Genomic DNA, 57,671 nt, shown 5'->3' with positions numbered 1-57,671 from the left:
TGGTGCACCATAAAGCGCCTCCCAAAGTACGGTCTGCGCGGCAGCGCCCAACGTATTGCCCTGCCCCTTCGTCCGCCCACGCGGCTTCACGGGTACGGCAGCCCATCCCCCTTCGCGAAAGGCCTTCCACGCCGCCGACACCGTAGGCGCAGACAACCCCGTACGTTGGCTGACCACCGCTACCGTATGGCCATCCAAACGTAGCCGGACCGCTTTTTTACGCTGCTCATTAAGAGCTTCAGGCGACAAATGTTTAGCGCTCAATTAATGCCATAACCTTATGTTTTAAAGTAAAAAAAAGAAAACTTATCGCGAATCATGGCAATGATTAGACACCATCATAAAAGCCTGCGTAAAATCCAGCAAGCACGCGGTTGGCTTCACGATTGCTAAGGAATCCACATGACCCCCTGGGCCGTACTATTATCCATTACCTTATTATTAGTTTTATTGATTAGCGGAAAGGTCAAACCTGCCATCGCGTTTGTGTCACTGGCGGCTGGTTACCTGCTGGTGGGATTCATCGATACGAGCACACTACTCGTACAGTACACCAATCCAGCACTGGCTACGCTGCTGCTGCTCTTGCTGGTATCGCTGGCGCTGGAGCGCTCGCCGCTGCTTGACTGGCTGTCTCAGCACTTACTCAAGGGCCACCCAAAATTGGCGACGGCGCGGCTGATGGGCAGTACTGCCGTACTATCAGCTTTTTTGAACAACACCGCCGTCGTTGCCGCCTTTCTAGGGGCCATTACGCGCCAGCAAGGCATTGCCCCTTCACGCCTACTGATCCCACTTTCCTACGCATCGATCCTTGGCGGCATTACGACGCTGGTAGGCACTTCAACGAACCTCGTGGTGAACTCTTTCAACCTGAACGCCAGCGGCAGCGAGCTTGGCATGTTTCAGTTTAGCCTGGTGGGCATCCCAGTTGCCTTGATCACCCTGGCCGTTCTGCTATGGCGTGCTAACGCGCTCCCCCACCACCGCCCAGAGGACACGGAAGAAAAGCTTTCGTATTTTTTGGCCGCCGATGTGGAAGCCGAATCCCCCATGATTGGCAAAAGCATCGAGCAGAACGGGTTACGCAGCCTGGATGGCCTTTACCTACTGGAGATAGAGCGTCAAGGGAGGCTGATCAGCCCCGTGGCTCCCGATGAACAGCTACAGGCTGACGACACGCTGGTGTTCACCGGCGAAGTGAGCAAAGTACAGGCACTGCAGCGCTTTCCCGGTCTCAACCTGTTTGGGCATCAAGCCGACAACCTGCTCGCCACTAATCTGGTCGAGGTGGTGATCTCGCATGAGTCGGAGTTAGCGGGTAAGACACTACAAGACGTCGATTTTCGCAGCATGTTTAGCGCAGGTGTGGTGGGCATTCGTCGAGGAGACAAACGCTTAGAGGGGCAATTAGGTAAAATCCCCCTACGGGTAGGCGATTGTTTACTATTGGCCGTCAGCGCCGATTTTCGTCAGCACCGCAACCTAGATCGCAACTTCCATTTGCTAAGCGGCAGCTTTACGCGCCCACAACTCAACCGCAAAGAGAGCCTGATCACCCTAGGTGGTTTTGCGACCGTCATTTCTTTGGCAGCGGCTAACTGGCTGCCGCTATTTCACGGTTTACTGATTTTGCTCGGCGCACTATTACTGCTGAAAGTGATCAGCATGGCCGAACTGCGCAGGCGTTTTCCTTTCGAGCTATGGCTCATTATTGGCTCTGCCCTGGCCATTGCACAGGCACTGGAAAACTCCGGCGCGGCGGCATTGCTCGCCGATGGCATGCAGGCCGTATTCAGCGGTTATGGCATTTATGCCGCCTTTATCGGCTGCTACTTATTGACGTTAGTCCTCACGGAAACGGTCACCAACAACGCCGCTGCTGCGCTAGCCTTTCCCATTGCCTGGAGCACGGCACACGCGTTTGGGGCCGACCCACTGCCTTTCGTCATGGCCGTGGCGTACGGTGCTAGTGCCTGTTTCTTGATACCGTTTGGTTATCAAACACATTTGATGGTGTATTCACCTGGGCGCTACAAAATCACCGACTTCTTCAAGATCGGTTTGCCCGTTAGCCTCACCTACTCAGCAGCAGTGCTGCTAATGACGCCGCTCGTCTTTCCGTTTTGAGTGGTGCCTGGATTCTTATAAAAAAAGCCGCTGCAGCGAGAGCTGAGCGGCTTTTGTGATGCTTGGGGATGCCGTTATACGTCGTAGCCCGCTTCCCGGGCGAGCATAGTGTTGGCTTGCAGCCAGCCTTCGATGTGTCCGCAATCGAAAGTGCGGCCATGCATGCGGAACGCCTGCACGGTTTGACCTTCTTGCATCAAGCGGTCGATGGCATCGGTTAGCTGGATTTCATTACCCGCACCCGGCGGCTGATCGCGCAGCAGCTCCATAATGCGGTACGGCAGCACATAGCGGCCAATGACAGAAAGACGCGACGGCGCGTCTTCCGGCTTGGGCTTTTCCACCACGCCACGCATGGTGGCGCTCTCCCCCGCTGCTGGCTCATCGCAGTCGACAATGCCGTAACGGTAAACGTCTTCTTGCGGCACCGCTTCTACCATGATCTGCGACGCATCCGAAGCTTCCCAGCGCTCGACCATGCTGCCCAAGTCACACGCGTTGCTGCCTACCTGGGGTTTGACCAGTACGTCCGGCAGAATCACCGCAAAGGGCTCGTCTTTGTCTAACAAGTGAGAAGCGCAGTAAATGGCGTGCCCCAGTCCTTTCGCATTGGGCTGACGAACGCTAGTCACTTTCAGCTTTTTAGGGGAAATGGCCGAGAGCGTTTCCAACAGCGCATTTTTACCCTTGCTGGCCAGCGAGTGTTCGAGTTCAAAATGCGCATCGAAGTGGTCTTCAATGGCCGATTTTCCGGCACGCGTGACCAAAATGATTTCGTTGATACCCGCCGCCAGCGCTTCTTCCACCACGTGCTGGATAAGGGGGCGATCCACCACCGGCACCATCTCTTTAGGAATCGCCTTGCTGATCGGCAGCAGGCGGGTACCGAATCCAGCCACCGGAATGATCGCTTTGCGTACTTGAGTCATCATTAACGTCCTTTTATTGAGCGTGCCTTCCACGAGAAGTCATAAACATCGAACCACGCCAAACGATATGCAATAGACATGCCGAACAATATAGCAGGAACGCCTCTACCGGAGCGAGCCTAGTACCACCTTCGGCACTCCTAGCGGAGTGCTTCGCGGGTGCACTAACGCTTACCACGCGCTACGAGTATCTGCACCGCCCCGTAGCGCGGCGTAACGAAAGAGCGAGAGCAACGAGCGAAAGAGGCACCCGCGAAGGCGGCGATGCCGCCTGGATGATGCCACGGTGAATCATCAAACCTCGGTGCCTGCATCGGAACTCCTAGCGGAGTGCTTCGCGGGTGCGCTATCGCTTACCACGCGCTACGAGTATCTGCACCGCCCCGTAGCGCGGCGTAACGAAAGAGCGAGAGCAACGAGCGAAGGAGGCACCCGCGAAAGCGGCGATAGCCGCCTGGATAAGGCCACCGTGAAGGATCACACCTCAGTACCAAAATCGGCACTCCTGACGAAGTGCGTCGCGGGTGCGCTCCGTTTACCGCACGCTACGTGAATGACTTACCCTTTCAACACGCCAGATAACAGCGAGGTGGCACTTTCAATCAGCTCGTCGAGATGCTGCGGCCCTTTGAAGCTTTCTGCGTACACTTTGTAGAGCGATTCCGTGCCGCTGGGGCGGGCGGCGAACCAACCGTTTTCGGTGGTGACTTTCAAACCACCGATGGCGGCTTGGTTACCCGGTGCTTTGACCAAAACGGCGGTGATGGGGTCGCCTGCCAACGTGGTGTCGGTGATGCTATCGGCGGTGAGTTTTTTGAACGCGGCTTTCTCTTCTGCGCTGCAGGCGGTATCGACCCGTTTATAGAACGGCTCGCCAAAGCGCTCGGTGAGAGTTTTATAATACTCACTGGGCGTTTTGCCAGTAACGGCCATAATCTCAGCAGCCAGCAAACACAGCACGATGCCGTCTTTATCGGTGGACCACGCCTCGCCTGCTTGGGTGAGCAGGCTTGCGCCAGCGCTCTCTTCACCCCCAAAGGCTAACCAGCCTTCGTGCAAGCCATCCACGAACCACTTGAAACCGACCGGCACTTCAAACAGCTCACGGTTGTGAGAAGCCACGACGCGGTCGATCATCGAAGAAGAGACCAGCGTTTTACCGATTTTCAGCGAATCGCGCCATTGGGGGCGATGGCTGATCAGGTAATCCACGCAGACCGCCAGGAAGTGGTTCGGGTTCATCAACCCGTTGGCATCGACAATGCCGTGGCGGTCGGCGTCCGGGTCGTTGCCAAAAGCGATATCGAAGCATTCTTTGATCTTGAGCAGGTTCGCCATGGCATCCGCACTAGAGCAATCCATGCGGATCTTGCCGTCGTGATCGGGGGGCATGAACCCGAAGCTGGCATCAATGGTAGTGTTCACGACGTCCAGGTGCAGGCCAAAATGCTCACCAACCGCCTGCCACACGGGCAGCGCCGTGCCGCCCATTGGGTCTGCGCCCAGCCTTAGGTTGGCGTTCTGGATGGCGGCCATGTCCACCACGCTGCCTAAATGGGCCACGTAATGTGCGGTGTAGTCATACTCCTGGGCGTGGGCTAACGCCTCTTCCAACGATACCAACGTAATGTCACTTAACTGACGCAGCAGGTACGCATTGGCACGCAGCTCGATCCACTGCGTCGCTTCGGTATCGGCAGGGCCACCGTGATAAGGGTTGTACTTGATACCGCCATCTTCCGGCGGGTTATGGCTAGGGGTGATGATCAAACCATCGGCTTTCGCCGCAGGCATGGCATGGCGCTGCTGCGCGTTGTGCTGCAAAATCGCATGGCTGACCAACGGGGTTGCCGTGTAACCGTGGCCTTTTTCCACCATCACCGGCACGTTATTGGCTGCCAGCACCCGCAGTGCACACTCCCAGGCGGGGCGTGAAAGCGCATGGGTGTCCACACCTAAAAACAGCGGCCCTTGGTAATCTTCCGCTTGGCGGTAATCCACCACTGCTTGGGTAATGGCGATAATGTGCGCTTCGTTAAACGTGCGCTCGGTAGCTCGGCCTCGGTGGCCTGACGTGCCGAAGGCCACCCGCTCGCTCGCAATGCTGGCATCGGGTGTCTGATCAAAAAATGCCGCTACGATGGCTTCCATGTGCATCTCCTTGCTAAATTCGCCACACGCACTGCGACTCCCGCCGCGCACACTATAAATATGACGATGATAGTAATAAGCAAAACGCCAAGGCTAGCATACCCTTAGCGTAAAGTTGCCCAATAAAAACTCAACGCTGCCAGTGTAAAACTATCTTCTAACTTGCCCTGCGCTAACTCACTTGGCAAAGCCTTTATGGGTATTTTAACAATGCGCTCTGCTTCTCGATCCCGCCTATGTAGTGGGTGATTAGAAGGCAATTTCGCCAAATAAATATCGATACAGGAAGTCAGTATGGCCGTATTAGGGCGTACTTTTCCCAGCCAGGTAAGCTGTGCTGGCGCTGCGAGTAGCCCCGTTTCCTCACGCAGTTCTCGCAGCGCGCACTGCTGCGAGGTTTCGTGAGCTTCCCCGTAGCCACGCGGAATTTCCCACGTGACTGCCCCCTGTTGGGCGGGTCTGCGCATCTCTAGCAGCCACACCGTGTCACCCACCAGCGGCAGCACCGCCGCCCCAGCCTGCGCCCCCGGCTCATCGACATAGTGATAGGCACCCTCTCGCACCACGCGAAACCAAGGGTTCTGATACTCGATATGCTCATCTGAGGAGTGGGTAGGCACTATTTCAACTCCACGCCCATAAAGCGCGTTAGCTTAGGGTAAAGGCCAAACCAGTTGCGCCGCTCACACCAGGAAACCCCGTGCGCCTTGGCTTTCTCTTCCGCGTACTCCAAAGCTTTGTCGGCCAGAATGCTCGCCAGCTCTTCGCTGCCCAAGGTAGAGATAAAGCTAAACAGATCATAGCCTGCTTTTAGCGTGGCCAACTCTTCCCGTCGGCTACCTATCGAAATTCCCGTATCCAACAGCCACAGCGGCAAACGAGAAAGCACCTGGATGCGATCCATCACGAACGCCTCCCCTTCCCCCACGAACAGGCCGTTATAACTTGCATCTACGACTTCCAAGCGGAACTGGTCACGCTGAAGAGCGGGTATTTCCAGCGTGCCCAGCGCCGAATACCAATCAGAACGCGACCCCAGCGGCTTGCCGCTTTGCTCGACCAGCGCCAGTGTTTGTTGGTGAACGCTGCGCTGCTGTTCCGCCTCTACAGCAACCTCAGTACTGGAAGTAGCAGCCCCTGCTAACCGCAAGCGTATTTGCTCGCTCAATGCCCCGGGTTTCTTCTCAAGCGACACGATAGAGGGCTGATAGCAAGTTAAAATGTCGCTGGCTGTTTCTAACTGCTTTTTGAGCTGGCTAGCCTGCGCAGCCGTCAGCTCCCCCTTACGCACGCCGCCCAGCTGAGACACCACATAGTTGGTATCTAAGTGTTCAAAATAGTCGACCAGGGAAAAGCCATTCTCCAGGCCGAAGCCGCGAATCATCAGCTTGCTCTCATTATGCTCATCGCGCTTGAACCAACGCTGAACATGCTGGGATACCAGTAACGAAATAATCGCCGGGTTATCGATCAGTAAATTAGGCGAAAGCACCACGCCATCAGCAAACAGCACGCCCGCCATAAAACGAGCGCGCACTTCATCTGGGCTTAACTGGCGCACAGAATCGCAATTAGCCAGAAACAGCTTCTCTTTTAGAATCATTGACCTGTTACCTAGCCACAAAAAAGTGCCACAAAAAAGCCAGCCGAAAGGCTGGCTGGCTTTTGTACATAGTCACGGCCGGATTACGCCAGCGATGCGGCGATTTTCTCTGCGCAAGACGTCGCCTGCTCGGCATCCACTGCCTCAACCATCACACGAATCAGCGGCTCGGTGCCTGATTTACGCAACAGCACACGGCCACTATCACCAAGCTCCATTTCTACGTTGGCGACCGCCGCTTTCACCTGCTCGCTTTCTAGCGGGTCGATGCCTTCTACGGCAGTGTAGCGAACGTTAATCAACGTTTGCGGTAGCTTGTGCATGCCCTGCTTCGCCACAAACAGCGTTGCCTCTTGCTGCAATAAGCAGGTGAGTACGCGCAGTGAGGCAATGATGGCATCGCCTGTAGAGGCGTGGTCTAGGCTCAATAAGTGGCCGGAACCCTCGCCGCCCAAGCGCCAGCCGGTAGCCTTGAGTTGCTCCATTACGTAGCGGTCGCCTACTTTGGCACGCTTAAAGGGCACATCCATGGCTGCTAGCGCTTGCTCCAGGCCCAGGTTGCTCATTTGCGTCCCCACGACGCCGCCGGTATAACCCGATGCTTTGGCATCTTTCGCCAGCAGGAACAGCAGCTCATCGCCATCTACCACCGCACCGGTGTGATCCACCATCATCAGGCGGTCGGCATCGCCATCCAGCGCAATTCCCAGGTCGGCGTCATGCTGCAGCACGGCCGCCCGTAGGCTTTCCATCGCCGTGGCACCGCAGCCCGCGTTGATGTTCACACCGTTGGGCTGGTCGTGAATACTCACCACGGTGGCCCCCAGCTCGCGGTACACGGCCGGGGCCACTTTATAGGCAGCGCCGTTGGCGCTATCTACCACCACCTTCAGGCCGCTCAAGCTCAAGTGGCCGGGCAGGTTCGCTTTGCAGTATTCGATATAACGCCCAGCGGCATCGTCCACTCGGCGGGCTTTACCCAACAGCTCCGAACTCACACACGTCATGCCGCCTTCGATGGCGGTGTGCAGCAAACGTTCGATCTCTTGCTCTTGTACATCAGTCAGTTTAAAACCACCCTGACCAAAAATCTTGATGCCGTTATCGTGAAACGGGTTATGCGAGGCACTGATCACCACCCCGGCATCCGCACGGAAGGTGGAGGTTAAATACGACACCGCCGGAGTAGGCAACGGCCCAACCAACGCCACGTTCACGCCTGCCGCTGAAAAGCCCGCCTCTAACGCCGACTCCAGCATATAGCCACTGGCACGGGTATCTTTACCGATGATGACCTCTTTAATGCCTTCTGCGCCCAGCACCTGCCCAGCGGCCCAGCCCAGCTTCATGGCAAAATCGGGGGTCATGGGGAACTCCCCTACTAACCCGCGAACCCCATCGGTACCAAAATACTTTCGCATTCTCCAAACCCACCAAACGTATTATGTTAATGGCTGGCGAGCGCCTTAACGCGCGTCACCTAGCAATGTGTTGATATCCGCCTCAGGCACCGCAATGGCATCGGGTGCCGGAAACGCGCGCTGACCGCTTATCGGTGCCAAGCAGAGTGGCTCACCGTTGCGTAACCGTTGAAGGTGCCACTCGCTCCAGCTTTCCCAGTAGGCCAGCCGTGCTGGGGAAACCGCATTTTCTTGATGCCCGGTATCTTTAGCGGTCATCAATGAATCGTCTCGGTGCGCGCCAAACGCAAGCGGTTCAATCAAGCGTTTTACGGCACTCTTACCAAAATACAGCTTCATGCGTGCCAAGAACTCACTGTCTGCCCCGGTACGCACCAAGTCCCAACTGCCCATGCGCTCGATCACCGCACGACGAAACAGTGGCGAAGACGGGTTCAAGCGCGTAAACGGTGCTGCCTGGCGTACAAAAAACGTCCCTTCATCACTTAAGCGAACCCACTGAGACGTGGTCGCCATGATGGATGGATGTTTCAGCATGGGAGCCAGTTGGCGGCTAATTTTTTCAGGGTGCGACCAGTCATCGGAATCATGGCAGGTAATGAACTCACCATGCGCCTGCTGGTAACCGTAGGTTTTAGCAACGTACGTGCCCGCGTTTTTCGGCAACTGATAACACCGAACCCGCGCATCTTTTTTAGCGCACTCCAAGAGCTGCTCAAAGGTGTTATCAGGGCTAGCGTCATCCACCACGATGACCTCGAGGTGACGGTACTGCTGAGCCAATAACGAATCAATTGCACGAACGGCACGCTCTCCCGAGCAGTACGTCGTCATCAGTACACTGACCAACGGCCCTTGGCTTGCAGGCGCGCTTTCATCATCTCCGTGGGAGGGCTTATCCACCGCTGCAAGATTCATGACGCCCAACGGGGCGTGCTCATCAACGGGCCTAACAGCGGAAAGCCCATGGCGGGCCAAAAACTGATTGATGAAGTCGCACTGTTGAAGCGCCGTGGTGGCGGTGAGGTTACTTTCCACCAGTAGCGCTTCAGGATTGGTTTTTTTAGCCGCCTGCTGGTAAGCCTGTAGCCTCTGCTTGGCTAAGGGATAATCCCCCAACCGCATGGCTAAGCCTACGGGTAGAAAAGACGAAGCAGGTAGCACCGCTTCATGGCAGAGCCGCTCCGCCAAGGGGGGCGAAAAGGCAGCGATGGCTTGAATGAACGCAGGCACACGGGCGCCTAATTGGCCACTTTTCAACAGTGAACGCGCCACTGCCTCGGCTTGCTGTGCTTCTCCCAGTGCCGTTAACGAGGCCGCTCTAGCGAACTGAGCATTCACGTTATCTGGGAAGGCAGGCTGGTTCACCACTGTTTGGTACATTCCCAAGCGATAGTAAGACCACACCCCCGCCGCTGATTGTGCGAATGATGAACCACCCGCCGCCAAGGCCAGCGCGTGCTGCCCCACCCACTGGCGCAGCCGTGCTTTTCCTGCCTTAAACACCTGCATCCTTACTCCTGCATTACTACCTACCTGACTAGCTTACGGGCTGATCAGGTAATGAAAAATCAAAGGTGAGCGCATGGCCGTTAGATTCCTGCGACTGCCCCAACGGTACACCCGCAGAGTGTTCCAACTGCTTCACCTGACGCTTTAAGCGGTCATTTTCTTCCAGCAATTGGCTCAGCTGCTCAGCCATTTCACCACGCTCTACCGCATAGTGTTCCACCAGCGCTTGTAAACGCGCCTCCAGTGTTGCGATTGTTTCCTGTGCATCTGACATGGCATCCCCACTCAGGCATTATTTTTTTATCGCTTCCTGCACGTCTATGCGGCAACCTCAATGCCACAGGCGGTTCACTCCTGAACACCCACCTACAAAAAAGGGCCTGAAGGCCCCTTCTTGATCATCTTATCAGAAGTCAGCTTCCGCGCCCCAATGGCGCCGCCAACGCATTGCTTTGCGGGTGCGCTCCGCTTACCGCGCGCTACAGGTGCATGCACTGACCCCGTAGCGCGGCGTAACGAAAGAGCGAGAGCAACGAGCGAAAGAGGCACCCGCGGGGGCGGCGGATAGCCGCCTGGATGAAACCACCGTGAATCATCAAACCTCGGTGCCATCATTGGTACTCCTATCAGAGTGCTTCGCAGGTGCGCTCCGCTTATCACGCGCTACAGGTGCATACAATGAACACGCAGCGGCGGCCCGGCACATAGGCGGCGCTTAGCCGCCCCGGTGCAGCCCACCAAACCGCCTCACTCCACCGTGACACTCTTCGCCAAATTACGCGGCTTATCAACATCGGTGCCTTTCACCAACGCCACATGGTAAGAAAGCAACTGAAGCGCCACCACGTGCAACACCGGTGAAAGCAACCCGTAGTGCTCAGGCATCAACAGTACGTTCACACCCTCAGACGACGTCACCTCACTGCCACCATCGGCAAACACATAAAGCTGGCCGCCACGGGCACTCACTTCCTGCATGTTGGCTTTCAGCTTTTCCAACATTTCATCGTTGGGCGCTACCACCACTACCGGCATGTCGGAATCGACCAGAGCCAGCGGGCCATGCTTCAGCTCACCTGCTGGGTAGGCTTCCGCATGAATGTAAGAGATCTCTTTGAGCTTCAGCGCGCCTTCCAAAGCAATGGGGTAATGCCGACCACGACCCAAAAACAGCGCATGGTGCTTATTGGCAAAATGCTGTGACCACGCCTCAATGCTGGGCTCTAACGCCAGCACTTTATCCACGGCAATGGGCAAGTGACGAAGCTCGTCTAAATATGCTTTTTCAGCGTCATCACTCAAGTGCTGGTTCGCCTTGGCAAGCAGCAGCGTGAGTAAGAACAGTGCACTAAGCTGAGTGGTAAACGCTTTGGTAGAGGCCACACCAATTTCCGGGCCTGCGCGGGTGATAAAGCGCAGCGCGGTTTCACGCACAATGGCAGATTCCGGAACGTTACAGATCGCCAGGGTGAAGATATGACCCTGCGCCTTTGCATGGTGCAGCGCCGCCAGGGTATCCGCGGTTTCACCGGACTGAGAAATCACCACGACCAACTGCTTTGGGTTAGGCACGCTATGGCGATAGCGGTACTCGCTGGCAATTTCTACGTTGCAAGGAATGCCCGCCACTTGCTCAATCCAGTACTTCGCCGTCATGCCTGCGTAGCTAGAGGTACCACACGCTAGAATCAGTACCGAATTTACCTGCTGGAAGATCTCAGCGGCTTCCGCACCAAAAATGCCGGGCTGCAACTGCCCTGCCCCGCTAATCATTTCCAGCGTGTTGCTAAGCGCCTGGGGCTGCTCGAAGATTTCCTTCTGCATGTAGTGGCTGTAATCGCCAAGCTCGACCGCGTTGGCGTTCAAACTAGACGTGACAATGGCGCGTTCAACCATCTGGCCAATACCATCAACCACGACCACCGCATCGCGGCTCAAACGGGCTACATCGCCGTTTTCCAGGTACATCATCCGCTTGGTAACAGAGAGCAGCGCAGAGGCATCGGACGCGGCATAGTAGCCATCTTCTGCAACGCCCAGCATCAGCGGAGAGCCTTCACGGGCAACCACTAAGCAATCCGGCTCTTCCTCACTAATGACGGCTAACGCAAACGCCCCCTTCAGGTGGGCAACGGCACACTGCACGGCAGAAAATAGGTTTTCGGCAGGTTCACCAATTTGGCCCTTAAAACAGGCTTGAATCAGGTGGGCAATGGTTTCTGTGTCGGTATCCGATGTGAACACATACCCCAGGCCTTGAAGCTGCTCACGGAGAGACTCGTAGTTTTCGATGATGCCGTTATGCACCACCGCCAAGCCAGAGGAGATGTGCGGGTGAGCATTGCGCTCGGCGGGAACGCCATGAGTAGCCCAGCGTGTGTGAGCGATGCCCACATGCCCGTTAATACCTGCTTCCGCCACTTTGCTGGCTAGCTCCGCCACACGCCCTTTGGCACGGGCGCGCTGCAACCCATTATTGAGTACCGCCAAGCCTGCCGAATCGTAGCCGCGATACTCCAGGGTGGATAGCCCTGCGAGTAGAAAATCGGTGCTTTCCTTTGCGCTAATCGCGCCAACAATGCCGCACATGTGCTCACCTAATAAAAATTATAGAATATAAAATAGTCAGCTTTTATGGATAGAAAAATCAAACTTCATATCGATGGCATTTGAACCCATTTGACTATATTTTTTTAAATCTGCAGATGGGGTTTCATTTTCCACTACCTTCATCTCAAGTTCATAAACCAATTTTTTCAAGTAAGTATTCTCACATTGCAAATCTTCAACTTTGGAGATCAAAATACTTACAATATTACTATTAAAACTAGAAAAAGGCACATTCAAATGCTTATGAGGTTTATTATCTTTTAAGAACCAAAATGAAGCACCGTCAAAAACTCCAACGCTTTCAACTCCCTCACCAGACTCAGTGCTAATTTTCCTGAGTATCTTTTCCAGCTTCAAATTAATAATCGAGTTGCTTTTATCAATTTCTTTAAAAAGAATACTTCTAAGCTCTTTCTTTAAACCGTCACTAACTGAATTGACCAAAAACTCAAGCTCATTATAATAAACTGAAGAGCTTGTCATTAGAGAGTCATCATTTATAGACATATATCCTCCTTAGAAATTTTAAAGCTCTCAACAGTATAAGCTTCCTTTACAATAAAACGAACTTTAAACTTTGAAACACCTGACACTGGCAGTTTTAGAACAGCTTTCTCATGAGACAAATCTAAGAAAGCTCCGGTATTAGGCCTTTGCTTACCGTCTAATCCAGACAAGTAATAATAGGTTGGAGCATTTCCATCAAGAATCTGGATATCAATATCTACAAAAGCAAAACTCGAAGAAAAATCTTGAACACAGCAAGATAAGTCTATGCTGAAAAACTTTTTCTCTACGGTAGAACTTATCAGCTCAAAAGACAGATCGTGAGTTGAGTATTTATCTTTATAAGACACATCAGCCATTAACGCGCGATAACCAACATCGGCATCAAATACCCATTTTCTAAAATAGATATACTCACTTTCTGAAGCACATTGAAAACCGAACTTACCATCTATCAGATAAAAGTTGTGCGCAACTTTTTTGACATCATATTTATCAGGAGAAAAAACTGTAAGCCAATCTATTGACTGCCCCTTTTGAGACGCTCTAATACAAAAACTTTCCTCAGTATGGTTATGACCTAAACCAAGGAAACCACCAACTATATTTGTTTTTAAGCTTTCGAAACTCTTAAATGCTTTAAAGCACTCTACTTTAGCTGCAGAGTCGAGGAGGAGATTATATTTGAAACCTCCTACCTCTAACAAAACGTTGTTATTGATACAACTTATAATGCGGGAACCTGGAGATAAATTCCAGCTTTGTGAAAACAGCATTTCTTGTTTTGAATTAATTATATCAAAGACAACAAACAAATCATGTCTCAAATCAAAAAAAACCAAACGAGCTCTATTAACATTTGAATAAGGTTTATCAACTAAAGCATAAGCATCAAAATGCTCATTGTGCGAATAAGACGTTAATACTGTTTCTCCTGCCCAATTAAACTTCTCATCATCAGGAGAATAAACAACATTATGTGCACTTGGATTTCTGAAATAGGATCTATACTCATCATCGCCATACCCATTAAAGCCTCCATCAGAAAAAACGCTATGGCCATTTGAGAAATAGGTAATACTAGTATGATCATTATGACCATGAATAATTCTGGCCGGACCAAATCTCAATGTATAATATGAAGGATTATCTCTGTTATTCCAAGATGAACGACCAAAAGCATATCCAGCATTGTAAATTGCTTTTTTTGAGGAGGTTATTGTATCACTAACATCTTCTTTGCTCGCCTGGCTTAATAAAGCATCAATTTCTTTAGAGTTGTGTTCGAAGAGAGGTTTTGAATATATTGTATCACCTAAAAGCGAATAATATCCGTTAGGATCAATTGCATGAAGCAAGAAAATCTTAGCTTTATTCAAAACTTCATGAAACAAAGGGGCCTCAACACCAAATAATTCAAAAAGCTTTTGAGCATAAGAGTAACGTTCAATATTATAATTGTGATACATGACTGCTTGTTCATTATTGACCCCATCTTTATCAAAACTTTCTTTAAAATTATCTAATATTCTATTTACAGCAATTTGAAAGCCAGTTTTTTTATCAAGTATAAAAGACGCCTTCAGCAGGGCTATACTTTGATCAAGCCCATGATTCCAATTACCATCATAGTTTTCATCTTTTTCTAAAAAAGCAATATGCTCATTAATTGTAGTCAATAAAAAAGAACTTTGCTCTCCATCAAGTGATAAATATAAAGCAATTAAAAAATCTAGTCTTAGAGCAACCGTATGTCCTGCCCAGGCTTGTTCGGAACCTATAAAACCACTTGAATGATCATTTGCTTCCAACCATAACTGGACAACTGAGAAAAGAATATCTTTAGCTTCAGGAAAGCTTCTAATTTTTGCTAACAATATCCCACAACCACGACCAATCGTATGAAAATGCCACTGTACTGAGGGCTTTTCCGAATTTAAAGCAATCCAGTCACCTTTATTTTTTACTATTAAATTATCAATTTTATTTTTAGAATGACCAAACAAAAGGCCTTGTTTAACTAAAGACAGATTTTTTTTATAAGAACTATCATTAATTTTCACAGAAAAATAAGGAGAGATTGATCGTAAAAAATCATCTGTAATTGCTATTGACTTTTGCAAAACAAGTGCCTCTATATATACTCTTAACAGCCGTAAATAGTATTTAACAATTTACGAACATGAATCAGTCTAACATCTAAAGAGTCTACTAAATGATGATCATACTTAGCCGGTACAAACTCCCTACGAACATGCAAAGAAGATTCATCTGTTATTTCTTCATTAATATCAAAATATTTCATGCCTGCTTTAATGGCCGTTGATTTAATCAAGTCATTAAACCGCAAGTGCATATTCCGTCTTTCCAAATTACTTGGAAAATAAGACAACATTTCTTTTTTAACGCCCTCAACCTGAGATACGTTTTCTAAATTTTCAGCAATAATTCCTGTAGTATATTTAACAGCTAAAGCTCTATCGTAAGTTAAAACCGATAAATTCACTCCCTTAAACAAAAGCTGACTCAAATTCAAATCATAAATTTCTGCGATTGAAGAAACCTCTGCAACGAGAGATGAAGCCAATCCAGTTATATACTCATTAAAATCAGGCTTTTCTTGTTTAACAAACCAACGATAGTAATATCCAAGCTCTAAATCAACTTGACCCAATGCAAAAACAATATAATCAGGCTTATATAACTCATAAGCCTTTTTATAAGCATGCAATGTGTTCAGCGTTGATTCCCTTTTACCAAAACCAGATATTGTACTACCCCCAATAGTCTTTACTATTGAATTTACGCCACGTAAGTTGGAGTCTACCCCTCTCATGGACTCTGTAATATTAAAATAGGTAGTATGTGAGTCACCAAAAACAAGAAATTTCATAGATAAGACCCTTAACCTTACAACTCTTTTCCATAATTAAAATTTATAAAGTCAGCAGCATAAGAATTATAAATCAACTCTTGAGTATTATCATCAAAATATGACTTTAGTTTGTCGTTTGCCCCTGTAGCCATAGGTGACTTATTAACACTCTCATCAAAAGAAGAGTTATTGTTTTTTAATTTCAAAAGTGAATCCAGGATATTTAGATCATTTTTTAGGTTTTCAAATCTTCCAATGAAATCCCAGTTTGGAATTACATCAAAAAATATTTCTTCACTCTGAATACGCCAATGACTTTCCTGCTGCTTAGGTTCTTGCTCCGAAATCACTTTAACAAAATCACTGAAAGTTATTTTTGGCCCACATAATCCACCAGTATACTTAGCCAATGACTTATTACTTGGCGAATTAACGTCTTTAATTATTCTGTGCAAATAACAGGATAACACCCTTGAGTATGGGTTTCTTACAAAGGATATCTTTTTAAAAGATGGGCTCTCAATTATTGATATAAATTTATCTTCTTTTAACTGTGTCGGCCAAACATGTGGAGATACATATCTGTTATTAACATCAATAACCTTTCGGCTTGTTCCGGCAACTTCAATCTCTTGGAGAAAGTTTTTAATTGTACTGCTAGCTACCTTGCTAACTTGAAAAAAAACGTACTCATTTTTCAAAGAAATATGAGTATTTAAATCAAGCTCTTTATAGGTTTTTTTCTTTAACATTTCATTAATAATGCTCATTCTTGCCTCTCCAGTCAAACTAAATTAAAAGCTTATCAATATCATCAAATACGGTTTTTTCTGAGTATCGCTCATCTATCAATTTTTTGGCTTTTTCTTTCACATGATTAGCATCATCACTATCCATATTGAGATGCTTTTCAATAAGATAAACTGCTTCATCAGCATTTCTTACTATCCAGCTCGGATCATAGACTTTATCAGCATCTTCCCAAGGCCAAACAATAGGAATACACCCTGCCATTACTCCATCTGCTAAAGCATAATGAAATGATTCGTTATCACTTGTAGACAGAACGAAATCTACCTTCTGATACCACTGTTCGACATCGTTCCCCCAACCATCAAAAATCACATTACTTTTCAGATAAGGGCTAGATTCAATTCTTTTATATATCTCTTTGTAATACACAAGTTCATCACGCCTTCCTGGTGCATGCATGAACGGTAAGTCTTCAGGCAAATGACCTTTGCAGAACAGTTTTGCACTGGTTCCTTTTTTATTCAACCTCTCCACTACATCCAGCGCACGATCTAGGCGCTTAGTAGTAGGAACAATTCCAACCATACCTAGATTAGGAGTTAGTTTTTTATCTCGTTTAAAAAAACGATTATTTCGTACTCCGTTTGGCACTACTACAGTTTTACTTTCTTGCCAATTGAAAAGCTCCATCGCTTTTTCACGTATTAGAGGTGAGACAAAAATTATTCTATCTACATTGTCAACTAAAAGCCCATGACCAAATTTCTGAGCTTTTTTTCTCACCTCTTGAGCATGAATTCTGACTACGAGGTTAGCATTTTTCTTTTTATTTTTACTATACCAGACTGCATTCGCAAGCCCCCACTCACAAAGTATAGTTCCGCCCCAGTTAGAGTAATATTTACTAATATTGTAGTTAAGGCTCTCACCCCATTCCCACATATCAAGCGCTACTTTAGCGCCAGATTTTCGCAAATGAGTAATATATGGATAAATGAATTTTAGGTCATGGCCTGCGATTACAATCTGATTTCCAGAAAATGTACGCGCATTATCTTCATCTAACTTAATCGATAGCTTTTGTTTAAGTGATTTAAAAGTATAATTTTTCTGGACATTCTCCGACAAGTCGCTTAAGTATTTTTTAGAGTGGTCAACTAGAGAATCGAAATTACGCAATTTTTCTTCGAATTCAGAAAGATCGTTGATGAAAAAAGGATAGCTTTGGCCTAAGAACTCTTCATTTATTTTTGAGCGATATATAATACATGGCTTGCCTAGTGCAGCTGTCTCAACAAGTTTGGTCGAAAGTTCTAAAGTGTTATTTTCAAGATTAGGATCTCTATAACACCAGACCAAATCCATTTTAGACATTAAGGATATAGCATCTTCACGAGAAAGACTATCATAAAGCTCTATAAACGAACTATCTAATAAGCTTTTTACCTTTTTTACAAATGCTTGTCCTTCAGACCCTTTACCATAAATTTTACCAGTTGCAATGTGCAGTTTTATTAGTTTACCAAGTGATATCTGTCGTTGAACTTCTTCAATTAGCTCTATGACGCCCCAATTTGGTTGAACCTTACCAGCATAACCAATATGAAGAACATCAGATTCAGCATTAGACACCACCTCCTGATTAATCACTTCTTCAGGAATTGATGGTGGAAGATGAATACTATCAAAACTAAAGCCAACTACTTCCTCAACTTTACTGCGTATAGCTTCTGTCTGATACAATAGTGATCGGGCATTCAACATTATCTCTTTTAATTTACTAACTTTACTTCCCACCAAACAAAAACCATCAGGCTTAATTTCATAAAAATCTGTTATGTAGGGAAAGTGAATCCCAGTAAATTCTTTTCTTTTTTGCACTTCATAACTAATATCAACTCCCCTTGTTATAATAGAAGTTATTTCAGGGCAATGTGCATGCAGTAGGGTAAGAGCTTCTGTAACATTTTCAAGACTCATCGGAGCTTGAAAACCTATACTCTTAGGCTCCAATATAACCAAATCACTATGCTTGATAATATTAGAAACCACTTTATTATTTTTAATGTTATCTTTAAGCAATAAAATTGTTGGCCTAGTAGCAGACACTATGTTTGCTACTGAAGTCAACCAAACCGATGACCCATCTAAGACATTAGGGCTGACGTCACCATATATAATGGTTTTAGCTACTAAAGCTTTTCCTGAAAAATCAGAATTTATAAAATTAAAAACATTCTCGTAAGCTTCCTTTAAATTGAAATTTTTTTCATTGTTTACTAGAACTCCATTGCCAGCTGTCTCTTTAAACAAAGAGATGCTGATTTTATCCAAACCAACACTCCCTAGGTCTAAAAAGCACATCCCAATGCTTTTTACATAATCCGGGACTGATATATTAACTGAACTTTCCGTATTATCTACACCTTTTTTGAAAACAGTCACATATCTAAACCAGCGATATACATCCGAGTAATATGCAACACCCTCAGGTGGATTTACTTCGTTGCCATTTTCATTAAAAAATCGTAGTGCTAGTGCAATTTTCTTATTGGGAACTGGAGTTTCAGACTGGGCATGTATAGATATTTTTTTCAACCCATCGACTTTTATATGAGACCATGGGGTTTTACGAACCTTGCTATTAGGAGCTACCAGAGTAAAATTTGCGTTAACATTATTACTTGTAGGCATTAAATGTATAAAAGATTCTACAATATTGTCAACACTCAAAATCAAACTTGAAAAACTATCACTTCTTTCACTTTTGATGCTTATTGAATTTTTTAATGTTTCAATTAAACTTTCAATTTTATCTGACTGAAAAACTGACACATTTGTGTATTTTTTTGAATACTCTGCTAATGGCGCAATATCTGAAACAACTACAGGTTTATTGTATGCCAACGCTTCCACAATCTTCATTGGTGGAACTAGATGAGACACTGGCAACGCCTTTCTAGGAATAACAACCACATCTATCAAGCTGTAGAACCGACAAATTTCATTATGGTTTACTCTTCCAGAACATATGACAAATGATTCTTTTTCACTTTTTAAAACAGATACTAAGTCGCTGACATGTGGTTTCTCATCACCTACCAACAGTAGTTTTATATTAAACCCAGAAGCTACTAGCTTTTTACATGACTTAACAAGTAAGTCTAAACCTTCATAGCTATTAAAACTACCTACATAGCCAATTACAGTATCATTTTCACTAATACCTAACTTAGATTTCAAATCTAAATCAGCAGGCATGAATTGTGGTAGTTCACTTATTCCATTAGGGACAAGCTTCATGTTTTCTGGCTTGACACCACGCTTTACCAGCTCTGCTTGCATAGAAGAATTTAAAGTGAAGGTGGTAACACCCTGCTTTGCCACAAAAGTATCGCGCTCTGCTTCAATTTGGCAGGTTTTGCTACTTTCAAAAGCGGGATCTTGTGCAGCGCGTGATAGCTCCCAGAAACCGCGTACTTCATTATAAAACGGCAAACCTAGTCGCTTCGCCGCCACCCAGGCGGGTAAGCCGACTATCCAATTAGAGGCAGCTAGCACCACTTCTGGGCGGTAAACGCTGAACAGCGTCATGAATTGCTGAACGCTCGCTTCTAAGTGCTCGCGCTCGTTGGTCGGCGCAACATCATTAGGCCAGCGGCTATGAATATAACGCACCCCCTGTAGGATAACTTCAGGAGGAGTAGGTTGGCTATTTTGCTTTAACTCCCACGGTCTACCCGGCCGAACAAAACATAGAGTTTCAAAGCCATGTTGATTAAGGGCTTTAGCCACACCTTGTGTGCGAATCGCATAGCCGTTGCTCGCATAACTTTGACCATGACTAACCACATAAGCCACACGGCCTTTGATAGGCATTGAAAGTGCATGGCTGGTCTGATTCGCTAAATGCGTGGCGTGTTGAAGAAGCTCGTCCATGGGTTTCCGTGAGAGATAAAAGGTGAATGGTGAATGGTGAGTGGCGCTTTGGGCTGTGGAACAGCCTTGCCTTTACCACTCACATGGTTTAGCGATAATTATGGGTGGATATTTAACTCAGTAGGCCCACGGCGTCGATGACGGTTTCCTTACCGCTCACGGCCTTTTTATGAACAATAAACGGCTTGTGCTTCACTAACACACATACCACATCGGCTTGTGCCATGGCTTCATCGAAGGTCGCCAGTGTTACGTTATCGCCTTCTAGGCCTTTAGGCAGTGTTTCAATATTGGGTTCGACCACTTGTAGTTTGCAGCCCAGCTTGCCGATTTCTTTGGCAATCCCCAGGGCGGGACTTTCACGCAGGTCATCAATATCCGGTTTAAAGGCAACCCCCAAGCAAGCTACCGTTAAATCGCTACGTTTAACGTCCGGGTGCTGCTGGTGGTAGTACTCAAGCGCTTCTTTCACACGGCCTAGCACCCACTGCGGCTTGGCATCGTTCACTTCGCGCGCTGCGCGAATGATTTTGGCCTGTTCTGGGCAGGCATCTACGATGAACCAGGGGTCTACAGCAATACAGTGGCCACCTACGCCCGCACCAGGGGTCAAAATACTCACTCGCGGATGACGGTTTGCTAAGGCAATCAGTTCCCACACATTAATATCTAACTCGTGGCAAATAGTGGAAAGTTCATTTGCGAAAGCAATATTGACATCACGGAAGCTATTTTCGGTTAGCTTGGCCATTTCGGCAGTGCGAGCAGTGGTAGCAACACACTCTCCTTCCACCACGATTTGATAGAGCGCGCAGGCAGCTTCTGCGCATTTCGGGGTCATACCACCAATAACGCGGTCGTTCTCCACCAGCTCGCGAATTACATGGCCCGGTAATACACGTTCGGGGCAGTGGGCAATACGAATATCGGATGCTTCACCGTGGGTTTGCGGGAAGGTTAGATCTGGCCGTGCTTCTGCCAGCCACTCTGCCATCTGCTCGGTGGCACCTACGGGGCTAGTGGATTCTAGAACCACCAAGTTGCCCGGCTGTAATACCGCTGCCACGGATTTGGCTGCTGCTTCTATATAACTTAAATCTGCTTTGTGGTTCTGACCGTTTTCATCTGTATGGAACGGTGTGGGTACAGCTACCAAAAAGGCATCAGCGGGTTCAGGGGTAGTGGTTGCACGCAGGTAACCCTGCTTCACCGCAGCGTTCACCACAATATCTAGCTCAGGCTCTACAATATGAATATCGCCCTTATTAATGGTATCTACGGCGTGCTGGTTAACATCAACACCAATCACTTTCTTCTTCCGTGAAGCAAATACCGCTGCAGTCGGCAGGCCAATGTAGCCAAGGCCAATCATAGAGATGGTTTCAAATTTCATGTGTTTATCCGTGAATAGTGGATGTTGAATATTAAATGGTGAGTCGTGAATAGTTAGTGACGAGTATTTGATACTCGCCTATTACTGTTTCCACTCACTTAACACGTTGCGAATACGTTCGCAGGCGGTACCATCGCCGTAGGGGTTATGGGCATAACTCATGGCGTTGTAGGCTGCTTCATCTGTTAGCAGGCGGGTCAGTTCTTCAGTGATGGTAGAAGCATTGGTGCCCACCAGCTTTACGGTACCGGCGGAAACCGCTTCAGGGCGCTCGGTGGTATCGCGCATTACCAGCACGGGCTTACCTAAAGATGGCGCCTCTTCTTGAATACCACCGGAATCCGTCAGAATGATGTGGGCGCGATTCATCAAGTAAACGAACGGCAGGTAGTCTTGAGGTTCGATAAGATGGACGTTATCAATACCTGCCAATAACCGGTTCACTGGCTCGCGTACATTCGGGTTCAAGTGAACCGGGTAGAGAATTTGCGTATCAGGGTGAGCTTTGGCGGTATCTGCCAATGCTTGGCAAATACGCTCAAAACCGCCGCCAAAGCTTTCGCGGCGGTGCCCAGTGACCAGTATCAAACGCTTGCCTGCCTGCAACATGGGAAAGCGTGCGGCCTGCTCTTGAACCAATGCTTGGTTCGTATCCAGCTTGTGGGCAACATCCAACAGTGCGTCGATCACTGTATTGCCTGTTACGTGAATATCCGCTGGTGCGATGCCTTCATTCAACAGGTTTTGTTGAGAGGTTTCGGTAGGTGCAAAGTGCAGTTTTGCCAATGCCCCAGTGAGTTTACGGTTGCCCTCTTCCGGCCAAGGCGAGTATAGGTTGCCAGTACGCAGCCCTGCTTCTACGTGACCAACGGGGATTTGCTGGTAGTAAGCCGCCAGGGTGGTGGCAAAGGTGGTCGCGGTGTCGCCATGCACCAGCACAATATCAGGCTTAAACTCTTCAAAAACACCCTTGAGACCTTGCAGAATCCCGCAGGTGACATCGTTTAGGTCTTGGCCCGGTTTCATGATGTTCAGGTCAAAATCGGGTACTAGCTCAAATAAAGACAACACCTGATCCAGCATTTCTCGGTGCTGTGCCGTCACGCATACTTTAGCGTCAAAACGCTCATCGGCGGCTAATTGAAGCGCCAGCGGTGCCATTTTAATCGCTTCGGGACGGGTGCCAAATACGGTCAATACTTTCATTCTGTTACCTTAGCTGTTAATCAACGCTCTAATCGTTGGTACTCAAGTTCTTGGCAGCGCTGGTAGTAGTGCTCAAGAAGTTGCTGGGTTTCTTGTAGTTGTTGTTGGGCTTGTCCTGCTAGCTGAGCAGCACTCTCAGGAGTTTCGGCTAGCATTTTTGAACCGCTGCCAGCATATTTATCACACAGGTAGAGATTGGCTTTGAACAAGTGCTCGCCATACTGTTGGGCGGCTTTCTGGTAAAGCACTTTAGCGGCCGCATAGTTGCCTTGGCGAAACGCCAGCATGGCCTGCTTTACCAAGAGAGGATGTGCGCTCATAGGTTATCCTTTTCCTCATGTTGGGGCTGCATTTGGGAAGGCTGTAACAATTGAGTGATATGTTTTCCCAAAGCATTTGTTGCCTGCTGCCGCTGTTCACTTTGAACAATGAAGTCTACTGCCATCTGCTGTGACATTTGTTTGACTAACTCATGTAACAAATTAATTTGAGTGCTTTGCTGTCGAGCTTTGGCTAGCTGTTCTTGAGTCACTTTCAAAGATTCTTCTAGCATTAAAGCCTTCTTTTCACATTCAAGTGCCTGCTGCTTTCGACTTATGGACCAAGCATGAGTATTTTCTAGCGTTTCTTTTACCTGAGCTAGCTCCGCTTTAGCTTGAGCAAGCTCTGCTTCATGGACTAAAGATTCACTTTTTAATTTTTTAAAGCATAGCCAGCGTTCAATATGCGGGTGACGCTCACACTCACGAAAAATCACACGAAACCCTGCTTGCGTCAAAGCAAGCTCCCAAGTATTTGCGGTGATGTCTTTAGGTACTGATTCTTCTTTGCTTACACGCACTCGGAGCACATCGACTTTTTCAAACTCAGAAACATATTTAGCTAGCACGCTTGCATTACAAAAGTAGTCAATAAAAAGCCACTGTCCTGCACTTTGCCAATGCGTGCTTGCCCATTCAGCCAATGTAAATGGCTCACACGGCTTACTCTCTTGCTCAGTGATGTTCGGCCACAGGCTGGTAAGTGCTTCAGGTGCCAAAAGGCCGCTTTCAGCAGAATTATTTGCTACATAAAACGCATCAGCTTTGTTAAACCCGGCATCCATCACCAAATTGTGCAACTGCCACTGAGGCTGAGAGGCCTGCCATTTAGAGCTTAACTGGTGGAATGGCTGCTGGTTAGCTTCAACCAAATTGACGTTTTCGATAGCATGATCTGCTGCCCAGAAAAGTACTTCGCTGTAACCATTGCCTGCCCCTAACAGCGTTAATTTTGACAGTGGCTGTATGCCATAAAGAGCGCTTAGCCATTGCATAAGCGTAAGCGAATTGTGGCCATGCGCGGGCTTCGAAGGAGGAGCTTGAATGGAGTTAGGCGCAACCGTCATAGAGTGCTCGCTGTGATGTTAGTGTTCTTGGCAAGATTTCTGCAGATGATTAATGTTGGCGTTCTTTATGGAAAGCCTTAGTTTCTCGGCTTAATGCCATCGGTAGTTTCATCCAGCCCATAGGAGAACCAGCATTATCCATTAAAACTTTCCCTAAACGATAAGAGAGGTGCCGTTTTACCTGTTCTGCCAAATGGAAATCAGCATATTGTGAAATAGGTGGCAATCTTTCTCCATTACGCGCCTTCATATCTTTTTTATAGGAATCATATTCACGCTTTAACTTTAAAGGTAGGCAGATAAAGTCTGTCACGCTGTAGCTATTCACTAACACTGCCCCTAACCGATAAGTAAGCTGGCGCTTAATACGCTGGTCGGCACCGTAATAAGGCCCTTTTTCAGAAACTACTGTGGCTTTTTTTCTAGCTTGGCTATACAGCTTTTCTAACTCTTCCTGAACTATATGCAACTGCTCTAGCAGCATGCTGTTTTCTTGCTGTAGCTCAGTAGTATCGACAGCCGCAACGGCTGGAGTAGGAGGAGTTTTTTTCAACTCCTCGTTTTCACGCTTTAAAGCAGCATTCTTAGAGATTTCTTTTTCCAGTGCCTGCTGCAATTTCGTTAGCGTATTAAGCAATACAGCTCGCTGTTTTCTAAAGTGTTGCCAAGCATCCTCACTTGCAACTTCACTATTAATTTCATTTGGCAGAGAAGCACTCGCCTGTAACTCTTCAAAGAGGGAAAGTGCTGGATGCTTTTCCACCATCTGCTCACTTAGAAGGCGTGCTAGTGGCTCTGCTTCTAAGTATGCGAGCTCGGCCTGCTCACAGCCTTCCAGAGAGTTCAGTACGACTGTTAATCGGCTGGCCTTAGTGGTTGTCACTGCACCTTCTGCTGGCTTAGCTGAAAGCCCAGGTAGTGCTTTAATTACCTCTTGAGGCTGGCTAAGGAGCTGCTGAGTGTGAACCAGAAAGCTGCGCTCAGGATGACGAAGATAAAAGGCTAACAATGCACCATGATAGGCCGCCCAGTTATTGAGCACCTCAGTCGGGGATATGCTTTCTTTGCGATCTAGTGCATTTTGCAACGCAATGGCAGGATGCTGGTACACCAACAGAAAAGCTGTTTGATCATCTACCTCATGCCACATATTCAGTAAGGGAAGTGTGTTAGATGAGGCCCAGCCCCATACGCCCTTCTGTTGCATATTACCTAGCAGAAAATCCAGAGCTAGGCCTTGCCATACACTACTGGGCGTTAACTGGCTTAACTCGGCCTCGGTTTGCACCTGTTTGATGTTAACGGCGTTATGGGCTTTAAAAAGTGCGGCTTCAATATCGTGAACGCTCATGCCTTCCCTTCTGGAAGGGGCTGCCTCTCCCATACCATAGTGTTTCAACAGTGCTTCTACGTCCGTGTACCCCGAAGATGGATGGCCGACAATAGCAATTCTATTCACTGACTCACTTCTCCTGCTTTATATGTTAGTAGTATTAAAAGGCGTTTAATCCAAGCCATCCATCGCTTCTAATGTGGTTTCTGCATGCTCTTTTTGTAGATGAGCGTTTTTAAGTGCTTTCTCAATAGTCGCTTTACGCGGTGCTTCCCAATTTTCAGTTTCCGCTTTTTCGAGCAATTGAGTAAACGCATTGATGCTTAGCTGCGCTTGATTCACTTGAACCTTGACAGATTGCCGAGCACCAATAGGTGTTTGATCTATAGTCTCGCTAAGTTTTTTTACCCGTTCATTGGCTTCTAACCGCAGATGACCAAGCAATTGCACTTCTTCATTAGGCCATTTTTCACGTTTGGCTTGTTGAAGACGCTGCGCAATGCCGTTCATGTACTGTTTGGCTTCTTTAAGCTGTTTTTGCAGTTCCTGAACCTGGGCTTTATTAAAGGTTGCCGGATCGCCATCTAACGTGTGTGTGGGTTCTTCACCCCCACTAACACCAGCCTGCTTTTGCTCATCCACATCGGTGTGGTACGCCAAAATGGCCTCGTTGATATCGTCGTACCAATAGGCCTGACCATCCTTTATGTAGATACCTACTTGGCAAAGGTCTCGCAGAATACCCTCGCCGTGCGACACCATAATGAGTGATGCTTTGCCCACTTTCTCTTTAAAAAGCGCTTGTGCTTTGGCTTTGAAAGAGCGGTCGCCTACGGCGGTGGCTTCATCTGAAATGTAAACGTCAAAATCAAACGAGAGCGATAAGCCAAACGAAAGGCGCGAGCGCATACCTGATGAATAGGTACGTACGGGTTCATCGAAGGCTTCGCCGATTTCCGCGAAGTCCTGAACGAATTCGATAACGCGGTTGACTTCTTCTGGCCCACACCCTTGAGCACGTGCAACAAATTTGGCGTTTTGGCGGCCAGTCATGTTGTTTTGCATGCCGCCTGCAAGCCCTACTGGCCACGAAACGCGGCTGTGGCGTATCACCTCGCCTCTATCTGGGGTGTCCATACCTGCAATAAGTCGCAATAGTGTTGATTTACCGGCACCGTTGCGGCCTATCAGGCCTACGCTCACCCCGGTGGGTATGGTGAGGTTGATGTCTTTGAGCACCCAGTCGCTACCGTGGTGGTTGTGGTAGCGCTTGTAGAGATTCTTTATTTCGATCATTGGGTATTTGGTTGCCGATGGTGTTCTGTGGTGGCGCTTCAGCCTTCGATGGCGTGATCGGGGCGGCTAACGCCGCCCTCCGCGGGTGCCTCTTTCGCTCGTTGCTCTCGCTCTTTCGTTACGCCGCGCTACGGGGTTGGTGCCGTCATTCGGGTGTTGCCACGATTGATTGTTATGTCGCGAAACAGGGTTGGTGCTACTCACCATTCACTAGTTTCACCACCTTTCCTTTACGGGTGTACATCGCTTCCAGCTCACGTTTGAGCGTGCTGCGCGCGGTTTGTTCGCCGTGTACTAAATGGATGGTATGGGGCCAGCGGCGCATGCGCTTGACGAAGTTGAGCAGCCCTTTTTGGTCGGCGTGGGCGGAGTAGCCGCTGATGGAGGTGACGCCTGCTTTGATATCAATTCGCTGGCCGTCTATTTCTACCCAACCGCCTTGGGGGCCGTACTGCTGTATGGCACGGCCTGGGGTGCCTGCGCCTTGGTAGCCTACGAACAGTACTTGGTGGCGTTCATCGCCTAGCATGGCTTTTAGGTAGTTCATGATGCGCCCACCTGCACACATGCCGCTGGCGGCGATGACCACGGCGGGGCGGCCTGTGTTGGCTAAATACGCTACCGTTTGCTCGTGGGCTTCGTGGCTTTCTACGGTGTAGAGGTTATCGAAGTTGAGCGGGTGTCGGCCGCCGCGTAGGCGGCGTTGGGCTTCTTTATCCCAGTAGGGTTTTAGCTGGCGGTATACCTGGGTAAAACGGGCGGCGAGCGGTGAATCGACAATGATTTCTAGCGCTTTCCACTGGCTTTTGGGTAAGCCGCGTTTGGCGTTGCGCTCGGCTTCATGAATGATGCCTTCTAGCTCGTAGAGTAGCTCTTGGGTGCGGCCTATGCTGAAGGCGGGCACCATGACCGTGCCGCCGTTTGTGAGTGCCTGCTCGATGGCGTTTTTCAGCGTGGCACGTCGCTGGCGGCGGTCAGGGTGATGTCGGTCGCCGTAGGTGCTTTCGAGTACTAGCTGTTCGCAACCGTAGGGGGATTGTGGTGCGGGGAGTAGCGGAGCGTAGGGGGCGCCTAGATCGCCGCTGAAGATGACCCGCTCCTTTTCACCGTTGGGGTACTGGTGGGCAACTTCTACGTAGCTGGAACCAAGAATGTGCCCTGCCCGCTTGAGTTTTACCCGTGTGGTGGTGCTGCCTTCTTCGGATTTTCCGACCACGGTGTGCCATTTACCGTAGGGCACGCTGACGATTTGGCTTTCTAGCTGTTGCTGGAAACGCTCGATGAGCTGGGCGTTGCGGGTGAAGCCAATTTTCAGGGCGTCTTCAATCACCAGGGGCAGCAGTTTGGCCGAGGGAATGGAGCAGATGATTGGCCCTTTGAACCCTGCCGCTAGTAGGTAAGGCAAGCGGCCTACGTGGTCGATGTGTACGTGGGTGATGACCAGCGCTTTGACGGTGCTGATATCGAAATCGATTTGTAGCTGATCGAATGCGTCTTCTGTTGCGTCTTCGCCTTGGAATAGCCCGCAGTCGATCAGCAGTGAGTGTTCGCTATCGAGGGTGAGCTGGTGGCAACTTCCGGTGACGCCTTTGGCTCCGCCGTGGTGGGTGATGTTGAGCATTGACTTCCTTTTCGTGCTTTCTCTTAGCGGTATGGCATTTTGGCGTTTGGTGGCGTGATCGGGGCGGCTAGCGCCGCCCTTCGCGGGTGCCTCTTTCGCTCGTTGCTCTCGCTCTTTCGTTACGCCGCGCTACGGGGTCCCTGCCACGCTTCTAAGTATGCTATTTATTCGTAGCGCGGTGTAAGCGGAGCGCACCCGCGAAGCACCCCGCAAGGGGTGCCGAATATGCCAACGAGGTTTGATGAATCACGGTGGCTCAATCGGGCGGCTGGTGCCGCCTTCGCGCCGGGCCGCCGCTGCGGGTGCCTCTTTCGCTCGTTGCTCTCGCTCTTTCGTTACGCCGCGCTACGGGGTTCCTGCCACGCTTCTATGTGTGGTACTCGTAGCGCGGTGTAAGCGGAGCGCACCCGCGAAGCATCCCGTTAGGGGTGCCGATTATGCCAACGAGGTTTGATTGATCACCGTGGCTCAATCGGGGCGGCTGGCGCCGCCTTCGCGGGTGCCTCTTTCGCTCGTTGCTCTCGCTCTTTCGTTACGCCGCGCTACGGGGTTCTTGCCGCGCTTCTGTGTGCTATGTATTCGTAGCGCGGTGTAAGCGGAGCGCACCCGCGAAGCACCCCGCTAGGGGTGTAGATTATGCCAACGAGGTTTGATGAATCACCGTGGCTCCATCGGGGCGGCTAGCGCCGCCCTCCGCGGGTGCCTCTTTCGCTCGTTACTCTCGCTCTTTCGTTACGCCGCGCTACGCGGTGGCGGCATCATTCGCCATTCGCCATTCGCCATTCGCCATTCGCCAAACATCTTAATCGCGGTGGTCTTTGACGATCATGATGAGCATGCTGAGAATGAACGCTAGGAAGATGGTGATGATGGCGAAGACGCTGCTGTTGTAGAGGCGGTTGGGCTCTGTGGGGTATTCCGGCATCAGCGGGCTTTGTAGCACGCTGACCTGCTTGAGCTGGCGGGCAGCCTCTAAGCGGGTGTTTTCCAGAGCGGCCAGGGCGCTGGAGTAGGTCTCTTGGGCGAACTGCGCCTGTAGCTCTAGGGTTTCGTACTCGGCAGAGACACGGTTGAGCGAGTTACCGGTGGCTTGGGCTAGGCGGTCGCGCTGTTCGGTGATTTGGTCGCGTAGTGCTGCAATGCTGCGCTCTACTTGGCGTAATTCAGCAGACTGGGAGCTTTGGAAGCTGGCCAGGGCGTTGCGCTGGGCCTGCAAACGGGCTAAGTCGCCTTCTAACGTGGCCACGACTTGGTTGATGCTCTCTACCGTGGCGGTGGGCGATACCAGGCCGTATTCGTTCTGGAATTCGAGCAGTTGGGCGCGGGTTTCTTCAAAGCGCTCTTCTAGCCGCACCATTTGCCGTTCCAAGAAATGCACTTGTTCATCGGCTAAGCGGTGGCCCATTTCGTTCATGTGGTTTTCGCCAGCTTCCAGCAGCAGCGATGCCATATCGTGGGCGAATTCCGGCGTGTAGCCTTGAACGTAAATATTCAATACACCTGCATACTCATCTAGCTCTACCTCTACCCGACGCAGGTAGTATTCATGTAGGTCTTCGATGGGTACGTTAGGGTCGCGGAGCTTGGCGAAGAAATCACCGTGCTCGCTGTAGTGTTGGCGAATACCGAGCTGTTCATCCAACAGACGCAGCATATCTACCGAGAGTAAGTGTTCACGCAGTAGCAGCAAATCAGCGGTATTGCCCGCCCCGCCCCCCATTAACGATGAAAGGCTAAATTCTGGCGTGGCGACCTGGGGGCTTTCTAATACTACAGTGGCACGGGAGACATAGCGTTCCTCAGCCACTAAAAACCAATAAAAGCTAACCAGTAGGATAGCGATTAAGGCCAACGCCCAGTGCGGCGACTGCTTGATAAAACGGGTAACGGATAGCTGCATGGGTTACTTAGCCTTTAACCTATTAACGAAACGAAGGTGCATTACTAGCCCTAATGCATTCAGGGTTAGCGTTACCAGCCAAAAGTACGTCATGCTGGTGCCGTGGATTGTTTTGTAGTTTTCAAAAAAACCTAAACGTAATGTTTCTAATGCGTGCGGAATAGGGTTTAGCATCAAATATTCCAACAGCCAGTGTGGCAGTTGGTTAAGCGGAAACATCACCCCAGAAATAATAAGCAGCGGTAGGGATAGCATTCGAACAATCCTGCCAATTTCAGGAATCATTGTCGCTAGCACCGATGTAACCAATCCAAGGCCTATCCCAAGGCTCCACAGCGATAACCAGGCACCTGCTGCACGAATGGCGTTATCTGGGTACATATCCAACCCCAGCATTAAGCCACCCACAATAAAAAGGAAAAAAACAAACGTGCGAATCATCCCTTCCAGGAAATTGCGCACTAGCACAGGATCGACTGGCTGCACCTGACGATAGGCAAATAGTGCGCTATTGGCATCGATAGCTCCCATTCCGCGAAGCATGCCCTCACGCACTAAGAAAAAGCCCATCATTCCTGCAATCATCCATGGAATAAAATCAGCATTCGCAATCAGTTTATCACCACGCACAAAGCTTCTAATGCCGACCATAATGGCAATGAACGCTGCTGGCTCAAAAATCATCCAGAACCAGCCCATGCGGTCGCTCATCGTTCGGGAAATGGCTTCCCGCATGAACATGGCGTACCACACGCTGCGGGTGACTTGCCAAGAAGAGCGCGCCCCTTTCGGGGCGCTATGTGTGTCATTCATGAGGCTGTTTCTTTTGAAAAGAGCGTAAATGAAGGAGCTGATGATGATTAGGTTGCCTTGATCAGGGCGGCTCGCGCCGCCCTTCGGGCCGGGCCGCCGCTGCGGTGCCTCTTTCGCTCGTTGCTGTCGCTCAGTCGTTACGCCGCGCTACGAGATACTGCCTTCACTACTCACCACTTACTATTCACTATTTACCAACCACCCATCACAGATCCACTGCAACGCGGGTAGCGACGGCCACTTGGTAGAGAATTTGCGTGAGCGTGGCGGCTAGCTGCAGGTTGTGGGTGGGGGCTTCGGGCATCACGAGGATTTCATCGCCCGGGCGCAGCGGCGTGTTGCGGGCGTTTTCCACTGCGCCGTTTTGGCGAACCAGCAGGATGTGGTCGTCGTCGGCGCGCTGGGTGAAGCCGCCAGCGCTTTCGATGTAGTCGATCACGCTCATGCCGGGGCGGTAGACCGCCGCTTGGGGCACCAGTACTTCACCGCTGATCAGGATGGAGTCGCTGATTTCCGGAATGGTGATCACATCGCCATCTTGCAGGCGAATATCCGCAATGCGGTCGTTATAGGCCACTACCAAGCGGCCGCTGGGCTCTAGCTCGCGGGCGCGCTGCACGAAGTTTTGAATCAGCTCGGCTTCTTGGGCACGAATCTGCGCTTCTTCGTTGGTGCTGGACTGGGCACTGAGGTAGGTGGTTTCCAAGCGGCGCAGGCTGTCTTCCATGGATTGCTGTTGCTGCTGTTTCACGCTTTCACGCTGCAGTGAAATGCTTTCCACGGCGGTCATGTTTTCCGGCACGGGGATGGCGTCCAGCAGTTCGCTCAAGCGGGCATCGCGGGGTAGCGCAAAGCGGGATGGGCCGTAGTAGCTGCCTTCGATTTCTACCACGATGGTTTCGCTGCGCTGGTCGGCGCTGAACGCCACTTCATCGCCACTGCGAATGGTTTGGCTATAAAACTCGTTCAGCGGGAAGTATTGCGCCATGGGGCCGTCGGCACGGTCGCCGCGCAGCAGAACGTGAGACACGCCGCTTCTTAAACGGGCAAGCTCTACCAGCTCGGCACCGCTTAGCTGGTTGCCCACTAGCTCATAGCGGTGTTCCCGGTGAACATCACCCACCACGGCAATGGCCGGGCCGCGCTCTTCCACTACGATGGTGTCGCCATCCTGAAACTGCGGGCGCGCGATGCTGCCGTTGATCAGGAAGTCGTAGAGATCCACCGTGGCCACGGTTTGGTTATTACGCATCACGCGGATTTGGCGGTAGCTGCCGAGGTCTTGGTCGATACCGCCCGCTTGATCGAGGAAGTAGAGTACGGAGTCGTTGGGCGTGCCCGCGTAGCGGCCTGGGTTTTCCACGTAGCCGGTGACGAACACCGCTACCGGCTGCACGCCCTGCACGTTGGTGTACACCTGCACGTTATCGGGGTAGACCGATGTAATCGCACCGCGCACGCGGCTATCCACCTGCTGGCTGTTTTGGCCTTCTACATTCAGCGGGCCGGAGCCTGGGATGAAGATGTTGCCCTGGGCATCCACCGGCAGCACGCGGTCGAACTCGAACGCCCCCCAGGCACGCACGGTGATTTGGTCGCCGGGTTTGACTTGGTAATCGGCATTTAGGCCGTCCCCCATCGCCCCACGAAAGCCACCGGTAAAGAGGTTGGCCCCAAAGGGGGGCAGCGCATCGGGGTTTTGCTGGGGCTGGTTCGCCACCGGGCCATAGGTACCGCTACGCCAGTCGGCGCGGGGAGTGTCGTTCACCGGAGGCTCTACTTGCTGCTGGCTGGCCTGGTCTTCCGGCAGGATGGTATTGGGTAGGCTTATGCTCTGCGCCCAGCTAACGCTGCTGACGGCAGTGCCCAATAGGGCCAGTGATAACACCGCTACCGGGCGCGTGAGGGAAAGCCGTTTCATTACGCGTTGCAAGCTCATTAATAGCGCCCTTGTGTAGTTCCTGGGGAATGCGTCGTTGGCGAGAGCGACATCGCGCCCTGCTGGCTTTCTGGCAGCAGCATGCGCTGATTTACCCAACCGTTGGGGGTCGCGCAGGTCAGCGCGGTACGGGCAGCACCGCTACCCTGCTCGATGACCCGCAGTTTGCGGCACTCGCGACCACTGGCGGCCAAATAGGGCGCATCGGCCACGATCTCGACGTTATCGCCCCAGGGGCTTTGTACTAGGTTGAGCACGGCACCGGCAGGCGCTTGTGCAAGAAAGCCGTTGAGGTTTTCATCTTGCAGCGGCTTGGCGGTGTCGTTACCAAGCACGTACTGCACCTGCTGCTGGTTGCCGCTCGGATAGGTAGCGCAGCCGCTAACGACGGCAACGCTCAAGGCGGCCAACAGCATGCGAGCTGGCCGCGCTATGAAAATGAGGGAGTTTGACATGATGATTTCCAATAAAAAGGCACGCTACCGCCCAGGGATTATAACGGGCGCATTCCCTTGCCCTACGCTGTGCGGATGAAATGTGGTGAACCGGCGCTATCAAAAAAGCACCCAGCATTGTAAGGGATTAACCGCTGGGGCTCTACGTTGACAAGGCTTGTACAGAAAATTAACTCTATTTAGCAAGATGTGCATTAGGCGGCGTACAATAAAAAAATCGGCTCGAGAGCCGATTTTTTTATATCGTTAAAACAATTCGTTAGCCTTCTTTAATACGCTGAGAGTAGATACCCCATAGCACCGCAAGCATAAAGGCGTACATCATGACGCCACTGTTGTGCTCCATGAAGACCTGCGTTAGCCCAAAATCCATGAACGTGACGGGGAGCAGCACCCCGGCGGTAGCCACGGCCCGCGTGGTTAGGTGGCTGGCTTGTAAGTGCCGAGCAAACAGGCGCATGGGCACAAGATAGAGCGCCAGCAGCACGGCTAGGCCCAGTAATCCTCGCTTGGCAAACGCGTCGATAAACTCGTTATGGGCGTGCCCGTATCGAGCGGCTTCGGCACTGATCACGCCTGCCTCACCCAAGTCGGCCATCGCATCGGCATAGCCGTTGCTGCCCCAACCCATGAGCGGTTTGTCTTGAATGAGCTGGGCAGCACCGCGCCACATTTCGAACCGCGAGCCTACCGAGGTGGAGCGGTTTTCACCGGAAACGTACAGCGCCACATCGTTAAAGGCTTGGTGTACACGCGCTTGCACCCCCATCTGCGGTACGGCATACACCGTTAACCCGCCAATCAGTACGGCAGACATGGCCGCTACCTTCCATGACGTGGAGAGCTGTGTTCCGTAGGCCCGATAGAGCACTAACAGTACGATAGGAAAGCCTACCCACCCGCCACGGCTGCCCGAGAACAGTGAACCCATTACACCGCCTGCCGCGCCTGCTAGCAGCAGGGCTACCCACACGCCACGATGGCGCTGCACCACGGCCCACCCAAGCCCGGCCATGCATAAAACGCCTAACAACATGCTGAGATTGCCAAACTGAATCACGTGCGTGTGGCCCTGGGCACGCCCCACACCTTCGACTATTTTTTGCCAGCCGCCCCAAGTGCCTGCGCTGATGGCGCCCAGCGCTATGCCGCCCCATACATAAGCGAGCTTGGGCGGATAGCGCAGTACCCACAACAAGGCAGGAATGGCCAAAATGAAGCGGCTCGGCTTATCGAACCCTCGGCTGCCTTGGCCATCCCACCAGGCTTCCAGCATGCTCACCAACGCGTACGCCACCAGCGCCGCAATGACCCAGCCGTCTTGCTTGCTCAATACGGGAACGCGACGAGTGAGGATCAGCCCCACGCCTGCGAGGAGTAGTATGACGGCACCGATGGAGTAACCACTGGGGATGGCCAGGCTCACCGCCGTGAGCAAGAAAACCGCCACACCCGTCAACTGATGAGGAAGCTCGCTGGTGCTACGGGTAGTAGCGTGGGGAGGGAACGTCATTGAAATACCGGTCCTGGCAACGAAGAAGCACGTTAGTCAGGCAAGTGCCTGAAAAGTGCCATGTTACCACACCCCACTAACGCTCTGTTGGGCGACTAATAGGCGTTTTTGTTGATGAACCCTTTGAAAACGGTGAGCACGATGATCTTCAAATCCAGCCAAAGCGACCAGTTGTCGATGTACCACAGGTCGAACTCGACCCGCCGCTGCATTTTTTGCACGGTATCGGTCTCGCCTCGCAAACCATTGACCTGCGCCCAGCCGGTAATGCCCGGCTTCACTTTGTGGCGGCGCATGTAAGACTCCACCAGCTCTTTGTACTGCTCGTTATGGGCCAGTGCGTGCGGGCGTGGCCCCACGATGGACATTCTTCCTTGTAGCACGTTGTAAAATTGCGGCAGTTCATCCAGCGACGTGCGCCTTAAAAAGGCACCAATGGGCGTGATGCGGCTATCGTTCTTTTTGGCTTGGGTCACTTTACCGGCCTCTTCTTGGTGAACGTGCATCGAGCGAAACTTATAGACTTTGAAGCGACGCCCGTTGGAACCCTCCCGATGCTGCTTGAACAGAACCGGCCCTGGTGAGGTGAGCTTGATGGCCAGCGCTATGCCCAAGCATACCGGCAGGATCATGATCGAGATGAGCGAACCGATAATGATGTCTTCACTGCGTTTCACGAAGCGCGACATGCCGCTCATGGGCGATACACTCAAATCGATCGCGTAATGCCCGGCCACTTCACTCATGCGGTGATTGAGCAGGTGCATATCTTCGAACGCCGGAATGAAGCGCACTTCTGCCGTGTGGTTGCGCAGGGCAAAAAACAGCGACCGCACGATTTGGCCCATCTCGAACGGCACGCAAATCCATACCTCGCGGGCATTCGAGCGGCTAATACGCCGCACGATGCGCTTGATACACTCGTCGTTGACCTGCCCTTTGATTCGCTCTACCCCGGCAATGGTGTGCCCTTCCCAAGCGGCACTTCGAATGCCTTCCGCCACACTCAATACGTTACTGGCCGGCCCGATCAAAAACACCGGACGCCGCGCGCCACCTCTTAGCCGAACGTGCTGCAAGGCAAGCTGCACTAGCAAACGCGCACCGCCTGCCACCGAAAACGAGATGACCAGCGTGAGACCAATCCAGAGCCGAGAGTAGCGGCTGGCGGAGTGAGAAAAGTAAATGAGCGACGTGGCGGTAATGCCTACCGCTATCCACACCAGCAGCAATTTGCCTAGCATCTGCCCGACGGGCGTTATCCGCCAGCGACGGTAGCTGCCGGACATACTGTTGATGACCAACACCAGAAGGCCAATACAGATCAAGGCCAGCACGTACCGTTCGTGCAGGTGGAGCGACCCAAATCTCAGCCAGTGCGCTAACCATCCACCCGCAAAAATAGCAAGCACGTCAAAAAAGGGAAAAACCACCTGGGGCGGAAAACGCTCTGAAAAGGTCATGGTTTTAGGCTTACCCATTGCAGCCACCCGTTTCGAATCCATTCATCGACATGTTCATTCGCTTTTCTGCTGATTCAAAATATCGTTCACGCCCTGGGTGAAGACCCGCTGATCGCTAAACCGATGACGCACGCTTTGGGCATGCTCACTCAATGCTGCCCGCACCGCTTCGGGCTGGGCATGAAAGGTCTCGATGGCCGCGACCAGCTCGTCCACGCCTCCTTCATAAAAATAGCCGTTCTTGCCCTCTTGCAGGTACTCCTTGGCGGCGTGTAGCTGGGCGTTGGCAATGACGGGAACACCACAGGCGAGCGCCTCGACAGCCACCAAACCAAAGCTCTCTCTCGTCGAGGGAAATACGAAAACGGAAAAGTCGGCCAACACCTTTGGCAACTGCTCCCTGGGCATGGCACCTTTGAAAGTGGTGATGTCCGCCACGCCGAGCTGCTGCGCCAATTTTTCCAGGGTAGCTCGCTGAGTGCCATCGCCCACCAGTACCAACCGCTTGTTAGGCATCGATAGCTTGGCAAATGCTTCTAGTAACGTTCGACAGTTCTTACCCGGCTCCAGGCGGGATACACAACCCACGATGAAGGCATCATTAGGCGCTGTACCGTGGGCTCGCGCTGGTGCTGCAAAGTGTTCCCCCACGCTATCGGGGTAGACTTTGATGATACGCGACAGTGGCACGTTCAAACGGGTGTTGATTTCGTGGCGAAAGTGCTCAGAGGGTGCGACGCAGAGGTCTACGCTATCTTTCAAACGATCGAACAAGCGGCGAAACAGCCTAGAGCTGGCAATTTGCGTAAGATCCGTTCCGTGAAAACGCAATACGAGATAAAAGTGCTTGGGTTTTATCAACGCCACCAAGTAAAGCAGCGGTAGAAAGTAGACGGGATAATGCACCTCGAGCAGCGTACCGATTGGCTTGTTGCGTAACGACAGCGCACAGCGCGTTAGCAAATCGGCGTATAGCGTGATTTTACTGAGCTTGCTGGTGGGCTTTTCTCGAATGGCCACCAACGCTACGTTATCGCTGCCCAATGTTTGTCGCCAAGCCTGCTCGGTCGCTTTGACGAAGGTGCCATAGTGCGGGGCCGCTTTGGTGGGGTAGAGATTCGTCCATAGCAACAGGCGGTTCATGAGGCGCGCCCTTTCACACCAAGGTGTTCGGCGATACGCCGTCCTAGCGTGTTGTTTTGTGGAGTTTGTTCGATCGGCTCGGCATCCGTTGGTGCGCTGAGCAACGCATCGAGGGCGTTGAAGAGCGCTGGGGCGTCGTCGCAGAAGGCCAGCGATGGGTATTGGCCCGTAAACGCTCGCGCGGTATCCCGCTGGTGGTCGTTGCGGTGTTCGCCCAGCGCGTATTGACGGGGCATGAACACACCGCGCTTACCGTGTTCCAGACAGGACAAAATGCTGCCCATCCCGGCATGAGAGACGATACCCTGCGCTTGGCAAAACCAGTGGTAATACTCGTCACTCGATAGCGTTTTGACGATCTGCATATCGGGGTGAGCAAAGTGACTCTCTTCGCCTACCTGCGCAACGATGTCGCCTGAGTAGCCGCTTCGTTCACGCCAATCGGCCACGTTGTTCAGCAAGCGATCGAAAGGCAGCTGAGTGCCAACGGTGATGAAGATCATAAAACTTTCCCCCAGTAGCTAACCCGCTTGTCGCTGGCTGCCAGATGTTCCCACTGGGTCAAGCATACGTCACAGAAGTAGCGCGCCAGCTTGCCGGAAAATGAGAGCTGCTGGTAATTGGCCATGCTATCCACCCAGATGGCTTTCTTGCCACTCATTTTGGCGAGAAAACAGAGCAGTAGGCCTGGCAGTGCGCCAGTGGATACCACGACATCGGGCTTGGCCGCTTTCAACACGCCATAGGATTGGCGCAGCGCCGAGAGTAGCGCTTTGATACCGCTCCCTCTGTGAATGTTCGGGCAACAATGGGCGCGTCTGCCATCGACCGTTAGGCCTGGTTCCGTACTGGCAAAGCTGAACTCGACGCTATTGGGTTCGATCTCTTGGACAAGCTGTCCGTAAAGGCGCTTGAGTTGTATGAAATGGCCACCAAACGAGCCTACCAATAAAATGTTCACGCTTCCTCCTTGAAGGTCGGCAACCTTGTTTTGAGTCGATAGAGGTAGCCGATCAATAGCGCTGTCGCGCTAGAGGCAATACCTGAGTTCACCACGTGGCCCGCTGTGAGGCTGACGCCGATGATGGTGATGATGAGCAGCCCAAAGCTAATCCCATATCTTGGCTGCTGGTTGAGTAGCTGTACGGACCATACCGCTCCTAACAGCCATGGCAAGTAGAACAGCACCCCACCCATCACGCCAAAGGTAATGAATACATCGATCATATCTATCTCTACGAGCGAGCCACGAACGGCCAAGAGATGGTCGACGCCCACGCCGAATAGCACATCCCAAAATCCAAATGGCACGACGATCAATTCGATGGCCTCACCCAAGAACGAGAGCCGCCCGCTCAATAATGCCCCCCAAAAGCCGCCGTGAAGCGTGTACAGGAAAAGCATTCGATCCCAAAGCCCTGTCGACTTTATGAAGGGGTACCCGAACACCACGACGGCTGCTCCGCCCACTAACGCGATTAGGTACACCATGGGGAGACGACTTACTTTAAAGTAACCGTTGTGAATCAATGCAAATACGAACACCAGACAGATGCCCAGCATGGCGACCTTGGTGGCTTTCATTAGAAAAAACAGCAGGAATACGCTAAACACGAACGCAAGACACGCAGCACCCCGCGTTTCGGCCAAGCGAAAGAGCACGATACTGGCCGATGCGAGCATCAAATAGCTCATTTCATTGCCTGCGATGATGAAGCCTTTACCGCCAATACCCCCAGCGTATTGAGACTCTCCGACCCCCAGTACGCCCAGCGTGACGTTCACCGACATGACGAAGAAGTACAGGAACATCAAGCCTGCCAGTTTTTTCAGGCTCCAAAAACTGGTGGCTTGTTTTGCCTCGCCCATCAAATAAAACAGAAGCACTAACGTCAGTAGCCCCCTGACGGCCCAGGTAATGCTTTCGACGGCCTGCCCGTAGCTTACCAACTGATAGAACACACACAGGGCCACCAGCGCGGCACAAAGCAGCGCGTATAAAAACTGCTTTACGTGGTAGATCATTAGCACGCCCAATAGCGCCACGAACCCTAGCGTTTTATAGGGGGCAGAAATACTCGGCCATGCCATGTCCTGGTAGTAGAGATAGCCGTTTAGCGTATCGACGACGGGCCATGCCATGAGAAAACTCAGCAGCAGCAAGTCGACACACCGTTTTAGTTTCATATCCATCACTGGCTCCGGCGGGCAATGAGTGCGTTAACGCCCTCTCATTACTGGGCACGCCGATAAGCAGCCGCCACTTGTTTGACGAATACGCTAAATACGGCGGCTAAAGGCGCCAATAGCAGTGCCACCAATACGCCGAACGCTAAAATAAAGGAGCTACCTATACCCACCGGTTCGAGGCTTTGTACGGCAAGCTGGGTGGCGTCGCCAGGGTTGATACTCTCGATACGACGTTCGAGCTGCAGCATTTTCTCGAAAAACGAGGCTTCCAATTCGCGGGCGTTGTCGCTGTTGGACGCTTGCGCTGCCTCAAGCGCCTGGGAGTAAGCCTCCTGCTGTGCATTCAGCCCTGCCGTCAATCGCTCCACTAGCTGCTCTTGGTCTTGCTGGATAGACGTGACTATCCCCTCGTGGAACCGCTCGATCATTGGCTGATGCACCGCCTGGGATTCGCTCATGATACGCAGCAGCAGCGTATTTCTCGGATTCGTCACGTCGATGTCGAACGGTATTCCTTCCACACTTTCGTCTTCTAATAGCTGCCTGCGCTGCTGTTCGATGAAGACGTTTTCTAGTTTTGCGATGACTTCTTCTGGCGTTTCGAGACCTTCCCTTTCGCCCTCCAGGGTTTCATAGGAGGCCACCGCGTACATGGTGGCAAAGCCATATTTGACGGGTTTCAGCCAAAGCGCCGCCAGCGTCAGCAGCATGACACACGTGACGCAGGCCAGCATGACCTTCCACTGTTTTAGTAGAAGCGTAACAAAGCTAACCAGCGTCATATCCTCTGGTATTTGCTTCTGGCTTTTTCTAGTTTCCATTCCATAGTTTTCTTTCATTATAGCCCTCCATTTACCGCCATGCGGTTATGTCCCTGGCTGCATTCAACCCCTCTCCCTAATTAAATGTATTTATTTTGCTATTATTATTTATCGCCCAACGCCGTAGTACGTAATTCCTTTTTTCACCATGCGCTTCGGGTCGAACAAGTTACGACCGTCAACAATCACCGGTTGAGACAGCGTTGCTTTGATTAAATTAAAATCTGGCGCTTTAAAAGATTGCCAGTCTGTGACGATCACTAAGGCGTCGGCGCCTTTCAGTGCACCTTCTTTCGTGCCACATAAGGTCAGGTCATCACGGTGGCCATAAATCCGCTGGGCTTCTTCCATCGCCTCCGGGTCGTACGCTTGGACTTTGGCACCCGCTTGCCATAGAGACTCCATCACCACACGGCTGGGCGCTTCACGCATGTCATCGGTATTTGGCTTGAAGGCAAGCCCCCATAGCGCGATGACTTTTCCCTCTAGCGCGCTGCCGAAGTGACGATATATTTTTTCGAATAGGGTGTTTTTTTGAAGCTGGTTACGCTCTTCGACCGCTTTGAGCACTTTGGCATCGAAATCAATGCCCTCGGCTGTCCGTATTAGTGCTTGAACGTCTTTTGGAAAGCAGGAGCCGCCATAGCCTGCGCCCGGATAAATAAAGTGGTAACCAATGCGAGGATCGCTCCCGATACCTTGACGAACCATTTCAATGTCGGCATTCAAACGCTCGGCGAGATTCGCCATTTCGTTCATGAAGCTGATTTTCGTCGCCAACATGCAGTTCGCTGCGTACTTCGTCAGCTCGGCACTGCGCACGTCCATGGTGATGATTTTGTCATGATTACGGTTAAACGGCGCGTAGAGCTCACGCATGATATCGATGGTGGCAGCGTTCGTGGTGCCGATAATGATGCGGTCAGGCTTTTTGCAATCGGCTACCGCGCTACCCTCTTTCAGGAATTCGGGGTTGGAGACCACATCGAACGATAGGTTCGCTGATCGGTTGGCCAATACCTGCTCCACCACGGCAGTGACTTTATCGGCTGTGCCAACGGGTACCGTGGATTTATTGACGATGACCACTGGTGTTTCGATATGCGTCGCGATGGTTTCGGCCACCTTCAACACGTATTGCAAATCGGCACTGCCATCCTCGTCTGGGGGGGTGCCAACGGCGATGAACTGCACCTCTCCGTGCTTGACGCCTTTCTCCGCCTGGGTCGTGAAGGTCAGCCTGCCCGCTGCATAGTTCTCTTTGACGAGCGCTTCGAGCCCTGGCTCATAGATAGGAATGATGCCCTGTTCAAGACGCGCTACTTTCTCGGCATCGACATCCACGCAAACGACGTTGTGACCCACGTCCGCAAGAACGGCTCCTTGCACCAGCCCTACATAGCCTGTTCCAAACACGGTTACGTTCATACTTTCCCTATCAGCTCACCTAGTTCGTTAATGAACACAGCCGGACACGCTCTTTTCAACATCGGCTGGCAGCGATAAACGCTGGCTATCATACCGTTTATCGGCAACGCTGTAATGCTATGCCATCTTTTGCAACTGTACTGCTTGATTGTCAGACACAGACCCCACGTCAGCGAGATGAATTTTCTAGTTTTTAAGCATAAAAAAAACCGGCCCCAAAAGGGGCCGGCTCATTAACTACTACAGGGGTTACAACTTTAAGCTTGGTTAGACCAAGGCTTAGAAGTGGTAACGAGCGCCTGTCAGGTAGTAAATGTCGTCGCCGTCAGCGCGCTCAACGCTAACAGGACCTTCGCTGCCACCGATGGTGACGTCGATGGACTGCTGGTCACGCTGGTTCAGCTCCAGGAACACGTCGAAGTTGCTGGAAACTTTGTAGTAAGAACCCAGTGCCCACGCAGTGCGGTCTTCAGCAGAGGAGCCGTCAGCGCTGATGTCATAGACATCACCAGTGAACGCCCACGGGCCAGTAGTGTAAGTAGCACCCAGACCTACTTTGTCAAAGCCGTTCAGGTTCGGACCCAGATCAAGTGCTTCGTTGTGCTCACGACCTTCGTAGCCCAGACGAACAGAGAACTGGTCGTTTACAGCGTAAGAACCGATCAGGCCGCCCAGCATTTCGCCGTTGCCACCGCCGCGGATTACGTCTTCAACGAAGCCCAGACCTACGGTGAACGGACCTTGCTGGTAACGAACACCACCTTGCGGTGCAACTACGTTGCCTTCTTCACGAACCGGCTCAAGCTCGCCACGCTCGCTGTAGTGTTTCAGCTGCAGGAACGCAGTGAAGCCTTGCAGGTCAGGCGTGTAGTAACCGATAGAGTCGCCGCGTGATTGAATCGGGTGACCAGCGAACTCTAGGTCACTATCAGCGAAGATGTAAACGTCGAACGGCAGAGATACGAACTGGCTGTAGAAGCTGTCAAAGTTACCAGCTTGGAAAGTACCGTACTGCTTGCTTTGCAGACCCAGGTAGCTCTGGCGAAGTTCGTTGAAACCACCATCGGTGGTGTTCTCATCACCATCAAAGCGCCATTCTAGACGACCGAAAGCCGTCAGGTCAGACGTCACTTCCTGGCTCATGCGCAGACCAAGACGAGAATAAACGTCTACAAACTCTGCACCGTTATCTTGGTAATTATCGTTGCTATCGTACTCGGGGCCGCCACCTTCGATACCCATGGCGATACGGCCGTATACGTCCAGACGAGTGCCGTCTTGGTCATATACAGTCGCTGCTTGAGCGGCAGCAGAGGCACCCAGGGCGCCAATGACAGCAGTCGCTAAAAGTGTCTTTTTCATGATATAGGTTCCTTTAACTAGCTTACTGTTTCGATCGTTATTACTGGCCTTCGTAGAAGCCAGCAAGTGGCTTGCGGGCCATGCTCTTTTTCTCATCCGCCGGTTTTTCCCGGTGGTATGCGACATGTCCTCAACAAAGCCTTGTTATAGTCCAATGCTCGCAGGTCAAACTCTATACCGGGATTCCAGGGAACGCAATAGAAAAAAACAGTGTTTTTTTACGATTTGTGTTTTTTTATGGAACCCCGTCCAAGGATTCAGGTCTCAGCGCCCTTCGAATTTTTGCTGCAGGCCTTTGAGCTTCTCTTCCATGGTAAGCGGTTTTTTCTGCTCACTTTTTTCTGGAACGGGCGTTCTCGCAGGGAGCTTCTCATCGTTTGGCGATGAGTTACTCGCGGCTGGCTGCGCTTTATTCGTGCGACTTTTCGCGGGGGGAGCCGGACGTTCCGCTCGGTTTTTCGTGGGCGCCTCTTGTCGCCGCTCATTGGCATGTTTCGCGGCTTCTTTATCTACTTTGCCTGCAGGCTGGCCATCTAAATCGACACGCTCTGCTCCTTCACGCATGGATTTGATATAACGCGGCAAATTGACGTAGTTGGCCAGCGCCCGACGGATCAATTTACTCGGCCAAGGCTCGCGCTCGGCCAAATCCTGGTGAATCCCCACTTTCAAGGGTTTGGTGTGCCCTTTGAAGAAGGCATGTGGGTAACGCTGATACCACTGCTTCAATAACGCTTGCGGCGAGGGTTGCGTGACGGCTTCTGGCACATCTGGCGTTGCTGGCTCGCTGACCGCCGCTGGCACGTGCTCGGGTACTTCGTTCGGCACTTCTTCTGCCGCCGCGACATCGGTCTCGTGTTCAGCGGGCGATGTCGTAGGCTCCCCTGAGGCGCGAGTCGATAGCGCGGCTAGCTGCTGTTTCAACTGCTGATTCTCTTCGCGCAGCGCAATGAGTTCGGCCTTGTTTTGTTCGAGCCGTGTTTCTAACGTTTCTAGTAGATGCAGTACGCTGGCGGCCATAACCCCCTCCTTTGACCCAAATCAGTCGCTGACACGCTCGTACACGACGAAGTCATAATTTGGCTGCCCTTCTGCGGGCTGCCCGGCGACTCGCTGAACTTCTTGCCACTCTTCCGTCGAGAACGCGGGGAAGTGCGCATCGCCGTCCACCTCTATATCGACTTCCGTGATGTAGAGACGTTGGGCAAACGGTAAGGCTTGACGGTAAATCTCGCCGCCGCCCATGACCATGATTTCTTCTGCCGCTTCGATCGTCGCCTGCTGATCGGCCAGCGCTAACGCAGCCGGTAGCTCATGGCACACGCGCGCGCCTTCTGCAGTAAACTGGGCATCCCGAGTCACGACGATATTGAGACGATTGGGCAGCGGCTTGCCAATGGAGGCGAAGGTTTTACGCCCCATGACCAGCGGCTTGGCCTGGGTCATACGTTTGAAGAATTTCAAATCTTCAGGCAAGTACCAGGGTAGCTTGCCATCGACGCCAATGACGCGATTCTTGGCCATGGCGACGATCATCGCAACGGGCACCAGCGGTTCATAGGCGGTGGCTTGCTGACTCATACGGCTACCTTTGCTTTGATATGCGGATGGGACGCGTAATCTTCGATCTGAATATCATCGAAGGTGAAGTCGAATAGGTTCGTGACCTCTGGATTGAGCACGAGCCTGGGCGGTGGCATGGGTGTGCGCTCAAGCTGCTCGTTCGCCTGCTCCAAATGATTGCTGTACAGGTGCGCGTCTCCTAACGTGTGAACGAATTCCCCCGGCTGTAAGCCCGTGACCTGGGCCACCATGCTAAGCAGCAACGCGTAACTGGCGATATTGAACGGCACGCCCAGAAAAATATCGGCACTGCGCTGGTAAAGCTGGCAGGAGAGTCGCCCGTTGGCGACGTAGAACTGAAACAGACAGTGACAAGGCGGCAGCTTCATCTCATCGACTTGACCAGGGTTCCATGCCGATACGATCAAACGACGCGACTGGGGGTTCGTGCGGATCTGTTCGAGGACATTGGCGATTTGATCCACACTGCCGCCCTTGGGGTTTGGCCAGCTACGCCACTGGTAGCCATACACAGGCCCCAGGTTGCCGTGCTCATCGGCCCATTCGTCCCAAATACGCACGCCGTTCTCTTTGAGATACCCAATGTTGGTATCCCCTTTCAGAAACCATAAAAGCTCGTGGATGATGGAGCGCAAATGTAGCTTTTTGGTCGTCAGCAGTGGAAAGCCGCGGGACAAATCAAAGCGCATTTGATGCCCAAACACCGAGCGCGTCCCCGTACCGGTGCGGTCGCCGCGATCAACGCCCTGCTCCAGCACGGTGCGCATCAGGTTTAGATAAGGCTGTTCCAACGCGGGCAACGTTGATGTCATGGTAGGCGTGGGCGTTGTGACAGTCACAGAAGTTCCAAATTAACAGCGGATGTGGGGTTGTATTCTAGGCCGTCGAGTTATGCAGCGTCTATGGTATCGCTGCTTCACCCCCCACCAAAGCGCTCAACCGCCTTGTCTACCTCGCTTTGATCCACCAGCGGCGCCACCTTCGGCACCCCTAACGGGGTGCTTCGCGGGTGCGCTCCGCTTACCACGCGCTACGAGTGCATTGGCATTCGTAGCGTGCATGGGGTATTTCAAGCTTTGGCATCGATGGGCTGGCGGCGTGACCAAGCGATCAATATGAGGCCGAGAGCAATCATGGGTAAGGTTAACAGCATGCCCATGGTGACCCAGCCGAAAGCGATGAAGCCGATGTGGGCATCGGGCATGCGTACGAACTCGACCATGAAACGGAAGACGCCATAACCCAACAGGAAAAGACCTGAAACAAACCCACGTGCGCGGGGTTGGGCAGACACCCACCAGAGGATCGCAAATAGCACGACGCCTTCTAATAGCGCCTCGTAGAGCGCCGATGGGTGGCGGGGTTCAGGCCCCATTCCGGGAAAGGGCATGCCCCAGGGGAGCGAGGTCACGCGGCCGGGCAACTCATGGTTGATAAAGTTACCAATGCGCCCTGCGCCAAGGCCAATGGGCACGAGCGGTGCAATGAAGTCGGTCAATGTAAAGAAAGCCAGATGCTTGCGGCGGGCAAATAGCCAAGCGGCCAGCAGTACGCCTATCAAACCGCCGTGGAAGCTCATGCCGCCATCCCAAACGCGGAAGATCCATAGCGGGTCAGCCAGCCACTGCTCTAAGCCGTAGAACAGCGCGTACCCTAAGCGGCCACCGGCGACCACCCCAATGGCGCAGTAGAAGAGCAAATCGCCGATGTCGTCTTTGTTCATTCCTAGACGCGGGGCACGTTTGCAGCCTAGCCACCACGCCGCCACGAAGCCGACCACGTACATGAGGCCGTACCAATGCACTTGCAACGGGCCGAGGGAAATCGCGACAGGATCTATCGTTGGGTAGTTGATCATTCATTTTCTCTAATTGAATAAAAGACATGCCATCATCTGCCATGGCGGGGTTACGCCAGTATGAAGCGTATCCCCACCACAGCGAGCAGCGCAGCGAAACAGTAACGTAGGACATGGGCGGGTAACACGTGAGCCAAGCGCACACCAAGACGGGCAAACGGCACGCTGGTCGCAACGATGCCTATGAACGCAGGCCACATGACGAAGCCCGTCGCCCAAGGGGGTAGCAGCGAATTGCCCCAGCCGACCACGATGAACGTGATCGCTCCTACTGCCGCTATTGGTAAGCCGCAGGCGGCAGAGGTTCCCACCGCCTGCGTCATGGTGGCACCGCAGCGCGATAACCAAGGCACGGTCATCGCCCCGCCCCCGATACCAAATAGCGCGGAAATGGCCCCGACCACGCCTCCAGCGAGGGTCATGGCAAATTTGCTGGGGGCCAGCGTGCCTGGTCTGGGGGTCAGCCCCATGATCATTTTAGTGGCCAACAAGAGCACGAAGACGCCAAACAAGGTGCCTAACACGGTGCCGGATAAATTACCGGCAATGAAGACCCCACCAATGGCGCCCAGCATCAAGCCCGGTAATAACGCCATGAACCAGGCACGATGCACACTCCCCTTGCGAAAGTGGCCCAACGCTGAAGAGGCGCCCGTCACGACGATCGTGGCGAGCGAGGTGCCCACCGCAAGGTGCATGGTGATCTCGGGGGAAATGCCCTGCAGCCCGAAGGCAAAGACCAGAACGGGGACGATGATGATGCCACCGCCCACACCAAACAAACCGGCCATGGTGCCTGCGGCGGCACCGAGCAATAGATAACTGGCCAAAATGGCTGCGAAGGTCATTCGTTGGGCTTCTCCAAGGCGTTAGGCAACCATTTTTTGATCATGCCGTGTAGGGTATCGGGCTGGTAGGGTTTCGCGAGGATATCGTCCAGCCCGGCGGCGCTGCAGGCGTCTTGCCCGGCGGTATCGGCATTGGCGGTCAGGGCGATCATGACACTTCGTTTGGTCGCGCGCTGATGCTCATACCGTCGCCAGCGGCGGGTGGTTTCCAGCCCGTCGAGTGTCGGCATGAAAATATCCATGAATACCAGGTCGTAGAACGCAGACTGCTGACGTTCGAGCGCCTGTTCGCCGCTACTCACGCCTTCAACGTGTAGCCCTTGCAACTCGAGCATTTGCCGCGCGAGCATGAGGTTCACAGGGCCATCATCGACGACCAGCACACGCGGGCTTTGCTCGCTGGATAGAGGAAGATCGTAGGTATCGGCTTCGTTCACACTCTGCTGAACGAAGTTGGCCAACAGCGAACGAATATCGGCCAAGCGCTCGCGCACGTGGGTGACGTTTTGCCGACAGGCTTCTGAGGATTCTTCGGTCAGCATGGTGCCAAGATGATCGAACAGGCTGTCGGCTTCCCGCTGCATGAGCGTTAGGTAACCCGATTTCAAACGCGACTCTTCTCTGGCACGCTCTCTTCCTGCCATGAGGTGCTTGAGCTGCTTTTGCTGGTGGTGCAGGTCATCCAGCAGCGCTTGGTCGGACTTGGACTGCTCGGTCTCTGCGGTAGCGACATGGCCGCTTTTCTGTAACGCGCTCACCAAGCTTGCCAACTGATCGTTGGCGCGGGTGAGCCGCTTGAGCGGGCGCTCTTGACTCTCTTCGTCCAGCAGCAACGCCGCATGGGGCATGATGCCTTGCTGCAGCGTATCGATGCGCCGTTCCAGCTCATTGAGGCCTTGGATGAACAAGGCATCTTTGAACTTGGCCCGTGCTTTGATCAACATCAAAAACGCGCCGACGTTCAGGCAACTTCCTAGCAGCAGGGTCAGCGTGAGCCAGAGCGTGGTGGACCACGAAGCCTGGCCAGGTGACATTAACCAAATCACGGCACCTACCAACACACAGAGCAGCACTAAGGCGGCCTGTACGAGGAGCAGTGGCCATAACACCGGCCAGATAACGGCATTCCAGAAGTGCTCTCGCTGATAGCGTTGCATCATTCTCGACTTCCTGGTTGGCAAAGGGCAGCATGCCTTGTAAAGAGCGATGGCGTGAATCCTTACGTTTTATGCCGCACGTTTCTGTGCTAAGTGTACGTCGACACCGCACACCTGTCATGCCACGCCGGTACACCACTCACACAAAGCGGCACGCCTGCTGCCGTTCAAGGGCTTCGTATGTGTTTAATCACGTTTCATTGGGCGCCCGATAGCGCTACGCCGTTTCGCTTGGCAGGCAATCGCGATGAGTTCCATGCGCGCCCTACTGCGCCACTAGGTACTTGGCAAGATGTTCCTTTATATGGAGGCCGCGATTTAGAAGCCGGGGGCACGTGGCTGGCGGCCAATCGGCATGGCGTGGTCGCCGCGCTCACCAACGTGCGCGACACGCGCTTAGTCACCCCTGCAAACGCCCCCAGCCGGGGCGAATTGGTCGCGGGTGCGCTGACCGCCAGCGACCCTGCCGAGTGGCTCGACGCCCTGGCAAGCCGACATGCCGAGCGCTACGCGGGCTTCAATTTACTGGTGGCGACGCCCCAACACTGTTGGCACTTGCACCGAGGATACGACGGCGTAGCGCTGAGGGAGGTCGCCCCTGGGTGTCATGGGCTCTCGAATGCCAACTTGAATACGCCATGGCCCAAACTGCAGGCCGCGCGACAGGCGCTAGCAGACAGCGATGAGTACCGCTGGCGGCGTGACACCGGCGGTGCGCTGCATGATCCCGCGTTGGCGGAGGTATCTCTTTTACCGGATACCGGCGTTGGGCTCGAGCTCGAGCGCCAGCTTTCGGCGGCTTTCATCGTTGGCGAGCAGTACGGCACCCGCGCGACCACATGGTTGACGCTCGACGCCCGAGGCAACGCCACCCTGACCGAACAGCGTTTTGGCCCCTTCGGTCGCTATCTGGGTGACACGACGCTAAACGTTCTCTGCGAGACGCGGTAGCCGCTGTTAATCGCGAGGGGGTAGTAAGTGCGATAGCTGCCACTCGTCCAATCGCTTATTGAGATGCTCATGAACCCGTACGGGCGTATCGAGCTGCATGATCTCATCGAGCAGCGCTTGGGCGTCGGCCAGCGTGACGCGGCGGATCGCTGCGCGCACTTTTGGCAAGCTGGGGGCGTTCATGGAGAGACTGGTAAAGCCCATCGCCATCAGCAGCAGCGCGCCCGCCGGATCCCCTGCCAACTCACCACATAGCGAGATGGGTTTGTCGAGCCGCTTGGCGTCTTGGGCAAGCTCTTGCAACGCGCCGAGCAAGGCAGGGTGCAGCGCATCGTACAAGCTCGAGACGCGGGGGTTGTTGCGATCTACCGCCAACAGGTATTGAGTGAGGTCGTTACTGCCCACCGAGAAGAAATCGACCCGCTTGGCCAGCGCGTCCATCTGATAGATCGTGGCGGGCACTTCGATCATTACCCCCACCTTGGGCCGCTCGACGCTCATGCCCTCTTCGCCCAGTTCCAAGATGGCGCGATCGAGCAGACGAATGGCTTCATCCACCTCTTCGACGTTGGTGATCATGGGGAACAGAACGTAGAGGTTGCCCAGGTCGTGGGACGCTTTGAGCATGGCGCGTAGCTGAACCATCAACACCTCGGGATGATCCAGGGTCACCCGCATGCCTCGCCAGCCTAGAAACGGGTTGGCCTCCTCGATGGGGAAGTAAGGCAAGTCTTTGTCGCCGCCGATATCCAGCGTGCGCATGACGACCGGCAGGGGCGCAAACCCTTCCAACTGTTCGCGGTACATGCGCATCTGCTCTTTTTCACCGGGGAAGCGCTCGGTAATCATGAACGGCACTTCGGTGCGGTAGAGCCCCACCCCGCCAATGCGGCTTTTCAGTAGCGCAGAGGCATCCACCGCCAACCCGGTATTCACCATCAGCGGCATCTCATAGCCGTCGGGGGTTTCACTGGGCAGGTCCTGCTCGTGCTCGAGTACTTCGCTCAGCACTTTCTCTTCGGCAATCAGGCTGGCATAGCGAGTTTGCAGCTCGGCCGCCGGGCGAACGAACAAGCGCCCCCGGTGACCATCCAGCACCACGGGCGCGCCATTGAGACGCGGCAACGGGAGATCGACCATACCCAAAACGGTGGGAATCCCCATCGCGCGTGCGACGATGGCGACGTGAGACGTGCTGGAGCCCCGCACCGATACCAACCCTTTGAGCTTGTCGCGGGGCACCTCACCCAGCATAGCCACGCTGATTTCATCGCCCACCAGAATGGCGTTATCTGGATAGGTTTCTGGAGTGGAAGGCGTATCTTCTTGAAGATGCGCCAGCACACGGCGGCCAAGATCGCGGATATCCGCCGCTCGTTCACGAAGGTAGTCGTCATCTACCCGCTCCAGGTACTGAACGTGGCGGCGAACGACATCGGCCAGCGCCCCCGGCGCCCACTGCCCTTCCCGAATTCGTTTTTCGACTTCTTCGGAGAGTGCCGCTTCACCCAGCATCTGCTGGTAGACGTCGAACAGCGCCAGCTCTTGAGAGGAGATACGATTGACCAAGCGCTCTGCCGCCGCACGAATCTCATCGCGGGTTTTGCCAATGGCCTCTTTCAAGCGAGCGATTTCGTACTCTTGGTCGCTGGGAATCAGATCAGGAACGCTGTTGAGATCGGCAGGCGGGGTAATCACCACGGCTTCGCCCATGGCCATGCCGGGCGAAGCCGCCACGCCTTTGAACATGGCTTGGCCGCCCGGCAGTGCCGGTCGCGAGAGGTTGCCCGTGGCCAATGCATGCGCCAGCACACCGGCTAGCTGGGCGGCCATGGTGACCAAAAAGGCTTCGTCTTCGTCGTCGTAGCGGCGTTTTTCCGCTTGCTGCACCACCAACACCCCGAGCATGTGCCGCTGGTGGATGATGGGCACCCCTAAAAAGCTAGAGTAACGCTCTTCGCCCGTGGCTTCGAAGTAGCGAAAATGGGAGTGCGACCGAGCATCTTCCAGGTTGAGCGGCTCGCTGCGTTTGGCCACCAGCCCCACTAGGCCTTCCCCCAGCGGCAACACGACACGACCCACGGCTTGGGTACGCAGGCCGATGGTTTCCATCAGCACCAACGACTCCAGCTCTTTATCGTAGAGATAAAAGGAGCACACGTCGGTCTGCATGGCTTTGCGTATCCGGCGCACCATGGTCGACAGCGCGGCGTCGAGGTTTCTTGCGCCATTCACTTCTTGAATAACGCGTCGCAGCACCTCAAGCATGGACGTTTTACTATTCACTATTATTTGCCTCGCTGAGGGATTCTCCCGCCGGTGACCGCTGCGTTTACCCCGCAACGGTGTGCGCGTTATCCTTCATCATCTTGTGCCAAGCGCTGCACACGCGGGGAAAGCTCCCGGAGTGCGCGCCGATAGACCTCTCGTTTGAACGGTACTACCTGCCCAAGTGGGTACCAGTAGCTAACCCATCGCCAACCGTCGAATTCCGGCTTGGGCGTGGCCGTCATACAGATGCGGTTTTCTTGGCAACGAATTTTGAGTAAAAACCACTTCTGCTTCTGGCCGATACACACCGGCCGTGAGTGGGTACGAATCATGCGTCGTGGCAGACGGTAGCGCAGCCAGCCCCGGGTGCAGGCGACAATATCAACATCGTCGGCGGTTAGGCCGATCTCTTCGTGGAGTTCACGAAAAAGCGCTTGTTGTGGAGTCTCGCTTGCTTTGATGCCTCCCTGGGGAAACTGCCACGCATTTTGCCCTACACGACGCGCCCAAAGCAGCTGCCCCTGGCTATTGGCAATGATAATGCCAACATTGGGGCGAAAGCCGTCAGCGTCGATCACGGACATCACCTTCATAAATTTTCAGTTGTCCCCATTTTTCCATAAGGGAGACAACCGTATCAATACAATATAACGCTAAGTGGTTAAACCCAGGTGACTCTGCGATAATCCCGCGCTTTGTGTCGCTTATAACTAACGAACATTGACCGTCAAGGGGAGCGCCGTGAGTCTGGCCATTTTCGACCTGGATAATACGCTGCTATCCATCGATAGCGATCATGCCTGGGGGGAGTTTCTGGTGGAGCAAGGCGCAGTGGACCCGGTGGCCTACCGCGAGGCCAACGAGCGCTTTCTCGCCGATTACAATGCCGGCACGCTGGATATGATGGCGTTTCTGGCGCTGGCCCTGAAACCGCTGGCTGACAATAGCCCAGAGCAACTTGCTGCTTGGCACCAACAGTTTATGATTAGCAAGATCGAGCCGAACATTCTACCCAAGGCGGAAGAGCTGCTGGCGCGACACCGCACCAAGGGCGATACCTTGCTGATCATTACGGCCACCAACCGTTTCATCACTGGCCCGATTGCCGAGCGGCTGGGCGTGGACGACCTGATTGCCGTCGACCCCGAGATGGTCGATGGCCGTTACACAGGACGCGTGGCCGGTGTGCCCAGCTACCGGGAAGGCAAAGTCACCCGCTTGGAAGCGTGGCTGGAAGGGCAAGAGTGCACCCTCGATGATGCGTGGTTCTATAGCGACTCCCATAACGACCTGCCGCTGCTGGAAGTGGTCGATAACCCCGTCGCCGTAGATCCTGACGATACGCTTCGCCAAGTGGCCGAAGAGCGACACTGGCGAATCATGAGCTTGCGGGATTAATGGCATTCGACCCACCTACCCTATTAACGCTAACCATCGCCATTGCCGCTTCAGCGGCGCTTTATTTGCTGATGGAGTGGCGTGGCGCTCGAGAACGGGCGCTGCTGCTATGGGCGGCAGGGTTTGCCACGATCACGGTGGGCTCGAGTCTTTCACTGCTACGCGCCAATGGTTTCTTCCTGGTCGGCGTGTGGTTTGCCAATGGCCTGCTGATCCTGGCCCACTGGCTCTTCTTGCTGGGCGTCTTGCGCTTCGTCGGCCAACGTCCCAGCCAGGCCTGGTGGCTGCTGGTCGTCATCTGGTGCGCACTGCTGCTACTCCCCGCCCCCTTGACCAGCTCCAAACTCTATCTGGCACTCAATTCGTTATTGGTAGGGCTGCTCGCCTTGAGGGCTAGTTGGGCGCTCAAACTGGAGTCCGGCAGCGCCACTCTCGGCACTCGCCAATTGCACTACGTCTTGTTGATTCACGGTCTTTTTTACATCGCCAAGGGGCTGCTGCCCTTGGCCCCCAACACGCTGGTCGACCTCATGGCCTTTCGTGGAGCCATCATTCGCGTTTCATTGGTGGAGGGTGCCATGGCCATCTTGCTGATTGCGCTCTCGATGACCGGCACCGTGCGCTACCAGCGAGAGCGTCACATCACGCATCTCGCCGAACGCGATGCCTTGACGTCACTGCTCAATCGGCGTGGCTTCGAAACCCAGGCACTTCGCGTGCTAAAGCGCATCACCCCAGGCCAGCCTGGGGCGCTACTCCTGGTCGATTTGGACAACTTCAAGCAAGTCAATGACCTCTATGGCCACGCCGCGGGCGATCACCTACTGATCGCCCTGGGCGATATCGCTCAACAAACATTGCCAGCGGACGCTCTGATGGCCCGCTTGGGCGGCGATGAGTTCGTATTCCTGCTGAAAGACGTCGATGACGATGCTGTACTGCGCATGGGTCAACAATTACGCCAACGGTTTCAAACCGTAGCTTCGCACACGTACCCCACACCCAACCCTGTCTCGTTGAGCCTGGGCGTCACACGCCTCACCCAGCCCAGCCAAGACCTGTCCAGCCTCCTTGCACGAAGCGACCAAGCCCTATACGAAGCTAAACGTAGCGGCCGAAACCGTATGGAAATTTGCTGACGCCACCACCACGAGACATCGAGGTGCCAGGCTACTTTACATCTCGACAAATCGAGCACCCAGCGACTACATCACAGCAAATCGAGGCACCCCCGTAGCGCGGCGTAACGAAAGAGCGAGAGCAACGAGCGAAAGAGGCACCCGCGGAGGGCGGCGCCAGCCGCCCCGATGGCGTTACCGAACCAAACGTGCCACCACCACCCACCCCGCCCCATCGGCAACGCTCCTCGCGTTGCTTCGCGGGTGCACTCCGCTTACGCCGCGCTACGGGTTTATCCACTGAAGCTATCCCGCAAGCGACATAACGTTCCATCCAAATCCATTGCGCTGGACATAAAAAACCCCGCAAGCATGGTTTGCGGGGTGGATGCGGTTGGCGGGTGCCAAACGGCGCGTTTAGCCGAGCAGGTGCTCGACAGCGGCGCGCTCTTCACGCAGTTCTTTTTCGGTGGCTTGCATCTTCTCTTTGCTGAACGCGTCCAGTTCGAAGCCTTGGACGATTTCATATTTGCCACCCTGGCAACGCACCGGGTAGGAGTAGATGATGCCTTCGGCAATGCCGTAGCTGCCGTCGGAGGGAATCGCCATGCTGACGATGCCGTCGCAACCCAGCGCCCAGTCACGCATATGGTCGATGGCGGAAGAGGCGGCAGACGCGGCAGAGGACGCACCGCGCGCTTTGATGATGGCGGCACCGCGCTGCTGAACGGTCGGGATGAAGTCGTTTTCGTACCAGTCGCGCTCGACCAGATCGAAAGCGGCTTTGCCGTCGACTTTGCACTGGGCCAGATCCGGATACTGCGTGGCGCTGTGGTTGCCCCAGATGATCATGTTTTCGACGTCGGTGACGTGCTTGCCGGTTTTCTGAGCCAGCTGCGTCAGCGCGCGGTTGTGGTCCAGACGCGTCATGGCCGTGAACTGACCTGCATCCAGATCCGGCGCGTTGCAAGAAGCGATCAGCGCGTTGGTGTTGGCCGGGTTACCGACGACCAACACTTTGACGTCACGGCTGGCGTGGTCGTTCAGTGCTTTACCCTGCACGGAGAAGATCGCAGCGTTGGCTTCCAGCAGATCTTTACGCTCCATACCCGGGCCACGCGGACGTGCACCTACCAGCAGGGCGAAATCGGCATCTTTGAACGCTACGTTCGGATCGTCGGTGGCGACGATGTCTTGTACCAGCGGGAACGCACAGTCGTTGACTTCCATCACGACGCCGTTCAGCGCGTCCATCGCTTGAGGAATTTCGAGAAGCTGGAGAATGACGGGCTGATCCGGCCCCAGCATGTCGCCAGCGGCAATACGGAAAATGAGAGAGTAGCTGATTTGACCGGCACCGCCGGTAATCGCAATACGGACTGGATCTTTCATCATTGCTCCTTGATGGTTCGCCTAATGGAGGTTCGCCTGGTAAAGAATAGCGCCACGATGTTATGCCCAGATGCTCAAAAACTCAATCAGACATGAGACGACTACCCATTTGCACGCGGGCTTGATACTCGCTGAAAACGGCCAGTTACGCTATGGTGTGACGGGCTGCGGTACCATCCTTACCGCGCTATCTAATTTGTCATTCCCTTGGAACAGTGACTTCCCATGCGACGAATTTCCCCTTCTTATGCGCTGGCAAGCCTGCTGGTGCTGGCGTTAGTGGTTTGGTTGGCCGTCGGCGATTTTCAGCAGTTTCAATCGTCTCCGCCAGAGAACAACGCGGAAGAGGCCGATGCCCTGCCCCGTGTGGAGGTCAACAGGCAACAGAGCACACCCTATATTCCTCAGCAGGTGCTGCAAGGCCAGCTCACCGCCGAGCGTGAGACGGTACTGCGTGCCAACGTCGCGGGTTACGTGGCCGAAAAGCCTATCGAGCAAGGGGAGAGCGTGGATCAGGGGGAAACGCTACTCGTGCTGGATAACGACGCCCTGCCCGAGCGTTTACAGCAAGCCCGAGACGAGTTAGCACTGGCCGAGGCTGAGTACGCCGGTGCCCAAAACCTGCGCCGCCGTGAGCTGATCTCGCAACCGGAACTGCTGCGCCTGCAAAGCGCACTCAGCGCCAGCGCGGCTCAGGTGGCTCAGTTGGAGAAGCAGCTCGAAGACACCCGCCCCACGGCCCCGTTCGAAGGCGTGCTGGATCGTGTTCAGGTGGAGCTTGGCGACCTGCTCCAGCCTGGCGAAGAGTGGGCGCGCTTGATCGATGATCGCCGTTTGACCGGCACCGCGTGGGTATCGCAACAGCAGGTGGGCAAATTGGCCGTTGGCTTGCCGGTGACGGCGCGCCTGCTCAACGGTGGCTCGCTCACCGGCGAGGTCAGCTACATCAGCAGCAGCGCCGAGGAGGCGACGCGCACTTTCTATATCGAAGTCGCCCTGGATAACCCCGAACGCTTACGCTTGGCCGGGGGAAGCGCGGAGTTCACCATCACCCTGCCCCCTCGACAGGTGCACACGCTCTCTCCCGCGCTGTTTAGTCTGGATGATCGTGGTCAGTTAGCCATCAAACATGTCGATGACGAAAACCGCGTGGTGCAAACGGCGGTCGAGCTAGTGAGCGCCGACACCGAACGCGCCTACGTGACCGGCCTCCCCAACCCCGTTACGCTGATCACACTGGGCGCGGGGTTGGTGAGCCCCGGCGACGCAGTGACGCCCGTGTCTGCCCAGGAAGGTGGTCATGCGTCGACTGATTAATGCCGCCCTCACCCATACACGCACTACGCTTCTACTGCTCGTCGGGCTATTGCTAGCGGGGACGACCGCTTGGCAGATGATTCC

General features: G+C 52.9%; 49 protein-coding genes (2 of these 49 cut by a window edge). 6 read left to right on the top strand and 43 right to left on the bottom strand.

Annotation, left to right across the window (positions count from 1 at the left end; translation table 11 throughout):
- Positions 1-264 carry the 5' portion of a helix-turn-helix domain-containing protein gene (locus MHM37_RS10290; RefSeq protein ID WP_239296585.1) on the bottom strand. 504 nt of this gene lie to the left of the window's left edge, so the window shows 264 of its 768 coding nt (coding positions 1-264); the start codon lies at positions 262-264; its stop codon lies beyond the left edge, outside the window.
- A 138-nt stretch (positions 265-402) separates the two neighbouring features.
- Between MHM37_RS10290 and MHM37_RS10285 the strand changes: the two genes are divergently transcribed.
- Positions 403-2,130 (top strand): SLC13 family permease, encoded by a 1,728-nt coding sequence (locus tag MHM37_RS10285; protein ID WP_239296583.1) that lies wholly within the window; start codon positions 403-405, stop codon positions 2,128-2,130.
- Positions 2,131-2,204: 74 nt separating this feature from the next.
- Here the strand turns inward: MHM37_RS10285 and MHM37_RS10280 are convergent, their stop codons facing one another.
- The 39 genes from MHM37_RS10280 to MHM37_RS10090 all read right to left on the bottom strand — a co-directional run bounded on the left by MHM37_RS10280 (position 2,205) and on the right by MHM37_RS10090 (position 49,143).
- On the bottom strand, positions 2,205-3,059 hold the full coding sequence (locus MHM37_RS10280) for a UTP--glucose-1-phosphate uridylyltransferase (protein ID WP_343218248.1): 855 nt from the start codon (positions 3,057-3,059) through the stop codon (positions 2,205-2,207).
- A gap of 558 nt (positions 3,060-3,617) precedes the next feature.
- Complete coding sequence (gene pgm / locus MHM37_RS10275; RefSeq protein WP_239296579.1) at positions 3,618-5,210, bottom strand: phosphoglucomutase (alpha-D-glucose-1,6-bisphosphate-dependent); 1,593 nt, start codon at positions 5,208-5,210, stop codon at positions 3,618-3,620.
- A gap of 104 nt (positions 5,211-5,314) precedes the next feature.
- Complete coding sequence (locus tag MHM37_RS10270) at positions 5,315-5,830, bottom strand: NUDIX hydrolase (protein ID WP_239296577.1); 516 nt, start codon at positions 5,828-5,830, stop codon at positions 5,315-5,317.
- Entirely contained in the window at positions 5,830-6,813 is a 984-nt protein-coding gene (locus MHM37_RS10265; protein WP_239296576.1) for a hypothetical protein, read from the bottom strand. Before MHM37_RS10265 ends, MHM37_RS10270 begins: the two co-directional genes overlap by 1 nt.
- 83 nt (positions 6,814-6,896) lie before the next feature.
- Positions 6,897-8,234 (bottom strand): phosphoglucosamine mutase, encoded by a 1,338-nt coding sequence (glmM, locus tag MHM37_RS10260; RefSeq protein WP_239296575.1) that lies wholly within the window; start codon positions 8,232-8,234, stop codon positions 6,897-6,899.
- A gap of 45 nt (positions 8,235-8,279) precedes the next feature.
- On the bottom strand, positions 8,280-9,746 hold the full coding sequence (locus tag MHM37_RS10255; protein ID WP_239296574.1) for a glycosyltransferase family A protein: 1,467 nt from the start codon (positions 9,744-9,746) through the stop codon (positions 8,280-8,282).
- Positions 9,747-9,774: 28 nt separating this feature from the next.
- Complete coding sequence (locus MHM37_RS10250; protein ID WP_239296573.1) at positions 9,775-10,020, bottom strand: hypothetical protein; 246 nt, start codon at positions 10,018-10,020, stop codon at positions 9,775-9,777.
- A gap of 473 nt (positions 10,021-10,493) precedes the next feature.
- Positions 10,494-12,335 (bottom strand): glutamine--fructose-6-phosphate transaminase (isomerizing), encoded by a 1,842-nt coding sequence (gene glmS / locus MHM37_RS10245; protein ID WP_239296572.1) that lies wholly within the window; start codon positions 12,333-12,335, stop codon positions 10,494-10,496.
- A 36-nt stretch (positions 12,336-12,371) separates the two neighbouring features.
- Positions 12,372-12,863, bottom strand: a complete 492-nt coding sequence (locus tag MHM37_RS10240) for a hypothetical protein (protein WP_239296571.1) — start codon at positions 12,861-12,863, stop codon at positions 12,372-12,374.
- Complete coding sequence (locus MHM37_RS10235; RefSeq protein ID WP_239296570.1) at positions 12,854-14,986, bottom strand: heparinase II/III family protein; 2,133 nt, start codon at positions 14,984-14,986, stop codon at positions 12,854-12,856. Before MHM37_RS10235 ends, MHM37_RS10240 begins: the two co-directional genes overlap by 10 nt.
- Before the next feature lie 23 nt (positions 14,987-15,009).
- The gene (locus MHM37_RS10230; protein ID WP_239296569.1) at positions 15,010-15,756 is read right to left on the bottom strand and encodes a hypothetical protein; all 747 of its coding nucleotides are present in this window, start codon (positions 15,754-15,756) and stop codon (positions 15,010-15,012) included.
- 17 nt (positions 15,757-15,773) lie between these two features.
- Positions 15,774-16,508, bottom strand: a complete 735-nt coding sequence (locus MHM37_RS10225; protein WP_239296568.1) for a sulfotransferase family 2 domain-containing protein — start codon at positions 16,506-16,508, stop codon at positions 15,774-15,776.
- 19 nt (positions 16,509-16,527) lie between these two features.
- Complete coding sequence (locus MHM37_RS10220; RefSeq protein ID WP_239296566.1) at positions 16,528-20,430, bottom strand: glycosyltransferase; 3,903 nt, start codon at positions 20,428-20,430, stop codon at positions 16,528-16,530.
- A 112-nt stretch (positions 20,431-20,542) separates the two neighbouring features.
- Positions 20,543-21,823 carry a UDP-N-acetyl-D-mannosamine dehydrogenase gene (gene wecC / locus MHM37_RS10215; protein WP_239296565.1) on the bottom strand — a complete coding sequence of 427 codons (1,281 nt, stop codon included), beginning with the start codon at positions 21,821-21,823 and terminating at the stop codon, positions 20,543-20,545.
- 81 nt (positions 21,824-21,904) lie between these two features.
- On the bottom strand, positions 21,905-23,029 hold the full coding sequence (gene wecB / locus MHM37_RS10210; RefSeq protein WP_239296564.1) for a UDP-N-acetylglucosamine 2-epimerase (non-hydrolyzing): 1,125 nt from the start codon (positions 23,027-23,029) through the stop codon (positions 21,905-21,907).
- Positions 23,030-23,049: 20 nt separating this feature from the next.
- Positions 23,050-23,349 carry a hypothetical protein gene (locus MHM37_RS10205; protein WP_239296563.1) on the bottom strand — a complete coding sequence of 100 codons (300 nt, stop codon included), beginning with the start codon at positions 23,347-23,349 and terminating at the stop codon, positions 23,050-23,052.
- Positions 23,346-24,416, bottom strand: a complete 1,071-nt coding sequence (locus MHM37_RS10200) for a hypothetical protein (protein ID WP_239296562.1) — start codon at positions 24,414-24,416, stop codon at positions 23,346-23,348. The genes MHM37_RS10205 and MHM37_RS10200 overlap by 4 nt, the downstream gene beginning before the upstream one ends.
- A 49-nt stretch (positions 24,417-24,465) precedes the next feature.
- Positions 24,466-25,875 carry a hypothetical protein gene (locus tag MHM37_RS10195; protein WP_239296561.1) on the bottom strand — a complete coding sequence of 470 codons (1,410 nt, stop codon included), beginning with the start codon at positions 25,873-25,875 and terminating at the stop codon, positions 24,466-24,468.
- 45 nt (positions 25,876-25,920) lie between these two features.
- Positions 25,921-27,045: an ABC transporter ATP-binding protein gene (locus MHM37_RS10190; RefSeq protein WP_239296560.1), complete on the bottom strand. Its 1,125-nt coding sequence runs from the start codon at positions 27,043-27,045 to the stop codon at positions 25,921-25,923.
- A gap of 196 nt (positions 27,046-27,241) precedes the next feature.
- Positions 27,242-28,666, bottom strand: a complete 1,425-nt coding sequence (locus tag MHM37_RS10185; RefSeq protein WP_239296559.1) for an MBL fold metallo-hydrolase — start codon at positions 28,664-28,666, stop codon at positions 27,242-27,244.
- Positions 28,667-29,468: 802 nt separating this feature from the next.
- A complete protein-coding gene (locus tag MHM37_RS10180) occupies positions 29,469-30,566 on the bottom strand; it encodes a chain-length determining protein (protein ID WP_239296558.1) in 1,098 nt (365 codons plus the stop codon).
- 3 nt (positions 30,567-30,569) lie between these two features.
- Entirely contained in the window at positions 30,570-31,379 is an 810-nt protein-coding gene (locus MHM37_RS10175) for an ABC transporter permease (RefSeq protein WP_239296557.1), read from the bottom strand.
- A 205-nt stretch (positions 31,380-31,584) separates the two neighbouring features.
- Positions 31,585-33,318: a polysaccharide biosynthesis/export family protein gene (locus MHM37_RS10170; protein ID WP_239296556.1), complete on the bottom strand. Its 1,734-nt coding sequence runs from the start codon at positions 33,316-33,318 to the stop codon at positions 31,585-31,587.
- Complete coding sequence (locus MHM37_RS10165) at positions 33,318-33,773, bottom strand: DVU3141 family protein (RefSeq protein ID WP_044630585.1); 456 nt, start codon at positions 33,771-33,773, stop codon at positions 33,318-33,320. Before MHM37_RS10165 ends, MHM37_RS10170 begins: the two co-directional genes overlap by 1 nt.
- Before the next feature lie 259 nt (positions 33,774-34,032).
- Positions 34,033-35,286 carry an O-antigen ligase family protein gene (locus tag MHM37_RS10160; RefSeq protein WP_239296554.1) on the bottom strand — a complete coding sequence of 418 codons (1,254 nt, stop codon included), beginning with the start codon at positions 35,284-35,286 and terminating at the stop codon, positions 34,033-34,035.
- A 95-nt stretch (positions 35,287-35,381) separates the two neighbouring features.
- Positions 35,382-36,767, bottom strand: a complete 1,386-nt coding sequence (locus tag MHM37_RS10155) for an undecaprenyl-phosphate glucose phosphotransferase (protein WP_139527014.1) — start codon at positions 36,765-36,767, stop codon at positions 35,382-35,384.
- Between the two features lie 36 nt (positions 36,768-36,803).
- On the bottom strand, positions 36,804-37,892 hold the full coding sequence (locus MHM37_RS10150) for a glycosyltransferase family 4 protein (protein WP_239296552.1): 1,089 nt from the start codon (positions 37,890-37,892) through the stop codon (positions 36,804-36,806).
- Positions 37,889-38,395 (bottom strand): glycosyltransferase, encoded by a 507-nt coding sequence (locus MHM37_RS10145; RefSeq protein WP_139527012.1) that lies wholly within the window; start codon positions 38,393-38,395, stop codon positions 37,889-37,891. The genes MHM37_RS10150 and MHM37_RS10145 overlap by 4 nt, the downstream gene beginning before the upstream one ends.
- Positions 38,392-38,853 carry an oligosaccharide biosynthesis protein Alg14 gene (locus MHM37_RS10140; protein ID WP_139527011.1) on the bottom strand — a complete coding sequence of 154 codons (462 nt, stop codon included), beginning with the start codon at positions 38,851-38,853 and terminating at the stop codon, positions 38,392-38,394. The genes MHM37_RS10145 and MHM37_RS10140 overlap by 4 nt, the downstream gene beginning before the upstream one ends.
- Positions 38,850-40,085 carry an O-antigen ligase family protein gene (locus MHM37_RS10135; protein WP_239296550.1) on the bottom strand — a complete coding sequence of 412 codons (1,236 nt, stop codon included), beginning with the start codon at positions 40,083-40,085 and terminating at the stop codon, positions 38,850-38,852. Before MHM37_RS10135 ends, MHM37_RS10140 begins: the two co-directional genes overlap by 4 nt.
- 41 nt (positions 40,086-40,126) lie before the next feature.
- Entirely contained in the window at positions 40,127-40,903 is a 777-nt protein-coding gene (locus MHM37_RS10130) for a lipopolysaccharide biosynthesis protein (protein WP_231125572.1), read from the bottom strand.
- Between the two features lie 108 nt (positions 40,904-41,011).
- Complete coding sequence (locus MHM37_RS10125; RefSeq protein WP_239286434.1) at positions 41,012-42,331, bottom strand: UDP-glucose/GDP-mannose dehydrogenase family protein; 1,320 nt, start codon at positions 42,329-42,331, stop codon at positions 41,012-41,014.
- 279 nt (positions 42,332-42,610) lie between these two features.
- Positions 42,611-43,693, bottom strand: coding sequence for a porin (locus MHM37_RS10120; protein WP_239296548.1), 1,083 nt, complete (start codon positions 43,691-43,693; stop codon positions 42,611-42,613).
- Positions 43,694-43,957: 264 nt separating this feature from the next.
- Complete coding sequence (locus tag MHM37_RS10115) at positions 43,958-44,713, bottom strand: ProQ/FINO family protein (protein ID WP_219861256.1); 756 nt, start codon at positions 44,711-44,713, stop codon at positions 43,958-43,960.
- Between the two features lie 21 nt (positions 44,714-44,734).
- A complete protein-coding gene (locus MHM37_RS10110) occupies positions 44,735-45,274 on the bottom strand; it encodes a dihydrofolate reductase (protein ID WP_219861258.1) in 540 nt (179 codons plus the stop codon).
- Positions 45,271-46,089, bottom strand: a complete 819-nt coding sequence (locus MHM37_RS10105) for a thymidylate synthase (protein WP_239296546.1) — start codon at positions 46,087-46,089, stop codon at positions 45,271-45,273. The genes MHM37_RS10110 and MHM37_RS10105 overlap by 4 nt, the downstream gene beginning before the upstream one ends.
- Positions 46,090-46,346: 257 nt before the next feature.
- Positions 46,347-47,135: a prolipoprotein diacylglyceryl transferase gene (lgt, locus tag MHM37_RS10100; protein ID WP_219861262.1), complete on the bottom strand. Its 789-nt coding sequence runs from the start codon at positions 47,133-47,135 to the stop codon at positions 46,347-46,349.
- 50 nt (positions 47,136-47,185) lie between these two features.
- Entirely contained in the window at positions 47,186-47,983 is a 798-nt protein-coding gene (locus tag MHM37_RS10095; protein WP_239296544.1) for a sulfite exporter TauE/SafE family protein, read from the bottom strand.
- The gene (locus MHM37_RS10090; protein ID WP_343218246.1) at positions 47,980-49,143 is read right to left on the bottom strand and encodes a response regulator; all 1,164 of its coding nucleotides are present in this window, start codon (positions 49,141-49,143) and stop codon (positions 47,980-47,982) included. The genes MHM37_RS10095 and MHM37_RS10090 overlap by 4 nt, the downstream gene beginning before the upstream one ends.
- 177 nt (positions 49,144-49,320) lie before the next feature.
- Between MHM37_RS10090 and MHM37_RS10085 the strand changes: the two genes are divergently transcribed.
- Positions 49,321-50,091, top strand: coding sequence for an NRDE family protein (locus MHM37_RS10085; RefSeq protein WP_239296543.1), 771 nt, complete (start codon positions 49,321-49,323; stop codon positions 50,089-50,091).
- Positions 50,092-50,097: 6 nt separating this feature from the next.
- Here the strand turns inward: MHM37_RS10085 and ptsP are convergent, their stop codons facing one another.
- Both ptsP and MHM37_RS10075 read right to left on the bottom strand, forming a co-directional pair.
- Complete coding sequence (gene ptsP / locus MHM37_RS10080) at positions 50,098-52,359, bottom strand: phosphoenolpyruvate--protein phosphotransferase (RefSeq protein WP_219863889.1); 2,262 nt, start codon at positions 52,357-52,359, stop codon at positions 50,098-50,100.
- Between the two features lie 86 nt (positions 52,360-52,445).
- On the bottom strand, positions 52,446-52,940 hold the full coding sequence (locus tag MHM37_RS10075; protein ID WP_139527002.1) for an RNA pyrophosphohydrolase: 495 nt from the start codon (positions 52,938-52,940) through the stop codon (positions 52,446-52,448).
- 163 nt (positions 52,941-53,103) lie between these two features.
- Between MHM37_RS10075 and MHM37_RS10070 the strand changes: the two genes are divergently transcribed.
- Both MHM37_RS10070 and MHM37_RS10065 read left to right on the top strand, forming a co-directional pair.
- Positions 53,104-53,760: an HAD family hydrolase gene (locus tag MHM37_RS10070; protein ID WP_139527001.1), complete on the top strand. Its 657-nt coding sequence runs from the start codon at positions 53,104-53,106 to the stop codon at positions 53,758-53,760.
- Positions 53,760-54,899 (top strand): GGDEF domain-containing protein, encoded by a 1,140-nt coding sequence (locus MHM37_RS10065; RefSeq protein ID WP_219861266.1) that lies wholly within the window; start codon positions 53,760-53,762, stop codon positions 54,897-54,899. The genes MHM37_RS10070 and MHM37_RS10065 overlap by 1 nt, the downstream gene beginning before the upstream one ends.
- Positions 54,900-55,295: 396 nt before the next feature.
- Here MHM37_RS10065 and MHM37_RS10060 read toward each other — a convergent pair whose 3' ends face one another.
- Positions 55,296-56,270, bottom strand: a complete 975-nt coding sequence (locus MHM37_RS10060; RefSeq protein ID WP_016913321.1) for a malate dehydrogenase — start codon at positions 56,268-56,270, stop codon at positions 55,296-55,298.
- Positions 56,271-56,495: 225 nt separating this feature from the next.
- On the opposite strand from MHM37_RS10060, the gene MHM37_RS10055 reads away from it, so the two are divergent.
- Positions 56,496-57,587, top strand: coding sequence for an efflux RND transporter periplasmic adaptor subunit (locus MHM37_RS10055; protein WP_219861268.1), 1,092 nt, complete (start codon positions 56,496-56,498; stop codon positions 57,585-57,587).
- On the top strand, positions 57,571-57,671 hold the start of the coding sequence (locus MHM37_RS10050; RefSeq protein ID WP_219861270.1) for an efflux RND transporter permease subunit. The gene runs 2,968 nt beyond the window's last position; only the first 101 of its 3,069 coding nucleotides appear in the window; the start codon lies at positions 57,571-57,573; its stop codon lies beyond the right edge, outside the window. Before MHM37_RS10055 ends, MHM37_RS10050 begins: the two co-directional genes overlap by 17 nt.

Source organism: Halomonas sp. MMH1-48, assembly GCF_022348105.1.
Lineage (GTDB): Bacteria > Pseudomonadota > Gammaproteobacteria > Pseudomonadales > Halomonadaceae > Vreelandella > Vreelandella piezotolerans.
This window is presented reverse-complemented; position numbering and strand designations above follow the sequence as displayed.

What these genes read in the sequence shown, in the direction of transcription:
- MHM37_RS10220 (WP_239296566.1), bottom strand. Translation starts at nt 20,430, where the DNA reads ATGGACGAGCTTCTTCAACACGCCACGCATTTAGCGAATCAGACCAGC.
- MHM37_RS10120 (WP_239296548.1), bottom strand. Translation starts at nt 43,693, where the DNA reads ATGAAAAAGACACTTTTAGCGACTGCTGTCATTGGCGCCCTGGGTGCC.
- MHM37_RS10240 (WP_239296571.1), bottom strand. Translation starts at nt 12,863, where the DNA reads ATGTCTATAAATGATGACTCTCTAATGACAAGCTCTTCAGTTTATTAT.
- MHM37_RS10115 (WP_219861256.1), bottom strand. Translation starts at nt 44,713, where the DNA reads ATGGCCGCCAGCGTACTGCATCTACTAGAAACGTTAGAAACACGGCTC.
- glmM (WP_239296575.1), bottom strand. Translation starts at nt 8,234, where the DNA reads ATGCGAAAGTATTTTGGTACCGATGGGGTTCGCGGGTTAGTAGGGGAG.
- MHM37_RS10105 (WP_239296546.1), bottom strand. Translation starts at nt 46,089, where the DNA reads ATGACATCAACGTTGCCCGCGTTGGAACAGCCTTATCTAAACCTGATG.
- MHM37_RS10250 (WP_239296573.1), bottom strand. Translation starts at nt 10,020, where the DNA reads ATGTCAGATGCACAGGAAACAATCGCAACACTGGAGGCGCGTTTACAA.
- MHM37_RS10095 (WP_239296544.1), bottom strand. Translation starts at nt 47,983, where the DNA reads ATGACCTTCGCAGCCATTTTGGCCAGTTATCTATTGCTCGGTGCCGCC.
- MHM37_RS10110 (WP_219861258.1), bottom strand. Translation starts at nt 45,274, where the DNA reads ATGAGTCAGCAAGCCACCGCCTATGAACCGCTGGTGCCCGTTGCGATG.
- MHM37_RS10285 (WP_239296583.1), top strand. Translation starts at nt 403, where the DNA reads ATGACCCCCTGGGCCGTACTATTATCCATTACCTTATTATTAGTTTTA.
- MHM37_RS10145 (WP_139527012.1), bottom strand. Translation starts at nt 38,395, where the DNA reads ATGATCTTCATCACCGTTGGCACTCAGCTGCCTTTCGATCGCTTGCTG.
- MHM37_RS10130 (WP_231125572.1), bottom strand. Translation starts at nt 40,903, where the DNA reads ATGGAAACTAGAAAAAGCCAGAAGCAAATACCAGAGGATATGACGCTG.
- MHM37_RS10060 (WP_016913321.1), bottom strand. Translation starts at nt 56,270, where the DNA reads ATGAAAGATCCAGTCCGTATTGCGATTACCGGCGGTGCCGGTCAAATC.
- MHM37_RS10165 (WP_044630585.1), bottom strand. Translation starts at nt 33,773, where the DNA reads ATGTCAAACTCCCTCATTTTCATAGCGCGGCCAGCTCGCATGCTGTTG.
- MHM37_RS10160 (WP_239296554.1), bottom strand. Translation starts at nt 35,286, where the DNA reads ATGACGTTCCCTCCCCACGCTACTACCCGTAGCACCAGCGAGCTTCCT.
- MHM37_RS10190 (WP_239296560.1), bottom strand. Translation starts at nt 27,045, where the DNA reads ATGATCGAAATAAAGAATCTCTACAAGCGCTACCACAACCACCACGGT.
- wecB (WP_239296564.1), bottom strand. Translation starts at nt 23,029, where the DNA reads ATGAAAGTATTGACCGTATTTGGCACCCGTCCCGAAGCGATTAAAATG.
- MHM37_RS10255 (WP_239296574.1), bottom strand. Translation starts at nt 9,746, where the DNA reads ATGCAGGTGTTTAAGGCAGGAAAAGCACGGCTGCGCCAGTGGGTGGGG.
- MHM37_RS10180 (WP_239296558.1), bottom strand. Translation starts at nt 30,566, where the DNA reads ATGCAGCTATCCGTTACCCGTTTTATCAAGCAGTCGCCGCACTGGGCG.
- MHM37_RS10085 (WP_239296543.1), top strand. Translation starts at nt 49,321, where the DNA reads ATGTGTTTAATCACGTTTCATTGGGCGCCCGATAGCGCTACGCCGTTT.
- MHM37_RS10155 (WP_139527014.1), bottom strand. Translation starts at nt 36,767, where the DNA reads ATGGGTAAGCCTAAAACCATGACCTTTTCAGAGCGTTTTCCGCCCCAG.
- MHM37_RS10200 (WP_239296562.1), bottom strand. Translation starts at nt 24,416, where the DNA reads ATGACGGTTGCGCCTAACTCCATTCAAGCTCCTCCTTCGAAGCCCGCG.
- ptsP (WP_219863889.1), bottom strand. Translation starts at nt 52,359, where the DNA reads ATGCTTGAGGTGCTGCGACGCGTTATTCAAGAAGTGAATGGCGCAAGA.
- pgm (WP_239296579.1), bottom strand. Translation starts at nt 5,210, where the DNA reads ATGGAAGCCATCGTAGCGGCATTTTTTGATCAGACACCCGATGCCAGC.
- MHM37_RS10175 (WP_239296557.1), bottom strand. Translation starts at nt 31,379, where the DNA reads ATGAATGACACACATAGCGCCCCGAAAGGGGCGCGCTCTTCTTGGCAA.
- MHM37_RS10185 (WP_239296559.1), bottom strand. Translation starts at nt 28,666, where the DNA reads ATGCTCAACATCACCCACCACGGCGGAGCCAAAGGCGTCACCGGAAGT.
- MHM37_RS10055 (WP_219861268.1), top strand. Translation starts at nt 56,496, where the DNA reads ATGCGACGAATTTCCCCTTCTTATGCGCTGGCAAGCCTGCTGGTGCTG.
- MHM37_RS10150 (WP_239296552.1), bottom strand. Translation starts at nt 37,892, where the DNA reads ATGAACCGCCTGTTGCTATGGACGAATCTCTACCCCACCAAAGCGGCC.
- MHM37_RS10265 (WP_239296576.1), bottom strand. Translation starts at nt 6,813, where the DNA reads ATGATTCTAAAAGAGAAGCTGTTTCTGGCTAATTGCGATTCTGTGCGC.
- MHM37_RS10125 (WP_239286434.1), bottom strand. Translation starts at nt 42,331, where the DNA reads ATGAACGTAACCGTGTTTGGAACAGGCTATGTAGGGCTGGTGCAAGGA.
- MHM37_RS10225 (WP_239296568.1), bottom strand. Translation starts at nt 16,508, where the DNA reads ATGAGCATTATTAATGAAATGTTAAAGAAAAAAACCTATAAAGAGCTT.
- glmS (WP_239296572.1), bottom strand. Translation starts at nt 12,335, where the DNA reads ATGTGCGGCATTGTTGGCGCGATTAGCGCAAAGGAAAGCACCGATTTT.
- MHM37_RS10135 (WP_239296550.1), bottom strand. Translation starts at nt 40,085, where the DNA reads ATGGATATGAAACTAAAACGGTGTGTCGACTTGCTGCTGCTGAGTTTT.
- MHM37_RS10170 (WP_239296556.1), bottom strand. Translation starts at nt 33,318, where the DNA reads ATGAGCTTGCAACGCGTAATGAAACGGCTTTCCCTCACGCGCCCGGTA.
- MHM37_RS10230 (WP_239296569.1), bottom strand. Translation starts at nt 15,756, where the DNA reads ATGAAATTTCTTGTTTTTGGTGACTCACATACTACCTATTTTAATATT.
- MHM37_RS10280 (WP_343218248.1), bottom strand. Translation starts at nt 3,059, where the DNA reads ATGACTCAAGTACGCAAAGCGATCATTCCGGTGGCTGGATTCGGTACC.
- wecC (WP_239296565.1), bottom strand. Translation starts at nt 21,823, where the DNA reads ATGAAATTTGAAACCATCTCTATGATTGGCCTTGGCTACATTGGCCTG.
- MHM37_RS10065 (WP_219861266.1), top strand. Translation starts at nt 53,760, where the DNA reads ATGGCATTCGACCCACCTACCCTATTAACGCTAACCATCGCCATTGCC.
- MHM37_RS10090 (WP_343218246.1), bottom strand. Translation starts at nt 49,143, where the DNA reads ATGATGCAACGCTATCAGCGAGAGCACTTCTGGAATGCCGTTATCTGG.
- lgt (WP_219861262.1), bottom strand. Translation starts at nt 47,135, where the DNA reads ATGATCAACTACCCAACGATAGATCCTGTCGCGATTTCCCTCGGCCCG.
- MHM37_RS10205 (WP_239296563.1), bottom strand. Translation starts at nt 23,349, where the DNA reads ATGAGCGCACATCCTCTCTTGGTAAAGCAGGCCATGCTGGCGTTTCGC.